Annotated in this window: 52 protein-coding genes and 3 tRNA genes (1 of these 55 running past the window's edge); 33 read left to right on the plus strand and 22 right to left on the minus strand. The window is 65.1% G+C overall.

Going from position 1 to position 56,031, the window contains the following annotated elements; genetic code table 11:
• Positions 1–317: 317 nt before the first annotated feature.
• The 7 genes from AZSI13_RS03525 to AZSI13_RS03555 all read right to left on the minus strand — a co-directional run bounded on the left by AZSI13_RS03525 (position 318) and on the right by AZSI13_RS03555 (position 7,224).
• Positions 318–1,166, minus strand: a complete 849-nt coding sequence (locus AZSI13_RS03525; protein ID WP_109039795.1) for a CoA-transferase subunit beta — start codon at positions 1,164–1,166, stop codon at positions 318–320.
• Entirely contained in the window at positions 1,166–2,173 is a 1,008-nt protein-coding gene (locus tag AZSI13_RS03530; RefSeq protein ID WP_109039796.1) for a CoA transferase subunit A, read from the minus strand. Before AZSI13_RS03530 ends, AZSI13_RS03525 begins: the two co-directional genes overlap by 1 nt.
• Positions 2,160–3,383: an SCO family protein gene (locus AZSI13_RS03535; RefSeq protein WP_109039797.1), complete on the minus strand. Its 1,224-nt coding sequence runs from the start codon at positions 3,381–3,383 to the stop codon at positions 2,160–2,162. The genes AZSI13_RS03530 and AZSI13_RS03535 overlap by 14 nt, the downstream gene beginning before the upstream one ends.
• An 11-nt stretch (positions 3,384–3,394) precedes the next feature.
• Positions 3,395–4,249 carry an ABC transporter permease gene (locus AZSI13_RS03540; RefSeq protein WP_109039798.1) on the minus strand — a complete coding sequence of 285 codons (855 nt, stop codon included), beginning with the start codon at positions 4,247–4,249 and terminating at the stop codon, positions 3,395–3,397.
• A 48-nt stretch (positions 4,250–4,297) separates the two neighbouring features.
• The gene (locus AZSI13_RS03545) at positions 4,298–5,107 is read right to left on the minus strand and encodes an ABC transporter ATP-binding protein (RefSeq protein WP_109039799.1); all 810 of its coding nucleotides are present in this window, start codon (positions 5,105–5,107) and stop codon (positions 4,298–4,300) included.
• Entirely contained in the window at positions 5,104–6,150 is a 1,047-nt protein-coding gene (locus AZSI13_RS03550) for an ABC transporter substrate-binding protein (protein ID WP_109039800.1), read from the minus strand. The genes AZSI13_RS03545 and AZSI13_RS03550 overlap by 4 nt, the downstream gene beginning before the upstream one ends.
• A 183-nt stretch (positions 6,151–6,333) precedes the next feature.
• Positions 6,334–7,224 carry an EAL domain-containing protein gene (locus AZSI13_RS03555; protein ID WP_235609646.1) on the minus strand — a complete coding sequence of 297 codons (891 nt, stop codon included), beginning with the start codon at positions 7,222–7,224 and terminating at the stop codon, positions 6,334–6,336.
• A gap of 362 nt (positions 7,225–7,586) precedes the next feature.
• Between AZSI13_RS03555 and AZSI13_RS18290 the strand changes: the two genes are divergently transcribed.
• A complete protein-coding gene (locus tag AZSI13_RS18290; RefSeq protein WP_109039801.1) occupies positions 7,587–8,696 on the plus strand; it encodes a methyl-accepting chemotaxis protein in 1,110 nt (369 codons plus the stop codon).
• A 394-nt stretch (positions 8,697–9,090) separates the two neighbouring features.
• On the opposite strand, the gene ald is transcribed toward AZSI13_RS18290, so the two are convergent.
• Positions 9,091–10,176, minus strand: coding sequence for an alanine dehydrogenase (ald, locus tag AZSI13_RS03565; protein ID WP_109039802.1), 1,086 nt, complete (start codon positions 10,174–10,176; stop codon positions 9,091–9,093).
• Positions 10,177–10,342: 166 nt separating this feature from the next.
• Positions 10,343–11,116 carry a ferredoxin--NADP reductase gene (locus AZSI13_RS03570; protein ID WP_109039803.1) on the minus strand — a complete coding sequence of 258 codons (774 nt, stop codon included), beginning with the start codon at positions 11,114–11,116 and terminating at the stop codon, positions 10,343–10,345.
• Between the two features lie 277 nt (positions 11,117–11,393).
• On the opposite strand from AZSI13_RS03570, the gene AZSI13_RS03575 reads away from it, so the two are divergent.
• Positions 11,394–14,642, plus strand: a complete 3,249-nt coding sequence (locus tag AZSI13_RS03575) for a DUF748 domain-containing protein (RefSeq protein WP_109039804.1) — start codon at positions 11,394–11,396, stop codon at positions 14,640–14,642.
• A gap of 282 nt (positions 14,643–14,924) precedes the next feature.
• Here AZSI13_RS03575 and AZSI13_RS03580 read toward each other — a convergent pair whose 3' ends face one another.
• From AZSI13_RS03580 to AZSI13_RS03605, 6 genes are all read right to left on the minus strand, one after another.
• Entirely contained in the window at positions 14,925–15,209 is a 285-nt protein-coding gene (locus AZSI13_RS03580) for an HU family DNA-binding protein (protein ID WP_109039805.1), read from the minus strand.
• A gap of 280 nt (positions 15,210–15,489) precedes the next feature.
• Positions 15,490–17,703 (minus strand): TonB-dependent siderophore receptor, encoded by a 2,214-nt coding sequence (locus AZSI13_RS03585; RefSeq protein WP_165833287.1) that lies wholly within the window; start codon positions 17,701–17,703, stop codon positions 15,490–15,492.
• Between the two features lie 417 nt (positions 17,704–18,120).
• Positions 18,121–18,197: transfer RNA gene (locus AZSI13_RS03590), tRNA-Arg, on the minus strand.
• 295 nt (positions 18,198–18,492) lie between these two features.
• Positions 18,493–18,569: transfer RNA gene (locus AZSI13_RS03595), tRNA-Arg, on the minus strand.
• A 122-nt stretch (positions 18,570–18,691) separates the two neighbouring features.
• Positions 18,692–18,785 (minus strand) — tRNA-Ser (locus AZSI13_RS03600).
• 106 nt (positions 18,786–18,891) lie between these two features.
• Positions 18,892–20,115 (minus strand): aspartate kinase, encoded by a 1,224-nt coding sequence (locus AZSI13_RS03605; RefSeq protein WP_109039807.1) that lies wholly within the window; start codon positions 20,113–20,115, stop codon positions 18,892–18,894.
• A 304-nt stretch (positions 20,116–20,419) separates the two neighbouring features.
• On the opposite strand from AZSI13_RS03605, the gene AZSI13_RS03610 reads away from it, so the two are divergent.
• Together AZSI13_RS03610 and AZSI13_RS03615 are read left to right on the plus strand one after the other, a co-directional pair.
• Entirely contained in the window at positions 20,420–20,725 is a 306-nt protein-coding gene (locus tag AZSI13_RS03610; protein WP_109039808.1) for a DNA-binding transcriptional regulator, read from the plus strand.
• Between the two features lie 241 nt (positions 20,726–20,966).
• Entirely contained in the window at positions 20,967–21,662 is a 696-nt protein-coding gene (locus tag AZSI13_RS03615; RefSeq protein ID WP_109039809.1) for a Bax inhibitor-1/YccA family protein, read from the plus strand.
• A 125-nt stretch (positions 21,663–21,787) separates the two neighbouring features.
• On the opposite strand, the gene AZSI13_RS03620 is transcribed toward AZSI13_RS03615, so the two are convergent.
• The 3 genes from AZSI13_RS03620 to AZSI13_RS03630 all read right to left on the minus strand — a co-directional run bounded on the left by AZSI13_RS03620 (position 21,788) and on the right by AZSI13_RS03630 (position 26,063).
• The gene (locus AZSI13_RS03620) at positions 21,788–22,111 is read right to left on the minus strand and encodes an integration host factor subunit beta (protein ID WP_109039810.1); all 324 of its coding nucleotides are present in this window, start codon (positions 22,109–22,111) and stop codon (positions 21,788–21,790) included.
• Between the two features lie 79 nt (positions 22,112–22,190).
• Positions 22,191–23,093, minus strand: a complete 903-nt coding sequence (locus tag AZSI13_RS03625) for a recombination-associated protein RdgC (RefSeq protein WP_109039811.1) — start codon at positions 23,091–23,093, stop codon at positions 22,191–22,193.
• A 90-nt stretch (positions 23,094–23,183) separates the two neighbouring features.
• Positions 23,184–26,063 carry a cache domain-containing protein gene (locus AZSI13_RS03630; RefSeq protein ID WP_109039812.1) on the minus strand — a complete coding sequence of 960 codons (2,880 nt, stop codon included), beginning with the start codon at positions 26,061–26,063 and terminating at the stop codon, positions 23,184–23,186.
• A 346-nt stretch (positions 26,064–26,409) separates the two neighbouring features.
• Between AZSI13_RS03630 and AZSI13_RS03635 the strand changes: the two genes are divergently transcribed.
• Genes AZSI13_RS03635 through moaE form a run of 6 tightly spaced genes read left to right on the plus strand, consistent with a single transcriptional unit; the run spans position 26,410 to position 32,291 of the window.
• Positions 26,410–28,362, plus strand: coding sequence for an ATP-dependent DNA helicase (locus tag AZSI13_RS03635; protein ID WP_109039813.1), 1,953 nt, complete (start codon positions 26,410–26,412; stop codon positions 28,360–28,362).
• A 4-nt stretch (positions 28,363–28,366) separates the two neighbouring features.
• Positions 28,367–29,725 carry a hypothetical protein gene (locus tag AZSI13_RS03640; protein WP_109039814.1) on the plus strand — a complete coding sequence of 453 codons (1,359 nt, stop codon included), beginning with the start codon at positions 28,367–28,369 and terminating at the stop codon, positions 29,723–29,725.
• A complete protein-coding gene (mobB, locus tag AZSI13_RS03645) occupies positions 29,722–30,267 on the plus strand; it encodes a molybdopterin-guanine dinucleotide biosynthesis protein B (RefSeq protein WP_109039815.1) in 546 nt (181 codons plus the stop codon). Before AZSI13_RS03640 ends, mobB begins: the two co-directional genes overlap by 4 nt.
• A 30-nt stretch (positions 30,268–30,297) precedes the next feature.
• Complete coding sequence (gene glp / locus AZSI13_RS03650) at positions 30,298–31,533, plus strand: gephyrin-like molybdotransferase Glp (protein ID WP_109039816.1); 1,236 nt, start codon at positions 30,298–30,300, stop codon at positions 31,531–31,533.
• Positions 31,534–31,542: 9 nt separating this feature from the next.
• Entirely contained in the window at positions 31,543–31,794 is a 252-nt protein-coding gene (gene moaD, locus AZSI13_RS03655) for a molybdopterin converting factor subunit 1 (RefSeq protein WP_109039817.1), read from the plus strand.
• A gap of 35 nt (positions 31,795–31,829) precedes the next feature.
• On the plus strand, positions 31,830–32,291 hold the full coding sequence (gene moaE / locus AZSI13_RS03660) for a molybdopterin synthase catalytic subunit MoaE (RefSeq protein WP_109039818.1): 462 nt from the start codon (positions 31,830–31,832) through the stop codon (positions 32,289–32,291).
• A gap of 235 nt (positions 32,292–32,526) precedes the next feature.
• On the opposite strand, the gene AZSI13_RS03665 is transcribed toward moaE, so the two are convergent.
• Both AZSI13_RS03665 and AZSI13_RS03670 read right to left on the minus strand, forming a co-directional pair.
• Positions 32,527–32,901: a hypothetical protein gene (locus tag AZSI13_RS03665; protein ID WP_109039819.1), complete on the minus strand. Its 375-nt coding sequence runs from the start codon at positions 32,899–32,901 to the stop codon at positions 32,527–32,529.
• 292 nt (positions 32,902–33,193) lie between these two features.
• Complete coding sequence (locus tag AZSI13_RS03670) at positions 33,194–34,174, minus strand: MBL fold metallo-hydrolase (RefSeq protein WP_109039820.1); 981 nt, start codon at positions 34,172–34,174, stop codon at positions 33,194–33,196.
• Between the two features lie 153 nt (positions 34,175–34,327).
• Here AZSI13_RS03670 and AZSI13_RS03675 point away from each other — a divergent pair, with 153 nt between their 5' ends.
• The 3 genes from AZSI13_RS03675 to AZSI13_RS03685 all read left to right on the plus strand — a co-directional run bounded on the left by AZSI13_RS03675 (position 34,328) and on the right by AZSI13_RS03685 (position 35,944).
• Positions 34,328–34,774, plus strand: a complete 447-nt coding sequence (locus tag AZSI13_RS03675) for a MerR family transcriptional regulator (protein WP_109039821.1) — start codon at positions 34,328–34,330, stop codon at positions 34,772–34,774.
• Positions 34,725–35,099, plus strand: a complete 375-nt coding sequence (locus AZSI13_RS03680; RefSeq protein ID WP_109039822.1) for a carboxymuconolactone decarboxylase family protein — start codon at positions 34,725–34,727, stop codon at positions 35,097–35,099. The genes AZSI13_RS03675 and AZSI13_RS03680 overlap by 50 nt, the downstream gene beginning before the upstream one ends.
• Before the next feature lie 119 nt (positions 35,100–35,218).
• The gene (locus AZSI13_RS03685) at positions 35,219–35,944 is read left to right on the plus strand and encodes a hypothetical protein (protein ID WP_133247251.1); all 726 of its coding nucleotides are present in this window, start codon (positions 35,219–35,221) and stop codon (positions 35,942–35,944) included.
• A gap of 6 nt (positions 35,945–35,950) precedes the next feature.
• On the opposite strand, the gene AZSI13_RS03690 is transcribed toward AZSI13_RS03685, so the two are convergent.
• Positions 35,951–36,850 (minus strand): LysR family transcriptional regulator, encoded by a 900-nt coding sequence (locus AZSI13_RS03690; protein ID WP_109039824.1) that lies wholly within the window; start codon positions 36,848–36,850, stop codon positions 35,951–35,953.
• A 120-nt stretch (positions 36,851–36,970) separates the two neighbouring features.
• Here AZSI13_RS03690 and AZSI13_RS03695 point away from each other — a divergent pair, with 120 nt between their 5' ends.
• The 11 genes from AZSI13_RS03695 (at position 36,971) to AZSI13_RS18145 (ending at position 48,381) form a co-directional block, all read left to right on the plus strand.
• Positions 36,971–37,795 carry a class III extradiol ring-cleavage dioxygenase gene (locus AZSI13_RS03695; protein WP_109039825.1) on the plus strand — a complete coding sequence of 275 codons (825 nt, stop codon included), beginning with the start codon at positions 36,971–36,973 and terminating at the stop codon, positions 37,793–37,795.
• Positions 37,796–37,808: 13 nt separating this feature from the next.
• Positions 37,809–38,342, plus strand: coding sequence for a cytochrome b (locus AZSI13_RS03700; RefSeq protein WP_109039826.1), 534 nt, complete (start codon positions 37,809–37,811; stop codon positions 38,340–38,342).
• Between the two features lie 108 nt (positions 38,343–38,450).
• The gene (locus AZSI13_RS03705; protein ID WP_109039827.1) at positions 38,451–39,029 is read left to right on the plus strand and encodes a YceI family protein; all 579 of its coding nucleotides are present in this window, start codon (positions 38,451–38,453) and stop codon (positions 39,027–39,029) included.
• Positions 39,030–39,108: 79 nt separating this feature from the next.
• Positions 39,109–39,675, plus strand: coding sequence for a YceI family protein (locus AZSI13_RS03710; protein ID WP_109039828.1), 567 nt, complete (start codon positions 39,109–39,111; stop codon positions 39,673–39,675).
• A gap of 164 nt (positions 39,676–39,839) precedes the next feature.
• A complete protein-coding gene (locus AZSI13_RS03715) occupies positions 39,840–41,336 on the plus strand; it encodes a HAMP domain-containing sensor histidine kinase (protein WP_109039829.1) in 1,497 nt (498 codons plus the stop codon).
• 24 nt (positions 41,337–41,360) lie between these two features.
• Positions 41,361–41,888: a hypothetical protein gene (locus AZSI13_RS03720; RefSeq protein WP_109039830.1), complete on the plus strand. Its 528-nt coding sequence runs from the start codon at positions 41,361–41,363 to the stop codon at positions 41,886–41,888.
• Between the two features lie 31 nt (positions 41,889–41,919).
• The gene (locus AZSI13_RS03725) at positions 41,920–43,278 is read left to right on the plus strand and encodes a sigma 54-interacting transcriptional regulator (protein ID WP_109039831.1); all 1,359 of its coding nucleotides are present in this window, start codon (positions 41,920–41,922) and stop codon (positions 43,276–43,278) included.
• A 225-nt stretch (positions 43,279–43,503) separates the two neighbouring features.
• Positions 43,504–43,836, plus strand: a complete 333-nt coding sequence (locus tag AZSI13_RS03730; protein ID WP_109039832.1) for a hypothetical protein — start codon at positions 43,504–43,506, stop codon at positions 43,834–43,836.
• A 32-nt stretch (positions 43,837–43,868) separates the two neighbouring features.
• Positions 43,869–44,519, plus strand: coding sequence for a glycine zipper 2TM domain-containing protein (locus AZSI13_RS03735; protein ID WP_109039833.1), 651 nt, complete (start codon positions 43,869–43,871; stop codon positions 44,517–44,519).
• Positions 44,520–44,597: 78 nt separating this feature from the next.
• Complete coding sequence (locus AZSI13_RS03740) at positions 44,598–44,825, plus strand: glycine zipper 2TM domain-containing protein (RefSeq protein ID WP_109040026.1); 228 nt, start codon at positions 44,598–44,600, stop codon at positions 44,823–44,825.
• Positions 44,826–45,432: 607 nt separating this feature from the next.
• On the plus strand, positions 45,433–48,381 hold the full coding sequence (locus AZSI13_RS18145) for an EAL domain-containing protein (protein ID WP_165833289.1): 2,949 nt from the start codon (positions 45,433–45,435) through the stop codon (positions 48,379–48,381).
• A 144-nt stretch (positions 48,382–48,525) separates the two neighbouring features.
• Here the strand turns inward: AZSI13_RS18145 and AZSI13_RS03755 are convergent, their stop codons facing one another.
• On the minus strand, positions 48,526–49,329 hold the full coding sequence (locus AZSI13_RS03755) for an inositol monophosphatase family protein (RefSeq protein WP_109039836.1): 804 nt from the start codon (positions 49,327–49,329) through the stop codon (positions 48,526–48,528).
• Positions 49,330–49,442: 113 nt separating this feature from the next.
• On the opposite strand from AZSI13_RS03755, the gene AZSI13_RS03760 reads away from it, so the two are divergent.
• From AZSI13_RS03760 to hscA, 9 genes are all read left to right on the plus strand, one after another.
• Positions 49,443–50,228 carry an RNA methyltransferase gene (locus AZSI13_RS03760; protein ID WP_109039837.1) on the plus strand — a complete coding sequence of 262 codons (786 nt, stop codon included), beginning with the start codon at positions 49,443–49,445 and terminating at the stop codon, positions 50,226–50,228.
• 88 nt (positions 50,229–50,316) lie between these two features.
• Positions 50,317–51,072 (plus strand): serine O-acetyltransferase, encoded by a 756-nt coding sequence (cysE, locus tag AZSI13_RS03765; RefSeq protein ID WP_109039838.1) that lies wholly within the window; start codon positions 50,317–50,319, stop codon positions 51,070–51,072.
• Positions 51,073–51,131: 59 nt separating this feature from the next.
• The gene (iscR, locus tag AZSI13_RS03770) at positions 51,132–51,608 is read left to right on the plus strand and encodes a Fe-S cluster assembly transcriptional regulator IscR (protein ID WP_109039839.1); all 477 of its coding nucleotides are present in this window, start codon (positions 51,132–51,134) and stop codon (positions 51,606–51,608) included.
• A gap of 12 nt (positions 51,609–51,620) precedes the next feature.
• Positions 51,621–52,778, plus strand: a complete 1,158-nt coding sequence (locus AZSI13_RS03775; RefSeq protein WP_109039840.1) for a cysteine desulfurase family protein — start codon at positions 51,621–51,623, stop codon at positions 52,776–52,778.
• 41 nt (positions 52,779–52,819) lie between these two features.
• Entirely contained in the window at positions 52,820–54,028 is a 1,209-nt protein-coding gene (locus tag AZSI13_RS03780) for an IscS subfamily cysteine desulfurase (protein ID WP_109039841.1), read from the plus strand.
• A gap of 24 nt (positions 54,029–54,052) precedes the next feature.
• A complete protein-coding gene (gene iscU / locus AZSI13_RS03785) occupies positions 54,053–54,442 on the plus strand; it encodes a Fe-S cluster assembly scaffold IscU (RefSeq protein WP_014237426.1) in 390 nt (129 codons plus the stop codon).
• Between the two features lie 100 nt (positions 54,443–54,542).
• Entirely contained in the window at positions 54,543–54,866 is a 324-nt protein-coding gene (iscA, locus tag AZSI13_RS03790; RefSeq protein ID WP_109040027.1) for an iron-sulfur cluster assembly protein IscA, read from the plus strand.
• 165 nt (positions 54,867–55,031) lie between these two features.
• On the plus strand, positions 55,032–55,562 hold the full coding sequence (hscB, locus tag AZSI13_RS03795) for a Fe-S protein assembly co-chaperone HscB (RefSeq protein ID WP_109039842.1): 531 nt from the start codon (positions 55,032–55,034) through the stop codon (positions 55,560–55,562).
• Positions 55,562–56,031 carry the start of a Fe-S protein assembly chaperone HscA gene (gene hscA, locus AZSI13_RS03800; protein WP_109039843.1) on the plus strand. It continues 1,411 nt past the right edge of the window, so only the first 470 of its 1,881 coding nucleotides appear in the window; it begins with the start codon at positions 55,562–55,564; the stop codon falls past the right edge of the window. The genes hscB and hscA overlap by 1 nt, the downstream gene beginning before the upstream one ends.

Below are 56,031 nucleotides of genomic sequence, written 5' to 3' on the forward strand. Positions count from 1 at the left end.
GCTGGAGACGGTGTAAGGCATCTATGGCCGAATGGCTGCTTGGGGTCGTGCGCGTTCGTCGGACGAGAAAGCTGCCGTTCACGGCTGTCCGGGCTGAACAGTAGATAACCTGTAGATTGCAACCCGACTTCGGCCGGACGCCCAAGGTCGGCTTTGGCCGATAAGCAGTCTGATCCGACAAAGGGCTGCTAAGCCGATTTCCCGGATTTTCCGTTTGCTGAAATAAGAAGGCGCTGATTTCTGCATGAAATCAGCGCCTTTTATTTTTCTGACGCCCCTCACCAGCAGGGACCGTCTCTTAAGCTTCCGTCCTGGGGCTACTTCTCCCGCCGCAACATCCCCGTCACATCCACCCGGCGCAGGGCTTCAACTTCGGCCACGGTGGGCGGGGCGATCATGCGGGCGTGGCGGAAAACCTTGAGGTCCCAGCCGGTGTTGGCCCGCACTTCATCCACGCTGGAGAAAGGGTAGTAGGCGTCGAGCCAGAACTCCTTAGTCTCGGGGTGGGGGCGCAGGATGCCCAGGGTGGTGACGATGGCGGCGGGGCCGCCGCCGACGAAGCCGTAGCGTTCCCGGGCGTCGCCGCCTTCCAGGTAGCCGGGGGAGGAAATGTAGTCCACCTCGTCCACGAAGCGCTTCGGTTCATGGGTGACCATGATGACCGTGCGCTTGGCGCCGCAGGCGATGTCGTTGGCGCCGCCGGCGCCGGTGAGGCGGGTCTTGGGCGGGGTGTAGGTTTCGCCGAGGCCGTTGCCCTTGCTGCGGTCCCAGATGCCTGTCGTATTGACGTTGCCGAACTTGTCCACCTGGGCGGCGCCGATGAGGCCCACGTCCACCCGGCCGGAGGCGACAAGGAAGCCCAGGGCATCCAGGCCGCCGGTGAAGCTGGTGGCGTTGGCGGAGAGGCGGTTGCACTCGATGCCCCAGGGCAGGCCGCCGATGGGCGTGGCGCCGTAGATGCCGCCTTCGGTCATGGAGCGCACGTTGGGGGCGTGGTGTTCCTGGGCGAAGAAGCCGGCCAGCAGCGACAGGCCGACACCGAAAATGGCCAGTTCACCGTCCTTGATTTCCCGGCCGGCAGCAATGGCCATCATTTCCTGGCGGGAATAGCGCAGGGGGCCCTTGCGTTCGGTGGTATCTGCACGTGTTGCGGTCGCGGTGCTCATCAGGCAGCCCTCTTGAGAATGTGATTTTCGGCTTGCAGCTGCTCCACCTTGGCCCGGTCGAGAATCCACTGGCGGTAGGGGTCCAGGAGGAAGCGGGTGGGGCTGTCTTCCAGCCTGGAGATGACGTCCTGGCCGATGAGGTTCAGGTAGGCATCCACGGTCTGGTAGGAAAAGATGTAGCGGTCGATGTAGCGGAAGGTGCCTTCTTCCGTGGCCAGCCATTCGTTCATCAGCTTCATGTGGGCTTCGTCCACATCATGCACGCCGGGGGAGGCCGCGGGCCAGGCGGAGAAGGGCCACCACACCACGGCATCCACGATGAGTCCGGGGATGCGCACCAGGTTGGGGTACTGGCGCATGCAGTCCGTGTCCACGATGTGGTCGGCCACCAGCACCACCCGCTTGGCGGCCCGGGAAAGCTCGAAGCGGCTCCATTCGGAACCGATCATGATGGCGTTGCCCTCCGGGTCGGCCAGGGTGACGTGAATCACTGCCAGGTCCGGCTTCAGGGGTGAATAGGCGCCCAGGGTGCGGCCGGAGAATGGGTCGGAAATTTCCGGGATCTTGCCGATAGCCGGGTATTGCTCCGGGGCGAAGGCGCTACGGTGCTGAATGTCGGAGCCGATGCAGGTGGTGGCGGGGACGAAGGGCCAGTTGAGGGCGCCGCCCAAAAAGCGCAGGGCCATGGCCAGGTTGGAGTAATCCTCCAGGGCCAATTTGCCTTCTTCGACGACGCGGCGCAGGCCGTTGGCGAAGCCGAAGCCTTCCAGGCCGGAGAAGCCCACCTCGGCCTTGTCCACCGTGCCGGCGGCGGCCAGCAGGTTGAGCTGCTGGGTATTGCAGTGGAAGAGGGCGTGCAGGTTGCGGCGGCCCTGGCGCACCAGTTCGCGGCCAAAGGCGATGGCGTCGGCCCCCACCGGCAGGCCGGCGCCGCTGGCGTACTGAATGCCGTCGCCGGCGTAACGCTGGGCAGCCTCGGCCAGGGTGAGGAGTTTATTGCTGGACATGATGCGGGTTTCCTCGCGAGAGATGCGTGTCATGGGCGGCCGTGACGGTAGGTCCGGCCGTGGAGCGATGTTGGGAATACCGGGACTGGGGCTCGCTCGCCAGCCGGCCCAGGTCGGCGGCCAGGGCGCTGACCGGTTGGCCGTAGGGCGAGAGGCCGCGCAGCACGCCGGCCTGGTCGAAAAGGAAGACGCCGGCGGTGTGGTCCAGGGTGTAGCCCATGCTGGCGGAGGGCTGGCGTTCCGCCACGAGTTGCAGTTCCCGGATGAAGGCGGCGGTGGCCGGGCCATCGCCCCGCAGGGCCACGAAGGGGCGCCCGCCATGGGGGGCGAAGGCGGCCACGTAGTCCTTGAGCAGGGCCGGGGAGTCCCGCTCCGGGTCCAGGGTGGCGAAGAGCACTTGCACCCGGCTGCGGCGGGCAGCGGGCAGGGCTTCCACGGCAGCCTTCAGCTCGGCCAGGGTGGTGGGGCAGACATCCGGGCACTGGCTGTAGCCAACGGCCAGCGCCACGACCTGGCCGTGAAAGTCCGCCAGGCGCCGCGGCCGGCCCTGGGCGTCGGTGAGCTGGATGTCCGGGCGGCGGGGCAGGGTGGCGGCGGGCGGCTCGGCCTTGAGGCGGGGCGCATCGGCCCGGGCATTGGCACGCGTTGCACCGGCAGCGCCGGTGGCACTGGCGGCGAAGGGGCGCAGCTCGTATTCGGCCTGGGCGACGAAGCGGCCCAGGCGCTTGAAATCGGCGGCCACCAGGGTGCCGGTATGGCGATAGAGGAATTCCCCCCGGCCGTCGAAGAAGGCGAAGGAGGGCGTGGCGAAGGCGCCGAAGCGGCGGGCGAAATCCGTGGCCGGGATGGGCTGGCCATTGAAGTCGATGATGGGCGCGCTGCGCGCCAAGTCCAGCTTGATGGGGCGGAATTGCCGGGCAAAGCGGGGGGCGACGGCCGAATCCTGGAAGACGGTACGCTCCATTTCGCGGCAGCCCGGACAGTCGGGCAGGGTAAAGGCAATGGCCAGCTTCCGGCCTTCGGCCCGGGCGGCTTGCGCTTCGGCCCGCAGGTCGTCGGCTTCCCGGGAGAAGAGGGGAGAAAAGCGGGGAGAAGACTGCCCCTCCCCGGCGCCCGCCAGGGACGGGGCCAGGGAGGTCAGGGCGGCCAGGAGGGCCGCGAGGAATACTCGCGGGCCCAGCCGGCCAAAGGAACGAGACAGGGACAGCATGGGGAGCCTTCTCAACGCACCCAGAAGAGGGCCCGGTGGCGCAGCTTGTCCAGGCCGGTCATGGCCAGCCAGGTGACCAGGCCGGTGTAGAGAATGCCGGCCACCATGCGGGGGTAGTCGGCAAAATCGGCGTAGTACTGCACGAAGCGGCCCAGACCGGCGTTGGCACCGAACAGTTCAGCCACGGTGAGCAGAATGAAGGAGAAGCCCAGGCCCACCGCCATGCCGGAGAAAATGTGGGGCAGGCTGGCGGGGAACACCACCTTCACCAGGGTTTCCAGGCGGGAGAAGCCCAGCACCCGGGCGTTGTCCCGGTGCCGGCCTTCCACCGCCAGGGCGCCGGAAGCCGCGTTCTGGAAGACGGGCCAGAAGGCGCCGATGAAAACCACGAAGGTGGCGGAAAGGTGGAAGGTGGGCAGCACGGCGATGGCGTAGGGGATGTACACCGTCGGCGGAATGGGCGCCGCCACCTTGGCGAAGGGGAATAGCCCGCGGCCGATGCCGGGAATGACGCCGGCCAGGAGGCCCAGCACCACGCCGGCCACCACAGCCAGGGCGTAGCCGGGCACCAGGATGAAGAAGGAGGAAACGGTGCCCTTCCACAGTTCCGGCAGGGAGTCCCACAGGGCTTCGCCAACGATGCGGGGGCCGGGTAGCAGGGGGTTGGTGGTCTGGTCGATGAACAGGGTGGAGCCCTGCCAGGCCAGGAACAGCACGGCCCAGACCACGACAGCTTCCCAGGCCGGCAGGCGGGAGCGCAGGCTGGCCAGCAGGGCGCCCGGCGGGCTCGATTTGCCCGGTTGGGCCGATTTGTCCACCAGGGAAGAGGCCAGGGCCTCGCCTTCCAGGGCAATGGATTCGGACATGGATTTCTCCTTCACATCAGTTCAGTACGTTGTGTCTCGGGCCGCTGTTCAGGCTGCCGCGAGGCCGGACAGCACGTCTGCATCCAGCAGTTCGGCGATCTCTTCGCGCAGGGCGTGGAAGTCCTGGGAGGCGAAGAGACGGGCCCGGTTGCGCGGGCGCTCGAATGGCACGCCGATCTGGGCCAGCACCCGGCCGGGGGAGGCCCCCAGCACCGCCACCCGGTCCCCCAGGTAGAGGGCTTCATCCACGTCATGGGTGACGAAGACGATGGTGCGGCGCGGGCTGGTGCTCTGCCACACTTCCAGCAGCAGGTCCTGCAACTTGCCCCGGTTGATCGGGTCGAGGGCGCCGAAGGGCTCATCCATGAGCAACACGGGCGCTTCCAGGGCTAAAGCCCGGGCGATGGCGGCGCGTTGCTGCATACCGCCGGAAAGCTGGAAGGGGTATTTGCCGGCGGCATCCGCCAGGCCCACCTTGCCCAGATAATCCCGGGCTTTATCCCGGCGTTCGCTACGGGAGAGCTTGGGGTGGGCCTTGGCCACGGCCAGGGCCACGTTGTCTTCCACCTTCAGCCAGGGGAAGAGGGAGTAGTTCTGAAAGACCACGGCCCGGTCGATGCCGGGGCCGCTGATGGTGGCGCCCTGCCAGGCCAGACGCCCGTCGGTGGGCTTTTCCAGGCCGGCGATGAGGCGCAGCAGGGTGGATTTGCCGGAGCCGGAAGGCCCCAGCAGGGTGAGAAACTGCCCTTCGGGCACCTCCAGGGCGACCTTGCGGAGAATGGCGTCTCCCTCGCCATAGGCGAAGGAGACGTTATCCACCGCCAGACCGCTGTTCTTGGTCTGGGCGGCGTGGCTCACAGGGCGTCCCTTTCCTTGAATTCCTTGAGGCGGGCCTGGTAGAAGGCGTCCTTCGGGTTTTCCTTGATCAGGGATTCCAGGGCCTTCTGGTAGAGGGAGAGTTCGAAGATGGGGGCCAGGGGGCGCTTACCCTCGATGAACTCGGAACCGATCATGGACAGCCAGAACTTCTCCACGCCCTTCACGTTGGGGTCGCTGCGCTGTTCCAGGTTGGGGGAGTAGTAGCCCTTCTCCAGGATGGCGCGATCCAGCTTGATGTACTTGGCGATGGCGTCGATGGTTTCCTTGCGGTGCTCGGCGGCGTACTTCTCGGCCTGCAGCACGGCGCGCAGGAAGTGCTCCAGGGTGGCGGCTTCCTTCAGCTTGTTGCCGGTGACAATGACGCGGCAGCAGGGGTGGCCGGGGGACAGGTCGCCGGAGCGGACGACGATCTTCAGGCCCTGCTGCTCGGCGCGCAGATCATGGGGGCCCCACACCAGGCCGGCATCCACCTGGCCGGACTTCACGGCTTCGATCACGGCGGGCGGGTTCTTCAGTTCGAAGATCTGCAGGTCGCTCTTCCAGTTGATCTTGGCGTCTTTCAGGGCGCCGCGCAGCACGGCATCGCCGGAGGCCAGGCGCACGGTGGCGACCTTCTTGCCCTTCAGGTCGTTGATGCTGCGGATGGTGCCGGCCAGCTCAGGCTTGACCACCAGGGCGGCATCCTGGCCCATGATGCCGCCGATGATCTTGATGTCGGAGCCCTTGGAGTAGAAGAGCAGGGGAGCGGTGGTGCCGAAGGTGCCCACGTCCAGCTTGCCGGCGATGACGGCATTGATGCCGTCGGCGGAGTTCTGGAATTCCACCAGTTCCACGTCCAGGCCTTCCTTCTTGAAGAAGCCCTGTTCCTGGGCGACAAAGTACTTGGCGTGGCCGGTGACGGGCAGGTGGCCTACCTTGAGGGTTTCGGCCTGAGCGCCGGCAGCGGCGGCGGCCACGGCCAGGGCGGCCAGCAGGCGCTGGGGCAGCCGGCTGGTGATGAGGCGGAGGGTTCGAGTTTTCATGAAGGCTCCAAGCAGAATGGGAAAGAAATCAGTGGCCCCATGGTAGTGGGGTGTTTAATAACTGAAAAATAACGAATTTAGATTTGCGTAGTTAAATTGGTTATATAAAGAACGTGGAGAGCCCTGGGCAGGGCTGCAAGCACGCAGCCGCGCCGGGTCAGCGGCGGCTGCGGGGTGTTGGGACTAGGCGGCCTGCCGTTCCCGGGGAGCCAGCAGCGGCCCACCCAGGGCCACGTTCACCAGCTGGGTGCTGGTATCCAGGCAATGGCGCTCGGGTCGGGCCAGGTAGTAGCCCTGGAGCAGATCGGCCCCCGCATCCAGGGCGATGGCCAGTTGGGCTTCCGTCTCGATGCCTTCGAAGACCACCTTGGCCTCCAGATCGTGCACGATCTCCACCAGCCGGGGCAGCACGCGCCGGGCCTTGGGGTTGCTGCTGGCCTCGGCGATGAGGGAGCGATCCAGCTTCACCACGTCCGGCTCCAGTTGCCACAGGCGGTCGAAGTTGGAGTGGTGGCGGCCGAAATCGTCGATGGCGATGCGGTAGCCCCGGGAACGGTAATTGGCCACCGCCTCCTTGATGCGGCCGGAATCGTCGATGGCGCTTTCGAGGATTTCCAGCACCACCCGCTCGGGCGTCAGGCCCAGGCGCTTGAGGATGGCCTCGAAGACCAGCCCGTGGTCGCCGGAAATGGCCAGCAGGTGGCGCGGGTGGATGTTCAGGTACAGGTCGCCGCCGGCATTGCGGGCCAGCAGCAGGTAGTTGAGGGCGTGCACCGTGCGGGCCAGGCGGTCGAGAAAGACAATTTCCTCCCCGTCGGTGGGCAGGACGAACACGGCTTCGGGGGGAATGGCGCCGCCATCGGGGGCGGTGGCCCGCAGCAGGGCTTCGTGGCCATCCACCCGGCCGCTGCGGGCATGGACGATGGGCTGATAGGCGCTATCCAGGGTCAGGCCGGCAAAACGGCCGGTGACCCGGTTGTCGGCGAGGCTGAGGGAATCGCCGGGGCTGAGGTGGGGGCCGTACTGGTTGCGGTTACGGTCGTTCAGGTAATGGACGAGATCGGTCAAGGGCATGGTCTTCTCCGGCGGCGCGAAGCGCCTGGCATAGGGAGGAAATGAGGGCGGAAATGAAGGCGGAAACTGAGGCTGAGGGCAGCGTCAAGGTCGGGGCGGACGAGGGCGTAAGGCACATTCGACAAGGCCCGGGGCGATTCCAGCGGTGCATGGTGTTCTCCTGTCTGGGGAGCGATGCCGGCACTTTAGTCAGGATTTGTAATAGTCAAAAAGAATCAATAGTCGTTTGCTTATTCCGCATGGGAATTAAAAGTCGCCTGAGGGAATTTTTAGCCTGAGTCAATTCCGGGCTTGAGTTGTTGAGTAAAATGGTCAACTATTAAATCCCGACAAAATTAGTCGGGTAATTTCAGGAGTGAACCATGTTCTGGATCAGCAACAAACGGCATCAGGCGGAAACGCAGCAGGCGGCCCGACAGCATGAGGCGGCCCTGGCACAAGCCCGGGCCGAAGCGGCGCAATGGCGCGAAGCAGCGGCGCAGTGGCAGGCCCAGGCGGAAGCCGGGGCCCGGGAACGGCAGGACCTGGAGCGGGTTTTCGGCAGCCTGGAAGCCTTCGGCGCTTCCCTGGGGGGCGTCAGCCAGTCCTTCCAGGGCCTGGCCGGCCACCTCAACCAGGACAAGGCCGCCGCCGCCGAAGCAGCAACCCAGGCCCAGAGCAACCGGGAAGGCTTCGCCCGTATCGCCGACAACCTCAATGCCCTGGTGGCCCACCTGGGGGATTCCTCCCGCCGGGTGGAAGACCTGGCCCGGCGGGCCGGGGAAATCGGCGGCATCGTGCAGCTGATCAAGGAAATCGCCGACCAGACCAACTTGCTGGCCCTCAACGCCGCCATCGAGGCCGCCCGGGCCGGCGAGGCCGGGCGGGGCTTTGCCGTGGTGGCCGACGAAGTGCGCAAGCTGGCCGAGCGCACCACCCGGGCCACCCTGGAAATCGGTACCCTGGTGGGCACCATCCAGCAGGAAACCGGGGCCGCCCACGGCGCCATGCAGGCCGGGGCCGACAAGGCCGCCCGCTTCGCTGCCGACAGCGAAGCCGCCATGCGCAGCATGGAAGCCCTGCAGGCCCTCTCCGCCGCCATGGAAGCCAATGTGGATGGCGCTGCCCTGCTCGCCAACGTGGAACTGGCCAACCTGGAAGAACTGAGCCTCAAGCTGGAGGTGTACAAGGTTTTCCTCGGCCTCTCCCGCCTGCGCCCCGAGCAGGTGCCGGACGAAACCGAATGCCGCCTGGGCCGCTGGTACTACGATAGCGAAGTGAAAGCCCGCTTCGCCCGCTTGCCCGGCTACGGCGCCCTGGAATCGCCCCACCGGGCAGTGCACCAGCGGGCCCGCCAGGCCCTGGCCTTGTATTACGACGGCCGCACCGAGGAAGCCCTGCAAGCCCTGGCCGCCATGGAAACGGCCAACCAGACGGTGATGGCAGGCATGGGCCCCATGCTGGCCCACGCCCTGGGCGGATCTCCAGGCTGACGGCCCGGAGCGGCAAGCGGGGCGCGCTTCTTCACCATGGGGTGGGGAAGAATGGCGTCCCTATTGCCTCTGCGGGGAGGTGTGGGTGAAGGCGTAGCCGGGGATTGGGGAGCCGCTACCAGAAACCAGGAATCGTGAATCCTGACTGGGAACTGGAAGGCGGGAAGTAGGAAGTGCGAAAAGGGAAGCGCGAAGAGTGAACTGAAAACCGGGCAACCGTAGGAACGCCCCGGGCGGGCAATGGCAGCAAGGTCATCGCCGCGACGGAGGTGGACTTGGGTGACGGGAATCGCGGGTTTGCCCCGAAAAATGGAGCGGGCCAGGCAGCGGGCTGGATGCGGCCAGCCCCTGCCCAACCCGGCCTAAACCCGCTTGACCCCGCCAGCTCGCCGCTTCAGTTCCCGGCCAGGGCCGCTGCCACGGCGGGATGCACCAGCCGGCCGCCGCTCACATTGAGGCCCTGGGCCAGGTGCGGGTCTTCCGCCACCGCCTGCTGCCAGCCCTTGTCCGCCAAGGCCAGGACAAAGGGGCGGGTGGCGTTGTTGAGGGCCTGGGCCGAGGTGCGGGGCACCGCTCCGGGCATGTTGGCGACGCCGTAGTGGATGACGCCATCCACCACATAGGTCGGGTCCGCATGGGTGGTGGGGTGGGAAGTCTCGACGCAGCCGCCCTGATCAATGGCCACATCCACGATGACGCTGCCGGTCTTCATGCGGGCCAGCAGCTCCCGCTTGATCAGCCGTGGCGCCGCTGCCCCGGGCACCAGCACGGCGCCCACCAGCAGGTCGGCGCGCAGGGCATAGGCTTCGATGGTCTCCCGGGTGGCGGCCACGGTGCGCACCCGGCCCGGATATTCCCGGTCCAGGGCCTCCAGCCGGGGCAGGGAAAGGTCCAGCACCGTCACTTCTGCCCCCAGGCCCACGGCCACCCGGGCGGCGTGGCTGCCCACCACGCCGGCGCCGAGAATCACCACATGGCCCGCCGGCACGCCGGGCACGCCCCCCAGCAGCACGCCCCGGCCGCCCTGGGCCTTTTCCAGCCAGTGGGCGCCCACCTGCACCGCCATGCGTCCGGCCACTGCCGACATGGGGGCCAGCAGGGGCAGGCCGCCATGGACATCGGTGACGGTTTCGTAGGCCAGGGCGGTGCATCCGGAATCGCAGAGGGCCTTGGCCTGGCGCGGGTCCGGCGCCAGGTGCAGGTAGGTGAAGAGGGTTAAATCCGGGCGCAGGTAGGGAAATTCCAGGGGCTGGGGTTCCTTGACCTTGACCACCAGATCGGCGCCCCAGGCCGCCGGAGCGTCGGGCACGATGGTGGCGCCGGCGGCGGCGTAGGCATTGTCGTCATAGCCGACGGCGGCGCCGGCGCCCTGTTCCACCAGCACGGCATGGCCCCGGGCGGTGAGTTCGCCGACGGAGGCGGGCACCAGGCCGACGCGATATTCATGGACCTTGATTTCCTTGGGTACGCCGATGCGCATGGCGGTTCTCCGACAAGGGCCCGGGCGGGCTCGGGCTTTCAGTGTGCCACAAGGCGCTGGCACGGCGCAGGGGCGGGGCGGCTCAGGGGGGATAAGCGATGGCGGATGAGCGGTCTCGGCAGGGGGCGGGCGGGGCGTGGAAGGGAAACCGGGTCAGAAGGCGGGATCAGAAGGAATTTTCCACCGCCACCTGGCCGGGCTGGCCCCGCTTGGCCAGTACCAAGCCCCGAGCCTGCAACTGGCGCCGGGTGTCTTCCACCATCTCCGGGTTGCCGCAGACCATGAGGCGCGAGCGGGCCGTATCCAGGGGCAGGCCGATGGCCGCCTCCAGCCCGCCATTGGCCAGCAGTTCGGGAATGCGCTGCCCCAGGGCGCCGGGCCAGGCTTCCCGGGTGACGACCGGCTGGTAGTGCAGGCGCTCGGCCCAGGCCCCCACCAGAGGGTGGTGGGGCAGGGCGTCGAGCCATTCCCGGTAGCTCAGCTCGGCCCCCTGGCGCACGCTATGCACCAGCACCAACCGGGCATATTGCCGCCAGACCGCAGCGTCGTTGAGGATGGAGAGGAAGGGGGCCAGGCCGGTGCCGGTGGCGAGCATCCAGAGGTGGTCGCCGTCCTGGAAGCGGTCGGTGGTGAGGTGACCCCAGATGCTGCGGTCCACCGCCACTTCGTCGCCCACGCCGAGACGGGCCAGGCGGGAGGTGAACTGGCCGTCGGGCACGGCGATGGAATAGAACTCCAGGTAGTCGTCGTAGGTGGCGGAAACCATGGAGTAGGGGCGCCACACCAGACTGCCCTGACCATCGGGCAGGCCGAGGCGGACGAACTGGCCGGGGATGAACCGAAAGCCCGGCTGCCGGGTCAGACGGAAGGAGAACAGCTTATCCGTCCAGCGCTGGATCCAGAGGATGCGCTCCACCGAGTATTTTGCCGTGGCTTCCATGGCTTTCGTCTCCCTGGGCGGGCTTGGCCCGCGTGACCGGCTGCATCACAGACGCAGGCGGAAATGTTGAAAAGGGTCCAGCGTTCAAAAGAACCCCGCTGCACCGGGCCGGCTAAGTCACCGGCAAGGGCTGTAGAATCTAATTCTTACTAATTTAGTCGGAAATAAGGTCGGCCAGTTCCCGACCCGCTGCGTTGATGTGTGATGCCCTGCGCGGCGCGATCCTTGCCAACGTAATACACTTGGCACACCGATAAAAAACACAACATTCATCGCCATGACGACCACTGCCCCGCCTCCTGCTCCGTCTTCTCCCCAGCCGTCCGCCCTGCGGGCACGCCTTGCGGCCTGCGCCCGGCATCGCCGCGTCCGCCAGGGCGCCGTTGCTTTCCTGGCGCTGGTGGTGCTGTTTGGCCTGCTGGGCTACTTCTGGCTGCCGGGTTTTGCCAAGGGCAAGCTGGAATCCCTGCTGGCCGCCGAGTTCGAGCGGCCGGTGCGCATTGACCGCATCGACGTATCGCCTTACACCCTGTCGGCGACCATCAGCGGTTTTGCCGTGGGCGAGAAGGGGGCCGAGGCCGGGGTGCCGGCGGAACAGCGACTGGTGGGCTTCGACAGCCTGTATGTGAACCTTTCCGCCATGAGCCTGGCCCGGGCCCTGCCAGTGGTCAGCGAAGTGCGCCTGGTGGGCCCCTACGTGCATCTGGTGCGGGAATCGGGCAATCGCTACAACGTCTCCGATCTGATCGAGAAGTGGACCGCCAAGCCTTCCGAAGGTCCGACGCCGGCCTTCTCCGTGGCCAATGTGACGGTGCAGGACGGCCGCATCGACTTCGAGGACAAGCCGGTGAAGGTGCGCCATGAAGTGAGCGAGCTGGCCCTCGGCATTCCCTTCCTGGCGAATACCCCGGGCACCGTGGAAAGCTATGTGGAGCCCCATTTCGCTGCCAAGCTGAACGGCGCTCCCCTTTCCCTGGGCGGTAAGCTACGGCCCTTCGCGCCGGGCAAGGATGCCGTGGTGGATGTGGAAATCCGCGACTTCAACCTGGCCGGCATGGATGCCTACATCCCCGCCAACATTCCCCTGACCCTCAACGCCGCCAAGCTCGAAGGCGACCTGGCGGTGACCTTCGCCCAGGCCGAAGGCAAGACCCCGACCGTGGGTGTCACCGGCGAACTGGCGGTGACGGGCCTGGCCGCCAAGGGCGAGAAGGTGGCGGTCAATGCCGGCGCCCTGCGCCTGGCCATCCAGCAGGCCGACCTGGACCCGGCCAAGCCTTTGGAGGCAGCCCTGACCGTGCAGGACGTGGCTCTGGCGCGCCATGGTGAGAAGCAGCCCTTCCTGGGCTTCGGCGCCCTCAAGGTGGAGGGGGTGTCGGTGAATCTGGCCAGCCACCAGGCCAAGGTGGCGGCTGTGACCCTGGAAAAGCCCCAAGCCGGCCTGCGCCGCCTCAAGGGCGGCGAGCTGGATCTGGTGCAGAGCCTGCAATCGTTGGTGCCCGGCCCCGTAGCCAAGGCTGCACCGCCTGAAAAGGGTGGCAAGGCGGATAAGGGCGAAAAGACTGAGAAGATCGATAAGGCAAGCCCCGTCGCTCCCGCAAACGCCAAGGCTGTAACGGCCTGGGCCTGGGAGGTGGGCCAGGCAAAGGTGACCGGCGGCGCCCTGCGTTACAGCGACGACACCCTGGAGAAGGTACAGCCCCTGGTGGTGGATGGCCTGGCGGTTCAGCTGGCGGGTCTTTCTTCAGCTTCGGGCAAGCGTACTACCCTGGGGGTGGAGGCCAAGATCAATGAGCAGGGCCGCTTCAAGGTGGATGGTGAAGCTGCCTTCGCCCCGGCCGGCGCCGACCTGAATCTGGACCTGGAGCAGGTGAATCTGGTGGCCCTCCAGGGTTGGGTGGCGGATCAGCTCAATGCGGTGCTGACCAAGGGCGATCTGACCATCAAGGGCAAGTTGAAGGCCGAAGGCAGCGCCGTGGCCTTCAATGGCGACGTCAATCTCACCGATTTCAACGTGCTGGACAAGCTCAACGCCGCCGACCTGCTGCGCTGGAAGAGCCTGCGCCTGAGCGGTGTGGAGGCGGGCAGCACGCCGCCCCGCTTCGCCGTGGGCGAAATCGCCCTGGCCAGCTTCTACGCCCGGGCCATCCTCTCCCCCGAGGGGCGGCTCAACCTCCAGGACATTGTCAAGCAGGACGAGGCTCCGCCGGCCGCCGTTGCCGGCAGCGACGCCGCTGCTTCCGGCGCGGCGGCTCCGGCTGGTGCCGCCGCCGTACTGCCTCCTGCACCGGCTGCTCCTGCGGCGGCTGCCGCACCGGCCAAGGCCAAGGGGCCGGCAGCCCAGGTGCGCATCGGCAAGGTCACCCTGGCCGGCGGCAACATCAATTTCACCGACCGCTTCATCAAGCCCAACTACAGCGCCAACCTGACGGATCTTTCCGGCCGTATCGGCACCCTGGCGGCGGGCACCCTGGCGGAGCTGGCGGTGAAGGGCAAGGTGGATCGCACGGCACCCCTGGACATCAGCGGCAAGATCGATCCCCTGGGCAAGCCCATCGCCCTCGATGTGCAGGCCCGGGCCAAGGGTATCGAGATGTCTTCCTTCACTCCCTATTCGGGCCGCTACGTGGGCTACGCCATCGAAAAGGGCAAGCTCTCGGTGGACGTGCAGTACAAGGTGGAGAAGGGCGAGCTGCAAGCCCAGAACAAGATTTTCATCGACCAGCTGACCTTCGGCGAGAAGGTGGAAAGCCCCAACGCCCTGGGCATTCCCATCGGCCTGGTGGTGGCCCTGCTGAAGAACTCCCGCGGCGAGATCGACCTCAACCTGCCGGTGCAGGGCTCCCTCAACGATCCCCAGTTCAGCATTGGCGGCATTGTCGGCAAGATGATCCTCAACCTGCTGGTGAAGGCCGTGACCTCGCCCTTTGCCCTGCTGTCTTCCCTCTTCGGCGGCGGTGAGGAGCTTTCCTACGTGGCTTTCGATGCCGGCCACGGCCGGATCACGCCGGAGGTGGAGAAGCGCCTGGAATCCATCGCCAAGGCCCTCAATGACCGGCCTTCCCTGAAGCTGGAAATCACTGGCACCGCCGATCCCGCTGCTGAGCGGGAGGGCCTCAAGCGGGCCATTCTGGATCGCAAGGTGCGGGCCCAGAAGCTGGCCGAGCAGGCCAAGGGCGGCAAGGCCAGCGGCAGCCTGGCCGACGTCAGCGTCAGCGCCGAGGAATATCCCCGCTACCTGGAAAAGGCCTACAAGGAAGAGTCGTTCAAAAAGCCGCGCAACTTCGTCGGTCTGACCAAGAGCCTGCCGGTGCCGGAAATGGAGGCCCTGATGCTGGCCAACATTCCGGCCGAAGACGATGAGTTGCGCCAGCTCGCCCAGCGCCGTGGTACGGCGGTGCAGACGTGGCTGGCGGAAAAGGGTGGCGTGCCGGTGGAGCGCATGTTCCTGCTCACCCCGAAGGTGGGCGGTGAAGCGCCGAAGGGTGCGCCTGCTGGCGGTCGGGTGGAATTCAGCCTGCAGTGATGCGTAGTGGCGCCGGGGAGCCCTGGGCTTCCCGGCAAGCCTTCCGGCTCATTCCGGCTGTGGGAGTCGTTGGCGGATGCTGCTGGCAGGGCGATGATGTGATGGGGTGGCGGATCGCCTGTGGCGTTATCTGCTGGCTGATGCCAAGCCGATGAGAAACCGATACCGAGGCTGCGTTCTGCGGCCGCGCTCACTTCCTAACGGGTCACCGGCTGCAACTACAGAGATACAAAAGAAAAGGGCTGCCCGAAGGCAGCCCTTTTGCGTTCCATACAAGAAAAATTACTTTTTCTTGGGGGCAACGGCGGCCTTGAAGGCGGCGCCGGCGCTGAACTTCGGGCTGGTGGAAGCCGGGATCTGGATGGTGGCGCCGGTCTTGGGGTTCTTACCGGTGCGGGCTGCGCGCTTCACAGCCTTGAAGGAACCAAAGCCCACCAGGGTCACGCTGTCGCCCGTGGCGACGGCCTTGGTGATGGCTTCGATGGCTGCGTCCAGGGCACGGCCGGCAGCAGCTTTGCTCAGGTCGGCGCCAGCCGCAACGGCGTCGATCAGATCGCTCTTGTTCATTCAGAAATCTCCTTGGTTTGCGAAGGTGAGACGCGGGATTCCGCGGTCGGCAGGAATTCTGGCATATCCCAACGAGGCTGCCTAGCCTAATTTGGCTGAAAATCAGCAGGGAAGAGGCTTTTCCCCCGGTGGCCATGACTTTGGTATGGGTGTGGCAATGCCCCGACCTGGTGCATCGGCACTGGTCAGGGCAAGGGGATGGGGTGGGGCGGTTTATCGGTGGATGCCGCTGTCTGCCGTCTTTCCCGATTCTGATCAAAGGCTTAGGGAGGTTGTCGGATTAGAACTTGATTTCTAGGCGGGCCGACAGGATGCGGTAGGTTTTCGTGCTGCTTTGCACCATCCGCTCGGTGTTACTGGTGAGGTAAGTCATCCCCGTGTCGTAGTCGGCCTGCAGCAGGTTGGCAGCGGAAAAGCGTACCTGGGTATCCGGCTGCACGCGCCAGATGGCGTACACGTCGTACACCCGTTTCAGGCTCTGGGTGTAGATCTGGGTATTGCTCTGCTGCACGGTGTAGGCGGGAATCCAGTTCATGTTGCCGCCGATGGTGAGGGGCAGGCTGCGCAGCCGGTAATCAGCGCCCAGGTTGGCGCTGTAGGTGGGCTGCTGGTCGAGGCGGTTGTTGGGGCCCATGACACCCTCAACCTCGGACCAGAAGCGGCTGACATTGGCCCGCAGGTCCAGTGGCGGCGCATTCTCAAGGAATTCGGCGAGGCGGAACTTGGCTTCCAGCTCAATGCCCCGGGTGGTGGCCTTGCCGATGTTGGTGGGGGATGTGACCCAGCGCTGCACCGGGGACCAATCCACACTCTGCAAGGAGGTGACGCTGCGGATGAGGTTGTCGATGTTGCGCTGGAACAGGCTGGCGCTGAGGATGCCGCCCTGGGCCAGGTAGTGCTCCAGGGCCAGGTCCAGGCCCCAGGCCAGTTCCGGCTTGAGGTCCGGATTACCGGCGCTGTCGGCCTTGTCCACGGTGTTGGCGCCGCTGGCCGGATAGGTGCTGGAGAGAGTGGGGCGGGGCACCAGCTGGCCGAGGGTGGGGGCTTTGTAGCTGCGGGTCAGGCCGAGGCGGATCTGGTCCTTGCTTTCTTCAGTGAAGCGCCAGACGCTGTGGAAGAGGGGGCTGACGACGCTGCTGTCGTTGCCGGCACTGCCGCTGGCCCAAGTGCTGCGGGTGCGGATGGTTTCCCAGCGCAGGCCGCCGTAGAGGGACCAGAGGGGCGAGACTTCCCATTCATCCTGGGCGAAGGCGGCAAAGCGGCGGGTGCTGGCTTCCAGCTCGCTGCCGAAGGTGGCCAGTTGCAGCACCTCGTCTTGCAGGGTGGTGGCGCTTTCCTGGCGCTGGCCTCGTTCCACCTCCCAGCCGATGGCCATGTTGTGGTTGCCGCCCATGGGTTGGGTGAGCTTGCCGGAAGTGCTGAAACTGCGGTCGTCGATGCCGGTGCTGCGCCAGCTGGTGTGGCTCAGCTTGCCACTGTCGTCGTATTCCCGACGGCTGGTGCTGCTGTCGCTGCTGGCCAGGCCGCCGTTGAAGCGAATATCCAGCCGGCCGCCACCTTCCAGGCGATGCTTCCAGTTGCCCATGAGCCGCAACATGCTGCTGTCGCTGTCCGTGCGCCAATGGGCGCTGGCGTAGGGGGCTGGAGTGGCACCGAGGCTTTGGTTGAGCACGGCATCGCCGGTGGTGACGCCCCGGTGCTGGGTGAAGAAGGGCTGCAGGGAGAGGGTGTCGCCGCCTCCCAGTTTCCAGTTGAGGCGGGAAGAAAGGTGCAGCCCGTCCGATTCGCTGCGGCTGCGGCTCTGCTCCTGCTGCAAGAGGGTGGTGGCACCGCTGTTGCGATCCCGTGCGGAGGTCAGGCTGTCCACCTGGCTTTCCTGGTTGCGGTGCATGAGATTGGCGTTGAGGTTGTAGCCGAAGTTATCGAAGGAATCGCTGCGTTGCAGGGAGACGGAGGGCTGAAAGCGGCCGTTCTCCAGGGCCAGGCTCGGGCGGAAGTCGTTCTGCCGCCGGGCCAGGTCTTCCCGCAGGATGATGTTGATGGTGCCGGCGATGGCCCGGGTGCTGGGCTCTGCCACGGGAGCTCGCATCACCTCGATGCGTTCCACCTGCTCGGGCGGAATGCTGTCCATGGAGAAGCCACGGGGTGCCGGCTCTCCATTGATGAGAATCAGGGTGTAGCCATTGCCCAGGCCCCGCATGCGGATATCTCCACCGCGCCCCGGGGTGCCGGAGAGGGTGACGCCAGGCAGACGCTTGAGCACGTCTCCCAGGGAGCTGTCGCCATAGCGGTCCAGCTCCTCCCGGCCAAAGACCATCTTGGCGGCGGTGGCGAAACGGCGCTGGTCCGTATCGCTCAGGCGATTGGCCGAGACGGTGACCTCAGCGAGGGTCCGGGTTTCCTTCGCGGTAGCAGGCGCCGAAGTGGTATCGCCATCGGCTGCGCCGGCCGTCAGGGGGAAGGCGGCAATCAACAGCGGCAGGAGGGGGGGCAAGGGAAAAACAGGACGTGACAGCGCCATGACAGGGAGACTCGCAAAAGGACGGGGAGGGGCCTTGCTAGAGGCCTTCGTAAGGCCTTAATGGCCGGATCTTCTTGTGGGCTGGGTGGCTGGGAGGTGAACACCCCTGGCTGCCTTGCGGAGGCAAGTATACGAAGGACGGCGTCTCTGGGCAGTCACAGGTTGTAAGGAAATATTGCACCCAGGGTGGGCAGCAACCTGATTGATGCACCATGCATCCGGATTTCAAGGATAAATCCAGCGGAGGGGGGGTGGTTGCGCAAAGGGGGAGAATTGCATCCGTCGCGCCAGTCACAAATGCCACGTCGGAGGTATCCGCCGATTCACGCAAAAGTCACGCACCAAAGCAAAAAGGCCAATCGTGAGATTGGCCTAAATGCAGTGGCTGTCTGGCGCGCCCGGAGCGATTCGAACGCCCGACCCCTTGGTTCGTAGCCAAGTACTCTATCCAACTGAGCTACGGGCGCGCGACAGGAGGTGCGCATTATACGGATGCGGGGGAAAAGCGCCAGGGGGTACGGGGAATTTTTTCGCAGGGCCGGTACTGCGCGCAAGCAGGAGGAAAAACAGGACCAGCGCCGCGTGGCGCTGGCGGTAACAAGGCCGTATAAAACGGCAAGAGGAATGCGGCAGGAGGACGTCGCAGGAGGTCTCCGGACTTCGGAAGGAAGGCAACATCGGTGGCGGTGAGGCGCCCCGGTTTTCCTGACCCTGAAAAGCAAAAAGGCCAATCAATTGATTGGCCTTGGTGCTTAAGCTTGATGGCGCGCCCGGAGCGATTCGAACGCCCGACCCCTTGGTTCGTAGCCAAGTACTCTATCCAACTGAGCTACGGGCGCGCTGTCTTGCTTTTAACTTGCTGAACTCACGTTCAGCGAAGAAGCGAGATTATATACAGCTTTCGCTTCTTTTGCCAACCTTATTTTCTCGAGATCAACTGGCAATCAACAAGAAGTAAGTCTGGCGGAGACGGAGGGATTCGAACCCTCGATACGAGTTTTAGCCCGTATGCTCCCTTAGCAGGGGAGTGCCTTCGACCTCTCGGCCACGTCTCCGGAAGGCCAGCATATTAGCGGCTTCGCCGACCTTGGTCAAACAAATTGCGGCGTTTGCCGCATATTTCACTTTTTCAGGGTGAAACAGGTCATGCAGGAGTGACGATCAGGTCTGGTCGAGGCCGAAAGTCTTGTGCAGGATGCGCACGGCCAGTTCCAGGTACTTCTCGTCGATCACCACGGAAATCTTGATTTCGGAGGTGGAGATCATTTGGATGTTGATGCCTTCTTCGGCCAGGGTACGGAACATCTGGCTGGCGACGCCCGGGTGGGAGCGCATGCCGACGCCGACGGCGGAGACCTTGCAGATCTTGTTGTCGCCGACGATCTCACGGGCGCCGATGTGCTGCTTGACCTGCTCCAGGATGCCCTGAGCCTTGGCGAATTCGGCGCGGTTCACGGTGAAGGAGAAGTCGGTGGTGCCATCGTGGCCGACGTTCTGGATGATCATGTCCACATCGATGTTGGCTTCGGCGATGGGGCCCAGAATCTGGTAGGCGATACCGGGACGGTCGGGCACGCCCAGCACGGTCAGCTTGGCTTCGTCGCGGTTGAAGGCGATGCCGGAAATGATCGGTTGTTCCATGTTCTTGTCATCCTCAACAGTGATCAGCGTACCTTCCCCTTCATCCTGGAAGCTGGAGAGGACGCGCAGTTTTACCTTGTACTTGCCGGCGAACTCGACGGAGCGGATTTGCAGCACCTTGGAGCCGAGGCTGGCCATTTCCAGCATTTCTTCAAAGGTGATGGTATCCAGCTTGCGAGCTTCGGGGACGACGCGGGGATCGGTGGTGTACACGCCATCCACGTCGGTATAGATCTGGCATTCGTCTGCCTTGAGGGCGGCGGCCAGGGCAACGGCGGAAGTATCGGAGCCGCCGCGGCCCAGGGTGGTGATGTTACCGTTCTCATCGGCGCCCTGGAAACCGGCGACCACGACCACGTTGCCTTCGGCCAGGTCCTTGCGCATGCGCTCGTCGTCGATCTGCAGGATGCGGGCCTTGGTAAAGGTGCTGTCGGTCAGCACGCGCACCTGGGCGCCGGTGTAGCTCTTGGCTTTCAGGCCTTCTTCCTGGATGGCCATGGCCAGCAGGCCGATGGTCACCTGTTCGCCGGTGGAGGCGATCACGTCCAGTTCCCGGGGAGAGGGGCTGGGGGAGATTTCCTTGGCCAGGCCGATCAGGCGATTGGTCTCGCCGGACATGGCGGAGGGAACCACCACCACGTCATGACCCATGGCTTTCCAGCGGGCAACCCGCTTGGCCACATTCTTGATGCGCTCCGTCGAGCCCACCGACGTGCCGCCGTATTTCTGAACTATCAGCGCCATTCGTTATCCAATTGAGCGGAGTAAGAAAACCCGAGATTCTAACCGAAGCCTTCCCGTAACAGTAGGGTGTTGGGCGGCAAAGACTAAGTGAAATCCCTTAGTGATTTTTTGATTCATGCCACTTGCAAATATATGTGAATGGCCTATACTTACGTACTATGACTTTGGTGATATGTTTTGGGTGTCTCGATATTCGGAGTCCAGAACATGGCCAGCAAGCAGTGAATCGCTTGTCATGGTTTGCCAGAGCAGATTGACAACCCAATTCAGAAATTCAGAATCCAATATTCGAGAGGAACACACCATGAGCAACGTCAAATTGGTCGAAAAGATCGATCCCCGTGAAATCCGTCGCAAGCTGGGCCTGAACCAGCAGCAGTTCTGGTCCAAGATCGGTGTCACCCAGAGCGGTGGCTCCCGTTACGAAAGCGGCCGCAACATGCCCAAGCCCGTGCGTGAACTGCTGCGCCTGGTGCACGTGGAGCAGGTGGACATCCAGCGTATCAAGCGTGAAGACGTGGAAGTGATCGAGTACCTGAAGGCTTTCGAACCCGAAACCCTGAAGAACCTGAAGAAGACCGCCAAGGCCAAGCAAAAGAAGGCAGCCTGATTGGTTCAGGCAAGCGGGGCGGCTATCGCTCCGCCGGTATTCCGGAAAGCCCCCGTTTCGGGGGCTTTTTTCTTTGGCCGGATGCCCCAATCTAGTGGGAAAAGTAAGGGCTGGCCCGGGTTTGCAACTTGTTGGGGCCGCAGGTAGTCTTAGCCGTCATACCCCAGCCATTTTCCCTGTTTACATTTTTTCCCATTCACTACCTGTTGGCGCCTGTTCATCGGCGATTGGAGGATTCTCAATGCAACCCCAGTTTCAAGTAACCGGCGCTTCCGGTTCCATCACCCAGTCTGCGGCGCAGAACCGGGTGCTGCGCAATACCTACCTGCTGCTGGCCCTGTCCATGGTGCCCACAGTCATTGGTGCGGTGGTCGGCGTGCAGATGGGCTTTTCCTTTTTTGCCGGCAGCCCGCTGATCTCCTTCCTGCTCTTCCTCGGCATCGCCTTCGGCTTCATGTGGGGCATCGAGCGCACCAAGGACAGCGGTATGGGGGTGGTCCTGTTGCTGGGCTTCACCTTCTTCATGGGGCTGATGCTCTCCCGCATCCTCCAGGTGGCCCTGGGCTTCTCCAACGGCGGTTCCATGATTGCCATGGCGGCGGCTGGCACCGGTGCCATCTTCTTTACTCTGGCGACCGTTGCCACCGTGACCAAGAAGGATTTTTCCTTCATGGGCAAATTCCTCTTCATCGGCATGGTGGTGATCCTGCTGGCGGCCCTGGCCAATGTCTTCTTCCAGATTCCGGCCCTGGCCCTGACCATTTCCGCCGCCGCGGTGATGATCTTCTCCGCCTACATCCTCTACGACATCAGCCGTATCGTCACCGGCGGCGAGACCAACTATGTCGTTGCCACCCTGTCGGTGTACCTGGATATCTACAACGTCTTCGTCAGCCTGCTGAACCTGATCATGGCCTTTACCGGCGAGCGCGACTGATTACGTTGCTCCTGGATGCAAAAAGGGCGGCCTGATGGCCGCCCTTTTTATTTTCTGTGTCCGGTATCGAAAATTTCGCCGGAAAGATTCGTTACCCGCAGGCGCGCCCCTCTGTCGCGGTGGGTTCAGGCTGCCTGACGCAGCCGTTGCTCCCGAGCGGCGGTTTCTGCAGCTTCCTGGACCCGTTCCCGCAGTTCCTTGCCGGCCTTGAAATGAGGCACGTGCTTGGCCGGGACTTCGACCTGCTCTCCGGTCTTGGGGTTGCGGCCCTGGCGGGCGGGGCGGAAGTTGAGGGAAAAACTGCCGAAACCGCGGATTTCCACCCGGTCTCCCTGGGTGAGGGCTTCGGCAATGGCGTCAAGCATGAGATTGACGGCAAAGTCCACATCCTTGGTCGTCAGATGGGGAAGTTTGCCCGTCAGATCGGCTACGAGTTCGGATTTGGTCATAGGGTCCGATTTTAACCCGATTTGCGCCCCTCCGTCTCAAGAGGGGTGCGGATTCAGGGACTTATGGGGCTTGCGGGGCTTATTGCAGGGGTACTTCGCCGCCCAGGGCATCCACGACGGCAGGCAGCAGGCGGGAGAACTCGCCGCTCATCAGGGCGAAATCGGCCTCGAATTGCTCGGCCGCGTTTTCTGCCTGGCTTTCCGCTTCTTCCTTGACGATGTCGAGGAAGGCGACGCGCTTGATCTCCAGCTTGTCGGTGAGGATCAGGGAAACCCGGTCGCTCCAGGTCAGGGCCAGGCGGGTGGGCAGCTTGCCACCGGCGATGTGCTGGCGCACGTCGTCGCCCTCCAGGGTGTGGCGGACGTAGCGCACGGCGGATTTTTCTTCCACCGGCGATTTCAGTTCGCAGTCCCGGTCGATGGTAAAGGCACCGGGGGCATCGCCGCCGGCCAGCCAGTCGGTCATCGCCGCCACCGGGGATTGTTCCGTGTTGAGGCGAGCGATGGGGAAGTCGTCCAGGGATTTGCCCAGCATTTCCAGCACTTCCTCGGCCTTCGAGGCATTGCTGGCATCCACCACCAGCCAGCCGCCGGTGGTGTCGATCCACACGCCGGTACGGCGGCGGCGGGTAAAGGCCCGGGGCAGCAGCTCGTCCCGTACCCGTTCCCGCAGTTCCTTCAGTTGCTTGCGGCCCACCGGATAGCCTTGCTGCACGGCCAGCTCTTCGGCCCGTTCCTGGGCCGTCTGGTTAACCACGGAGGAGGGCAGCAGCTTCTGTTCGACGGCCAGGGAGAGCAGCAGGAAAGGGCCTTGGGCGTGGGCCAGGGCCGGCTCGCCGGTGGGCGGTAGCCAGCCTTTGGTTTGCTGGTCCATGGGGCCACAGGGGTTGAAACGGTTACGTCCCAGCTGGTCTTCCAGGGCCTCGGGCTCGGGTTTCCAGCCTTGGGGCAGGCGATAGATTTGCAGGTTCTTGAACCACATGGGGAATGGCCGGTGCTTGAAAAAGAGCCCGCCATTCTACGCGGAAAACCATGCGGAAAAACGCTGCCGCCACACCGTGGCGGCGCTTTCTCAAGCCTCCGTCGTGGCGGCCCCGGTATGGCTAGCGAACAACTCCTCCAACTGCTCTGCGGCCATGGGGCGGGCCATCAGGAAGCCCTGCATCTGGCTGCAACCCCGGGTATTGAGGAAGCTGCGCTGGGCCTCCGTCTCTACTCCCTCGGCGACAGTTGCCAGGCCCAGGTGGCGGGCGATGTCGATGATGGCCGTGGTGATGGCGGCGTCTTCCGCATCCTCTGGCAGATCCCGGATGAAGGAGCGGTCGATCTTCAGTTTGTCGAGGGAGAAGCGCTTCAGGTAGGCCAGGCTGGAATAGCCGGTGCCGAAATCATCCAGGGCCAGGCCCACGCCCATGGCCTTGAGGCGGCTGAGGGTGGCGCTGTGGCGTTCGCCGTCTTCCATGAGCATGGATTCGGTCAACTCCAGTTCCAGCCAGCGGGGCGCCAGCCCGGATTCGGCCAGGGCCCCTTCCACCAGTTCCACCAGATTGGCCTGGCGGAACTGCACGGCGGAAATGTTCACCGCCACGGGAATCGGGGGCAGCCCCCGCTCCTGCCAGGCCTTCGCCTGGCGGCAGGCTTCCCGTAGCACCCAATGGCCGATGGGCAGGATCAGGCCGGTTTCTTCCGCCACCGGAATGAAGCGGTCCGGCCCCACCATGCCCCGTTCCGGGTGTTGCCAGCGCAGCAGGGCCTCGCACCCCACCAGGGCGCCGTCAGCCAGATCGTACTGGGGCTGGTAGTGCAGCAGCAGTTCCTGGCGTTGCAGGGCCTGGCGCAGATCGTTTTCGATTTGCAGGCGCTGGGAAACCCGGGCGTTCATCTCCCGGGTAAAGTACTGGAAGTTGTTGCGGCCCTGCTCCTTGGCGCAATACATGGCGGCATCCGCATTCTGCAGCAGGGTAGCGCCGTCCTCCCCGTCCTCCGGGAAGAGGGAAATGCCGATGCTCGGCGTCACGGCCAGTTCGTGACCTCCGGCCAGGATGGGCTGGGCCAGGGTGGCCAGCAGCTTTTCCGCCACCGTGGCTGCTTGGGCCGGCGTCTCCAGGTCCGGCAGGAGGATGACGAACTCATCGCCCCCCAGGCGGCTCACCGTGTCGGTGGCACGCACGGCCAGAGTGAGGCGTTCGGATACCCGGCAGAGCACCTCGTCGCCGACGCTATGGCCGAGGGAATCGTTGATGTTCTTGAACCGGTCCAGGTCAATGAAGAGCACCGCCAGGTGGCCGCCGCTGCGCTTGGCCGCGGCGATGGCCTGGCTGGTGCGGTCCTGCAGCAGCACCCGGTTGGGCAGGTTGGTCAGGGCGTCGTACTCCGCCAGGTGGCGCACCCGGGCTTCCGCCTGCTTGCGTTCGGTGATGTCGGAGAAGGCGGCGATGTGGTGGGTCAGCTTGCCGGCTTCGTCCCGCACCGTGCTGATGTTCAGCCATTCGGGGTACACCGAGCCGTCCTTGCGGCGATTCCAGATTTCGCCGGACCAGGAGCCGTTCTCCTCCAGCAGCCGCCACATATGGCGGTAGAAATCCCGGTCGTGGCGGCCCGAGGCGAACACTGCCGGAGTCTGGCCGACGACGTCCTCCGGGGCGTAGCCGGTGATGCGGGTGAAGGCCTGGTTGACGGTGACGATGCGGTTTTCCGCATCGGTGATCACCATGCCCTCGTTGCCGCTCGAGAAAACCTGGGCCGAAAGCTTCAGCTGGCGGGCGTTTTCCACCAGCTGGGCGTTGCGCTTCTCGATGTCCTGCCGGTATTGCTGGAAGAGTCGGGCGATCCAGCGGGAGAAAAAATAGGAGAAGACCAGGGAGGTGGCCGCCGCCAGGGCCAGCACCAGCAGGGTGGTGCTGATGTGCTGGCGCACCCGGGCCTGCAGGGGCTCCCGCTGGCGGGCCAGGTCCTGCTGCAGGTCGTCCAGGTAAACCCCGGCCACCAGTACCCAACCCCAGGATTCCACGGGGCGGACAAAGGAGAGCTTGGGCTCCCGCTTGCCCGTAGCCGGGTTGAGCCATTCGTAGCGGGTCGGGCCGCCGCCCTGGCGGGCCAGGTCGAGAATCTGGGCCAGCACCTGGCGCTCGGCGGGGGAATCCACCGTCTCCTGGTTCTTGCCTTCCGAGCCCGGTGCCGAGGGGGAAACGAGCACCTTGCCGTTTTCATGCAGTACCGCCAGATAGCCGTTGTTGCCGAAGCGCACCGAGCGTAGTCGCTCCAGGGCCTCCCGCTGCAGGTCCTCCTCCATCTTGTAGAGGTAGTCCCCGGCGCCGATGATCCAGCCGAAGGGCTCGAAGCGGCGCACGTAGGCGATCTTGTCGGCCATTTCCTTGTCATTGCCCGGCACGTACCAGCGGTAGCGGGAATAGCCTTCGCCATGGCGGGCCGCGTCCATCAGGCCGCGCATGATGTAGTGGCCGGTATCGTCCTGGTTGTCGAGCAGGGAGCTGCCTTCCCGCTGGGGGGCGATGGGCAGCAGCACGCAGTTGCCGGCCAGGTCGTCCACGAAGAAATAGCCCCGTCCGTCGAAGAAGCGCAGGGGGCGCAGGGCTTCTGCCACCAGGCGGCGGACTTCCCGTTCCGGGCGCTTACCCTTTTCCTGGCGGTAAATGGCCTCCGCCATCTGGTAGGCCTGATCCACCTGGGCCTTCAGCTCGGCCTTGAGGACGGTTTCAGTGCGGGAGCGGACGTATTCCAGGTAATTGCGCTTGGCATCCACCTCCGCCTCCAGCAGGGATTGCTGCTGGGCCAGGGTTTCCTGCTCCAGGGCCTGCAAGCCGCTCTCGAAATCCCGCTCGTCCTGCAGGGTGAAGTGGATGCCCAGGCCCAGGGTGAACACCAGAACCAGGGCCAGCATGCCGACGAGCTGGAGGCGAGAGAGGGATTTTTCGTTGATGGCCAGGGGCACGGCAAACGTAAGGGAAATTGGCAGAGGCGAATATTACTATAGTTATATATTTGTATGGTATGCCTCGGCAGGGTATTCGTCAGGCTCCCTGGCAGGGCCTTGCCTGCCATACACGCTGGGTGTTCCGTCCATGCCCACCGCCGCCGGGCCGCGCCGATGCCGGCCCGGGGGAGGGCGGCTGGCGGGCCATTGCCCCAGCGCCTGGCTATCTTCCTTATCTGGCGCCATTTCCGGGGCTGCTCCTGGGACCAGTCTCAGGGCCGGCCCGCAAGCTTTTGCCGGTGCGCCGCCGTCGGCGGCGGGCGGCTTTCTGGTAGCATTGGCAGCCTGTTTTCTGCCCGTCCCCATGTCCGCTTCTCCCCAACTCGTTGCCGAAACCGCCGCCATTTTCGAGGCCGGCGGTGCCCTGGCAGCCAACATTCCCGGTTATCGCCCGCGCCAGCAACAGGTCGAAATGGCGGAGCGCATTGCTGCCGCCATGACGGCCTGCCACATCCTGGTGGCCGAGGCCGGCACGGGCACAGGCAAAACCTACGCCTATCTGGTGCCGGCCCTGCTTTCCGGCGGCAAGGTGATCGTCTCCACCGGCACCAAGACCTTGCAGGACCAGCTCTTCAACAAGGACATCCCCACTGTCCGCGCCGCCCTCAAGGCGCCGGTGAAGGTGGCCCTGCTCAAGGGTCGGGCCAACTACGTCTGCCCCTACCACCTGGATCGGGCCCTGCTGGATGGTCGTTTCCAGAACCGGGAGGATGTGTCCCACATCCAGAAGATTGCCCGTTTCGCCAAGGTCACCCGCAGCGGCGACAAGGCCGAATGCCTGGACGTGCCGGAGAACGCCACGGCGTGGATGATGGCCACCTCGACCCGGGAAAACTGCCTCGGCCAGGAATGCCCCCACCACAAGGAGTGCTTCGTCCTGCAGGCTCGCAAGGAAGCCCTGGCGGCCGATGTCATCGTGGTGAACCATCACCTCTTCTTCGCCGACGTCATGCTCAAGGACGAAGGCATGGCCGAACTGCTGCCGGCCTGCAATGCGGTGATCTTCGACGAGGCCCACCAGCTGCCGGAAACCGCCACCCTGTTCTTCGGCGACAGCTTCTCCACCTCCCAGGTCCTCGATCTGGCCCGGGACGCCCGCAGCGAAGGCCTGGCCTCCGCCCGGGATTGCCTGGACCTGCAGGAAGCCACCCGCATCGTTGAAAAGGCCGCCAAGGACCTGCGCCTCACCGTACCCGTGGAACCGGCCCGCTACGCCTGGAGCCAGTTCGAAGGCAATGCCCCCTTCCTCGATGCCCTGAGCAATCTGGAAAAGGAACTTGAGCTGCTCAACGCCATTCTGGAAAACCAGGCCGAGCGCAGCGAGGGCCTGGAGAACTGCTGGCGACGCAACGGCGAGCTGCTGCAACGCCTCGCCCAGTGGCGCCAGGAAGAGCCCGGCGTGGTGCGTTGGGGCGAAGCCTTCACCCATTCGCTGCAACTCAATTCCACCCCGCTAGACGTGGCCCGCCTTTTCCGCAAGCAGCTGGACGGCCACCCCCGGGCCTGGGTGTTCACCTCCGCCACCCTGGCGGTGCAGGCGGATTTCAGCCACTACTGCAACGAACTGGGCCTCTGGGATGCCGAATCGGCCCGCTGGGAAAGCCCCTTCGACTACGGCCAGCAGGCCTTGCTCTACGCCCCGCAGGACATCCCCGATCCCAATCAGCCGGGTTTCACCGAAGCCGTGGTGGAGGCTGCCTGGCCCGCCCTCAAAGCCTGTGGTGGCGGCGCCTTCTTCCTGTGCACCTCGCTGCGGGCCATGCGTCGTACCCACGAATTGCTGGCCGCCAAGCTGGAGGACGAGGGCCTGGAGATGCCCCTGCTGCTCCAGGGCGAAGGCAGTAAGACCGAGCTACTGGAACGCTTCCGCCGCCTGGGTAACGCCATCCTGGTGGGCAGCCAGAGCTTCTGGGAAGGCGTGGACGTGCGCGGCGAAGCCCTCTCCCTGGTGGTCATCGACAAGCTGCCCTTCGCCCCGCCCGACGACCCGGTGCTGAAGGCCCGGGTGGAACAGCTGGAAAAGCAGGGCCGCAGCGCCTTCATGGAATATCAGTTGCCCCGGGCCGTGATCAACGTCAAGCAGGGCGCCGGCCGCCTCATCCGCGATGAGACAGATCGGGGTGTGCTGATGATCTGCGACCCCCGGCTCATCACCAAACCCTACGGCAAGCGCTTCTGGCGCAGCCTGCCGCCCATGAAGCGCACCCGGGATTTGATCGAAGTCCTGGATTTCTACGCCACCCTGCAGCCCAATTGACCCCATGACGGCTTCCATCCAGCCCCCCGTTCCCAGCCTCGCCGATCTCTCGCCGGACTGCCGGGAAGCGGCGGCCCACCTCAACCGGGAATGCCCCTGCCTGGCCCTGGACCACGCCGCCCTGGCCGCCCAGCTGGACGGGGAGGGCGGCAACGGTGACTTTTACCGGGAACTGCGGCAGAGCCGGCCCCATCTCTTTTCCGACACCATGGTCTTCGTCGGCGAGCGCCATCTGGCAGCCATGGCCGAGCTGGTCGCGGCGGTGGACGAAGTGGCCCGTCTGCCGGCCTACCAGCAAGCAGTACTGGCCTGGGCGCCAGAAATTGCCCGTTTCGCCCCGCCCCACGCCGGCGTCTTTCTCGGCTACGACTTCCACCTGGGGGACGAGGGGCCTCGGCTCATCGAGATCAACACCAATGCCGGCGGCGGCTTGCTCAACGCCAAGCTGGCCCGGGCCCAGCGCTCCTGTTGCAGCACCGTGCAGGAATTCCTGCCGGCGACGGGCGGCGTCGAAGAGGCCTTTCTCGCCATGTTCCGGCAGGAGTGGACGCTGGCCAAGGGCGATGCGCCCCTCAAGCGCATCGCCATCGTCGATACCGCCCCGGCAGCCCAATACCTGGCTCCCGAATTCGAGCTGTTCCGCCGCCTTTTTGAAGCGGCCGGCATGGCTGCCGTAGTGGCCGACCCCGGCGAGTTCACCTACCGCGACGGCGTGCTGTGGCACGACGGCCAGGCGGTGGACCTGGTCTACAACCGCCTCACCGACTTCGCCCTGGAAGAGGCCGCCAGTGCGCCCCTGCGCCAGGCCTACCTGGAGGGCGCAGCCGTGGTTACGCCCCATCCCCGGGCCCACGCCCTCTTTGCCGACAAGCGCAACCTGGTGCTGCTCTCGGACCCGGCGCGTCTGGCCGAACTGGACGTCCCGGAAGCGTGCCGGCGGACCTTCGCCGCCACCATTCCCACCACCCGCCTGGTCACGGCGGATCAGGCCGAGCAATGGTGGCAGCAGCGCAAGCAATGGTTCTTCAAGCCCGCCGCCGGCTTTGGCAGCCGGGCCGCCTACCGGGGCGACAAGCTGACCAAGCGGGTCTTTGAAGACATCATCGCCGCCGGCCAGAGCGAGAACACCGCCTACGTGGCCCAGGCCCTGGTACCGCCGTCGGAGCGCCGCGTCTTCTCCGACAACGCCGTGCAAGAAGGGCCGAACCACCTCAAGCTGGATATCCGCGCCTACGCCTATCAGGGCGAGGTGCAGCTGGCGGCGGCCCGCCTCTATCAGGGGCAGACCACCAATTTCCGCACTGCCGGCGGCGGTTTCGCCGCCGTCTTTGCCGTGCCCTGCCGGGAGGAGGAGGCGGCATGAACACGCCCGACAACACGGCCGGACAGCCGCCGGAAAAATCGCCCCGGGTCTTCGGCTTTTCCGGCACCAGCGGCTCCGGCAAGACCACCCTGGTGGAGCAGGTTATTCCCCGGCTCATCGCCCGGGGCTGGAAAGTTTCCCTGATCAAGCACGCCCACCACGGTTTCGACCTGGACACCCCGGGCAAGGATTCCTATCGTCACCGGGAGGCCGGCTGCGGCGAAGTGATGGTCACCTGCGGCAGCCGCTGGGCGCTGATGCACGAATTGCGGAACGAGGCGGAGCCCTCCCTGGCCGAACACCTGGCCCGCTTCGCCCCCTGCGACCTGGTGTTGGTGGAAGGCTTCAAGCAGGAAGCCATTCCCAAGATCGAGGTCTATCGGGCCGCCAACGGCAAGGCGCCGCTGTATCCTGAAAATACCCACATCGTCGCCGTGGCCACCGACAGCCCGGTGCAAACTACGCTGCCGGTGCTGGATGTGAACGATGCGGAGGCGGTGGCCGCTTTCGTCATGGACTATTTCAAGCACCCACAGCGATGATGCAAAGCCAAGACTCCAAGGATGACGCCCATGCTCAGTTTTGAAGACGCCCTGACCCAGTTGCTGGCCGCCGCCAAGCCCGTCAGAGAAGTGCGCTGGCTGCCCACCCAGGCCGCCGCCGGCCGGGTGCTGGCCCAGGATCTGACCTCCACGGTCAATGTGCCGCCTCTGGATAATTCGGCCATGGACGGCTACGCCGTGCGTGCCACCGACATTCCCGTTCCCGGCACCGTGCTGCCGGTCTCGCAACGCATTCCCGCCGGTGCCGTCGGCACCACCCTGGAATCGGGTACCGCCGCCCGCATCTTCACCGGCGCCCCGGTGCCTCCCGGCGCCGACGCCGTCATCATGCAGGAACGCTGCGAACATGCCGGCGAAGGCCGGATCAATTTCCAGCACGTGCCCCAGGCCGGGGAGAACATCCGCCGGGCCGGGGAAGACGTGGCCAAGGATGCCCGCATCCTCTCCGCCGGCACCCGCCTGGGCCCGGCCCAGCTGGCCTTTGCCGCCTCCGTCGGCCTGGCCGAAGTGCCCGTGTATCGCCGCCTACGGGTGGCCACCTTCTTCACCGGCGACGAGCTGGTGATGCCGGGCCAGCCCCTGCCGGCAGGAGCCATCTACAACTCCAACCGCTTCGCCATCGTCGCCCTGCTGGAACGTCTGGGCTGCGAAGTGAAGGACCTGGGCCAGGTGCCCGACACCCTGGAAGCCACCCGGGCCGCCCTGCGCGAAGCCGCGGCCGGCGCCGATCTGGTGGTGACCTGCGGCGGCGTTTCCGTGGGCGAGGAAGACCACGTCAAACCCGCCGTGGAGGCCGAAGGCAGCCTGGACCTGTGGGCCATCGCCATCAAACCGGGCAAGCCCCTGGCCTTCGGCGCCGTGCGCCGTAGCGAAGGCGGCGAGGCTGGCGAAGGGTTGCCGGGCAGCGCCGCCTTCATTGGCCTACCGGGCAACCCGGTTTCCGCCTTCGTCACCTTCCTGATGCTGGTGCGCCCCTTCATCCTGCGCAGCCAGGGCGTCAGCGACGTGGCCCCCCGGGCCTACCGCCTGCCTGCTGCCGGTGAATGGAACAAGGCTGACAAGCGTCGCGAGTTCCTGCGCGCCAGCCTCACCGCTGAAGGCACCGTGGCCCTCTACCGCCACCAGGGCGCAGGCGTCATGGCTTCCCTGGTGGAAGCCTCGGGCCTCATCGACAACCCGCCGGGGCAGACCATCCAGGCGGGGGATACGGTGCGTTTCCTCCCCTTCTCCGAACTCCTGGGCTGAGGATTTCCCATGATCAAAGTGCTGTATTTCGCCGGCCTGCGGGAAGCCCTGGGCACTGCCGCCGAAGAACTGGCCCTGCCTCCCGGGGTAGCCGACGTGGGCGGTCTGCGGGCCCATCTGGCGGGCCGCGGGGGCGACTGGGAAAAGCTCGCCACCACCAAGAACCTGCGCTTCGCCGTGAACCAGGACATGGCTCGGGCCGATACGCCGGTGACCGAGGGCGACGAAGTGGCCTTCTTTCCGCCGGTCACCGGTGGTTAAGGCCCAGGACAAGGGTTGAAGATCAAGGAGCCGCCATGAGCATCAGCGTCCAGCACGAAGATTTCGACCTCTCCACGGAAGTCGCCGCCCTGCGCGCCGGCCAGCCGGGCGTCGGCGCCGTGGTGGCCTTTGTCGGCCTGGTGCGGGACATGAACGAAGGCAGCGGCGTTTCCGAAATGGCCCTGGAGCACTACCCGGGCATGACCGAGAAAGCCCTGGCCGCCATCGTCCACGAGGCCCGGCAGCGCTGGGATATCCTGGGCAGCCGCATCATCCACCGGGTCGGCGCCCTCCAACCCTGCGACCAGATCGTCCTGGTGGCCGTGAGCAGCGCCCACCGGGGCGAAGCCTTCGCCGCCTGCGAATTCATCATGGATTACCTGAAAACCCGGGCTCCCTTCTGGAAACGGGAAGTGACTCCCGACGGTGCCCGCTGGGTGGATGCCCGGGAAACGGACGACAGCGCCGCCGCCCGCTGGGCGCGGCCTGAATCGTGATCACCCCGGAGAGGCAAGCGGGACGCCATTCTCCGTGATGGCCCTGCGGAGATGGGCGTCTTTCCTGCCGCTCCGGGCAATGCTGAAAATGGTTCGGAAAATGGAGCAATAAAAAAAGCCGGGAGACTTCCCGGCTTTTTTGCGTCTACCCGTGGAGGCTGCCGCTGGCCAGCCCCGTTGGTCTGGATGCAGGAGCTTCGGCTAACGGCCTTGGCGGCTCAATTTGCCGACTGAATCAGGCTGCCTGGGGAGCCTGGGCGCCCAGGGCCGCCGCCAGCTTTTCCGTCTGCACGATGGCGCTGATGCCCACCAGCAGGTGACCGGCCTGCACCACCCAGTGATATTCCCCTGGCAGCAGGGCGCCCTGGAAGATCCCCAGGGCCAGGGTCACCACACCCCAGACCAGTGCCAGGATGGCCGCCCCAGGCTTGGCTTTCAGGGCCAGTGCGCCGAGCAGCCAGAGGGCCAGGACGAGCAGTGTGCCGGTGCCCATGTGGGCATGGATCAGGGCGCCGCCCTGGCCGAACCAGAGCATCAACCCGATGATCAGGGCAGCGGTGCCGGCGATCCGGGCCGCGATAATGGCAATGCGGGAAAGCGTGTGTTGCATGCTGAATCTCCTTTGATGTTTCTGCTTTGTTGTGACGGCGCCGCGCCAGGCGGCAACCGTAGCCTACGGGAGCTTGTTTCCCGGACCGAGGGGGATTCTAAGCGGACTTTTGTCCCCCCGTGCAAGGGTGTGGGGAAAAGGTGCCACGGAGGGTGGTGACAAGGGGAGCAGGGTGAGCATCAACTACGGCCTCACCTCTCTGTGGGTGCTACGTCTGTGGAATATGCCCAAGCAATGACAAAGGCAGCGGCTCAGGCCGCTGCCTTTGTTTGGGAATGTGCCCGATGCCGTATCAGGGCTTGGCGGGCAGGGGGCTGAACTCCACCGGCACCCAGGCGTAGCTGCCCTTGCCTTCGGCGCGCACGTGGCCGATGCCGGGGAAGGGCAGGTGCATGCCGGCCACCAGCACCTTGCTGGCAGCAGCTTCCTTCATCAGGGCCTTGCGGGTGGCGATGGCCTGCTTCTGGTCCACATCGAATTCGATGGACACGCCGGGCTTGGCGAACTGCACGGCGTGGGCGTGCACCAGGTCGCCCCAGATGATCAGCTTCTGGCCGGCGGATTCCACGGCAAAAGCGGTGTGGCCCGGGGTGTGGCCGTGGGCCTGCACCGCCTTGATGCCGGGCACCACTTCGCTGTTGGGGGCGAAGGTGGCCCACTGGCCCTTGGCGATGTAGGGCGCAGCGCTTTCCCGGGAGAGCTTGAAGAAGGGCTGCATGCCTTCCGGCGCGGCGGCGGCCACCTTTTCGGAGAGCCAGAAGTCGTGGTCGGCCTGGGCGGCGTAGACCTTGGCCTTGGGGAAGATGGGCTGGCCGTTGGCGTCGTTGAGGCCGCCCATGTGGTCGGCGTGCAGGTGGGTCAGCACCACCGTATCCACCTGCTCCAGGCTGTAGCCGGCGGCCTTCAGGTTGGCGGCGATGTTGCCCAGGGTGGGGCCGAAGAGCTTGGCAGCGCCGGTATCCACCAGCACCAGGTGCTTGCCGGTGTTGATCAGGTAGGCATTCACCGCCGTCTGCATTTTCGGGTTGCCGACGAACATGCGGGCCAGCAGGGCGTTCAGGTCCTGGGGCTGGGCATTCTTCAGCAGCTTGGTTTCCAGCTGAATGGCGCCGTCGAAGAGGGCGGTCACTTCGAAGTCGCCCAGTTGGGTGCGGTAGTAGCCGGGCACCTGGGTCTGTACCTGGGGTGCTTCCGCCTGGGCCAGGGGCGGCAGGAACAGGCTGGCGGCGGAAAGGGCGGTGAATACGGCAAATACGGAACGGCGCAGTCGCATGGGGAAGCTCTCCTGTTATGGGTTCGGAGTGATGGGAGAAGGAGGGGAGTGTAGCCTATGACACGGGGCTGGTCGCAAGGGCAGCCGCTTCTCCTTTTGAACCTTGTTTTCACCCTTGACCTGGAGTGCGCTCCAGCTTTTAGGATGCCTGCCATGAAGCCTTATCTCTCCATCCAGGAGGCCGCCGCCAGCACCGGCCTGAGCCCCGACACCCTGCGCTACTACGAGCGCATCGGCCTCATCGGCGCGGTGCCCCGGGGGCCGGGGGGCCAGCGCCGCTATGTGCCGGATGACATGGCCTGGCTGGCCTTCCTGCTGCGCCTGCGCAGTACCGGTATGCCGGTGCGGCAGATGCAGGCGTTTGCCGAACTGCGCCGCCAGGGCGAGGCCACGGCCGGCGCCCGCCGGGCCTTGCTGCAAGCCCACCTGGATGGCCTGCGGCAGAACATCCGCCAACTGGAGGAGACGGCAACGGTGCTGGCCGACAAGATCGACCACTACCGTCAGCTGGAGGCTTCATGCCCTACATCCAAGGCAAAAGGAGCCAACCATGCAAAACGATCGATATGCCCGAGGTCTGGAAAAACTCAAGGAAATTGACGGCCAGGCCGGGGAAAAGGTGGTGGCCAGCCTGGCCGACATCGCCCCGGATTTCGCCCGCTACCTGATTGAATTCCCCTTCGGGGACATCTACAGCCGCCCGGGCCTGGACCTGCGCTCCAGGGAGATCGCCGTGGTGGCCGCCCTGACGGCCCTGGGCAATGCCACGCCGCAGTTGAAGGTGCATATCCACGGCGCCCTCAACGTCGGTGTGAGTCGGGAAGAGGTGGTGGAAACCATCATGCAGATGGCCGTCTATGCTGGCTTCCCGGCCGCCCTCAATGGCCTGTTTGCCGCCAAGGAGGTGTTTGCCGAAGCTGGGTGAGGGCGGGGGCCGCCATAGGGGAGGTGCCATGAGATGGTGATGGGCGAGGGGCGCGGATTCTCTTCGGTTCCCCGCCTTGCCGCAGCGCAGGCGGTTGGGGTAGGGTGCCGGAATTGCTCATGTCATGGAATCGGATGATGTTTTGCCGCCCCTTTGATCCGTCCGTTCGCGTCGCCTTGTTGCTGCTCAATACCTGGTCCTTTTTTACCGGCCTGGCCGCCTTTTTCCTCTATTGGGTGCTTTCCCTGGCGGGCACCGCGGTCATGGATGATGGCATGGCGGCCGATATCGCGCAGTTGAGCGATGTTGGCATCTTGCGACAGTTGGCGCTCGCTTTGCTGAATGCAGCGGTTGATTTCCGCCAGAGCGGAATCACCCTGGCAGTCTGGGGCCTGTCCCTGCTTTTGCTCTCGAGTGGCCTGTCCCTGCTGCTGCTGTTGCGGGAAATGCGCCGGCCAACGCAGTCTGGGGAAGCGGAGACGACGAACACCAGAAGCGGCTTCGTGGCTGACTTGCTGCTGGGGCGCCTGCCGTTGTGGAAGGCCTTCTGGCTTGTCTATGTTCCAGAACCCTTCCTCGCCGGCCTTTCCACCCAGGTTCTCATTGGGAACCTGGACGGAAAGACTCAGCTGCTACTGTCCATGTTCATGTTGCCCATGACCATCGGCTTGCTGTGGACCTTGCTCCTGAGCGTGACGGTCCTGGTCTGGCGTTGCAGTGACAATACGGCCCGACCGGTTTGGGGCAAGGTGGCGCGGGTGGTCTTGGTACTGGCCATTGCCGTGCCACTGCTGCTGTTCCTAATCCGTATGCTGCCCTTTTTGGGGCAGATTTCCCGTAGCTGAATCGGGCTAGTTCTCCCACGGTGCCTGTTCAAAGGCCGTAGCGAGGAAATTGACCAGGGCCCGCACCTTGCCGGAAAGGTGCTTGCGCGAGGGATACACCGCGTAGATGCCCAGTTCCCGGGGCTGGTATTGGCTCAGGATGGGCACCAGGCGACCGGCGGCCAAATCCTGATAAACGAGAAAGTTGGGTTGGAAGACGATGCCCTGGTGGTCCAGGGCGGCGGCCCGGCAGGTGTCGCCGTTGTTGGCGTGGAAGCGGGGTTTCAGGTTGACGCTTTCCAGGCCCGTCGGGCCCTGGAGTTCCAGGGTGTCGCCGGTGGGGGAATAGCTGTAGCCGATGAACTGGTGGTCGGTCAGGTCGGCCAGGCTGCGGGGGGCGCCGTGGGCGGCCAGATATTGGGGCGAGGCGCAGAGCAGGATGCGGGTGCTGGCCAGCCGGCGGGAAACCAGGGAGGAATCGGGCATGCGGGTGATGCGCACCGCCAGGTCGAAGCCTTCTTCCACCAGATCCACCACCCGGTCGTTGAGGCTCACATCCAGCATTACCTCCGGGTGGGTGGCCAGGAAGGCGCCCCAGAGCGGGGCCAGATGCTGCACGCCGAAGGAGAGGGGGGCATTCACCTTGAGCCGCCCCACGGCCTGGGCCGAGGTGAGGCCCACGGCGCTGTCGGCGTCTTCCAGTTCCTCGAGAATCTGGCGGCTGCGCTCCAGGTAGAGCTGGCCGGCCTCGGTGAGGGAAAGACGGCGGGTGGTTCGGTGCAGCAAGCGGGCGCCGAGGCGGCTTTCCAGGTCCTGCACCAGGCGGGAAACCGCCGCCTTGGAACTGCCCAGCAGGTCCGCTGCCTTGACGAAGCTGCCCGTATCCACCACGGCAACGAAGGCTTCCATTTCGCGGAATCGATCCATTTGTTCCACTTTTCGAAACAGTTAGTCATTCGATTCTATATTTATCTACAAGCGTCGGTCTAATAAAGTGCATTCCATCGCGGAGCCATCGGGCTCCCGGATTTGTGAAGGACCATCGCCATGCTGCCCAGCCTGTTCATTTCCCACGGTGCCCCCACCTTCGCCCTCGAGCCGGGGGAGATCGGTGCCCGCCTGACGGCCCTCGGCCGGGAACTGCCCAAGCCCCGGGCCGTGGTGGTGATTTCTCCCCACTGGATCACCGCCGGCCTGGAGGTGGCCACCAGCCCCCAGCCGCAAACCATCCACGACTTCGGTGGCTTTCCCGAAGCCCTCTACCGCCTGGAATATCCGGCGGCAGGTTCCCCCGCGGTGGCGGCGGAAGTGGTGGAAGCCCTGGCCCAGGCCGGCTTTCCCGCCCGCAGCAATCCCCACCGGGGGCTGGACCATGGTGCCTGGGTGCCCCTGATGCACCTGTATCCAAAGGCCGACGTGCCGGTGGTGCAGCTGTCCCTGCCCATGACCTCTTCCTACCCGGTGCTGCTGGCCCTGGGCCGCGCCCTGGCGCCCCTGCGCCAGGCCGGCATCCTGGTGCTGGCTTCCGGCAGCATCACCCACAACCTGCACGATTTTCGCCTGGGCAGTGGCGAGGCCGCCTACGCCCGGGAATTCATGGAGTGGGTGGCGCAGACCCTGGCCGCCGGTGACACCGAGGCACTGCTGGACCTGCGTCGCCGCGCGCCCCATGCCCAGCGGGCCCATCCGACGGACGAGCACCTGCAGCCCCTGTTGATCGCCCTTGGTGCTGCCGGCGACGACGGCCATCAGGTGCAACGTCTGGACGGCGGCATCGTCTACGGCGTCATCGGCATGGATGCCTACCTGTTCGGCCAGACCGGCTTTGCCGCCCTTCCTGCCGCCGCTGCCCGCGAAACCGCCACCGTCTGACAAGGAGAAAAAAATGCGCCAGACCTCCCGCTACACCCCCACCGCCCGGGCCCTGCACTGGCTGATGGCCCTTGGCATGATCGGCACCTTTGCCGTGGGCATCTACATGCACGACCTACCCCTGTCGCCCCAGAAGTTGCAGATCTACTCCTGGCACAAGTGGGCCGGCGTCACCCTGTTCCTGCTGCTTCTGGCCCGCCTGGCCTGGCGCATTACCCACCAGCCGCCGGCCCCGGTGGCCATGCCGGCCTGGCAGAAGGCAGCGGCGGAGGGCGTACATCACCTGCTCTACCTGCTGATGCTGGCCATTCCCCTTTCCGGCTGGCTGATGAGTTCCGCCAAGGGCTTCCAGACCGTCTACTTCGGCGTGCTGCCCATTCCCGACCTCATCGGCAAGAACCCGGAACTGGGCGAGCTGCTGAAGACCGCCCACATGGGCCTCAACTTCTTCATGATCGCCCTGGTGGCCGCCCACGCCGCCGCTGCCGTGAAGCACCACTTCATCGACAAGGACGACACCCTGCGGCGCATGTTGCCGGGTCGCTAAGCCGCCAAACCAGTCAGCCACTCAACCCATCATCCGGCCCCGGCCCAAATTTTCGCCGCCGCCACCTTTCGCCGCTGCCACTTTTCCTACCCCGACGGAGATCCCCACATGATCAAGCAAACCCTCAGCGCCGCAGCCCTGGCTGCCGCCTTCATCGCCCTGCCGGCCCAGGCCGTGGAATATGGCACCGTGCAGGTGGAGAAGACCCAGGTGGCCTTCACCTACAAGCAGATGAACGTGCCCATCGACGGCAAGTTCAAGAAGACCGCCGCCAGCATCGCCTTCGACCCGGCCAAGCCCCAGGCCGCCAAGGCCACTCTGGAAATCGACCTGGCCAGCATCGACGCCGGTTCCCAGGAGGCCAACGACGAGGTAGCCGGCAAGCTGTGGTTCAACACCAAGGCTTTCCCCAAGGCCACCTTCGTTTCCAGCGGCGTCAAGGCCCTGGGCAACAACCGCTTCGAAGTGGCGGGCAAGCTGACCATCAAGGGCAAGACCCAGGATGCCACCGCCCCCTTCACCTTCAAGCAGGACGGGGCCAATGGCGTCTTCGACGGCACCTTCACCCTGAAGCGGGCCGATTTCGCCATCGGTGAAGGCATGTGGGCCGATTTCGGCACCGTGGCCAATGAAATCCAGATCAAGTTCCACGTCGTGGCAGCCCCCGCTGCCGCGGCCAAGAAGTAAGCCGCACCCCAGCAACACCCCAACCCCAACCCCAAAGCGCAAACGCGTAAAAATCAGAAACCTCAACAGGAGATTCACCATGATCAAGCAACTCGTCGCCGTCGCCCTGACCGCCGCTTCCTTTGCCGCCGCCGCTGCCCCCGAAACCTATGTGATGGACGGTAGCCACACCTATCCGCGCTTCTCCTACAGCCACTTCGGCTACTCCACCCAGCTCTCCCGCTTCGACAAGACCAGCGGCAAGATCGTCATCGACAAGGCCGCCAAGACCGGCAGCGTGGACGTGGCCATCGACATGAAGTCCGTCAATACCGGCTCCGCCCTGTTCAACGAGCACATCCAGGGCGAAGACTTTCTGGATACCGCCAAGTACCCCACCGCCACCTACAAATCCACCAAGGTGAATTTTGACGGCGACAAGGTGGTGTCGGTGGAGGGCAACCTGACCATCAAGGGCGTCACCAAGCCCGTCACCCTGGCCATCACCTCCTTCCAGTGCATGCCCCACCCGATGCTGAAGAAGGATGCCTGCGGCGCCAACGCCACCGCCGTGATCAAGCGCAGCGAGTTCAACGCCGGCAAGTACGCCCCCTACGTGGGCGACGAAGTAACCCTGACCATCGCCGTGGAAGCCATCAAGGAGTAATCGCTACCCCGCGCTTTGTGCGGGGTTCGGCGATTTCTCTCGCTCCGCAGGGCCTGCGGCAGCGGCCCGGCGGCTTCATTCCGGGCCGCTATCGTCGGCCACCGCCCGCCCCGCGCCTTGGCGCTGGGCGGGCTTTTTCTCGATGGGCGTGGGGATTGTTTAGAATGGGCATTCCGGCTGCGGCCCTTACAGTCATTTCCCTGCGCCCCGTGCTTGCCCGCTTGTCCTCTCTCCTGAGCGCCCGCCTCTATCCCCGCTCTTTCCTCAAGCTGCTGCTGCTGGCGTTCGGGGCGGCGGCCTTGCCCCTGGTGATCGCTCTGGTGCAGACCGCCCTGGAGGTGGATCTGCTGGTGCAGCAGAGCCGCCAGGCGGTGGGCCAGACGGCTCAGGCGGCCCGGGCCAGCCGCCAGTTGCTGGAGCAGACCGTGGCCCTAGAACGGGCCGCCCGCCAGTATCTGGTGCTGGGGGACGCCGGCCTGCTGGCGGATTACGACACCCTGCGCAGCGGCTTCAAGGCCACCTCCAGCGAGCTTTCCCTACTGCCCCTGGACGAAGCCCAGCTCACCGAGCTCAACCGCACCATCGATACCGAAGCCGCCCTGCACGAGCGCCTGCCGGCCATGTCTGGCGGCAAGACAACCCTGGCCCGGGATTACGCCGACCTCTCGGAACTGGCCCGGGGCGTGCAACGCATCAGCGATGCCCTGACCGACCGGGAAATGGCGCGCCTTGGCCAGCTCGCCGGGGAGGCGGAACAGCGCCTGTGGAAGCAACTGCTGGCCATGCTGCTGCTGGGGGCGGGGGTCTTTGCCCTGGCCGCGGCCCTCATTGCCCGTCCGGTGCGGGAGCTGGAGGCCGCCGTGAGCCGCCTGGGAGGCGGCGATTTCCAGGCCCCGGTGGCCGTGCACGGCCCGGCGGACCTTGAACGCCTGGGGGAGCGCCTGGAATGGTTGCGCCAGGAACTGAACGCCCTGGAGGCCCAGAAGGCTCGCTTTCTGCGCCATGTCTCCCACGAACTGAAAACTCCCCTTACGGCCCTGCGGGAAGGGGCGGAGCTGCTGGCCGACGGCAGCGTCGGCAGCCTTTCCGAGGGGCAGCGGGACATCGTGGCCATCCTCCAGGGCAAGAGTCGCCAGCTCCAGGGCATGATCGAAGGGCTGCTCAATGCCCAGCGCGCCCTGGACGATCTGGGGCGCCTGCAGCGCCAGCCCCTGGACCTGGCCGAAGTGCTGCGCCAGGGGGTGGAGGCCCATGCCCTGGCGGCCCAGGCCCGGGATCTGCGTTTTGCCCTGGAATGCCCGTCCCTATTGGTTTCCGGCGATCGGGCCAAGCTCGCCACGGTGGTCGATAACCTGCTCTCCAACGCGGTCAAGTATTCCCCTGCCGGTGGTATCATCGCCGTCGCCTTGCAGGCCCGGGGCCGCCAGGCCTGGCTGGAAGTGCGGGACCAGGGGCCCGGTGTGGCCCCCGCCGACCGGGAACGCATCTTTGACTGGTTCGCCCAGGGCGGCAATCGCCCCCTCATGGCCGGTGTGGCCGGCAGCGGCCTGGGCCTGGCCATCGCCCGGGAACTGGCCCAGGCCCATGGCGGCCGCCTCGAACTGCTGGCCGAAGGCCCGCCTGGCGCCGCTTTCCGCCTGGTACTGCCCCTGGAACCCTGAGTCGTCTGCCTCGCTCCCCATCCCATGACCCACACCTTCTTCCCTGCTGCCATTCGCCGTGTGCTCCTGCGCTTGCTGGTGTTGGGCCTAGGGCTAGGCGTGGCCGCCTGTAGCCATGTGCCCGCCGGTTCCGGCGTGGACGATGGCCGCGTCGATCACAGCCGTCTGGTCCTCGATACCCTGGCCCTGGCGCAGAAAACCGCCACAGCCTCCGCCGAGGAGCAGCGCCGGGAACTGGCCGCCGCCCAGCAGGCCTTCACCCGGGAACGCAGCCTCACTCACCGCCTGCGCCTGGGAACGCTGCTGGCCCTGCCGCTGCCCAACCTGGAAGACGAGGCCCGGGCGGTGCAGGTGCTGGAACCCGTGGCGGCCCAGGCCGGCCCGGGCAGTCCGGCAAGCCAATTGGCCGCCCTGCTGCTGGGCCAAGTCAATGACCGCCTCAAGCAGGCCCGCCGCGCCCAGCAGTTGAAGGAACAGCTGGACGAACTGAAGAACATCGAGCGCCAGCTCATCGAACGGGGCCGCCGCAGCGCCCCGCCCACCCGCCCCTGAGGGGTGGGGCACGCCCTGCCAAGGAGAGTCTGTGGCTGAACTGCTGTTGGTGGACGACGATCCCGACATCCTCAAGCTGCTGGCCATGCGCCTGGCCACCGCCGGCCATCGGGTGCGCACCGCCGACAGCGGCGAACAGGCCCTGGTGATGTTCCAGGCCCAGCGGCCCCAGCTGGTCATCACCGACCTGAAGATGGGGGCCATGGACGGCCTTGCCCTGTTTGACGAGATCCAGCGCCGGGCGCCGACCCTGCCGGTGATCGTGCTCACCGCCCACGGCACCATTCCCGATGCGGTGGATGCTACACGCCGCGGTGTCTTTGGTTTCCTCACCAAGCCCTTCGACGGCAAGGCCCTGCTGGAGCAGGTGGAGCAGGCCCTGCGCCTTTCCGTGCCGGCGGGGCAGGGCGCTGCCCTGGAACCCTGGCGAGCAGAACTGGTGGGCGCCAGTCCGGCCATGCAGGAACTGCTGGAGCGGGCCCGCCTGGTCGCCGCCTCCGAGGCCAGTGTCTTCATCGCCGGGGCCAGCGGTACCGGCAAGGAGCTGCTGGCGCGGGCGGTGCACCGGGCCAGTCCCCGGGCCGGCAAACCCTTCGTCGCCATCAATTGCGCCGCCATTCCCGAGCATCTGCTCGAATCCGAACTGTTCGGCCACCGCAAGGGGGCCTTTACCGGCGCCGCCTACCACCACACCGGCCTGTTCCTTGAGGCGGATGGCGGCACGGTCTTCCTCGACGAAATCGGCGACATGCCCCTGGCCCTCCAGGCCAAGCTGCTGCGGGTGCTGCAGGAGCGCCAGGTGCGGCCCGTGGGGGCCACCCAGGCGGTGCCGGTGGATGTGCGGGTGGTTTCGGCCACCCACCGCAACCTGGAGGAACTGCTGCAGGGCGGCCAGTTCCGCGAGGACCTTTACTACCGGCTCAACGTGGTCTCCCTGCACTTGCCGGCCCTGGCCGAGCGGCGGGAGGACATTCCCCTGCTGGCTAACCATTTCCTGCAGAAGACCGCGGCCCGCTACGGCAAGCCGGTGACGGCCTTCGCCCCCGAGGCCATGGAGGCTTTGGTGACTGCGCCCTGGCCGGGCAACGTGCGGCAATTGCAGAACGCCGTGGAGCAGGCCGTGGCCCTGGCGCCCGTGGGGGGCGGCCTGGTGCCCCTGGCCCTGATCCAGGGGGCCCTGCGCTCCGGCGATAATGCCTTCACCTCTCTGGATGAAGCCAAGAAGGCCTTCGAGCGGGATTACCTGGTGCGCCTGTTGCGCCTCACCGAGGGCAGTGTCAGCCAGGCAGCCCGCCTGGCCCAGCGCAACCGCACCGAGTTCTACAAGCTGCTGGAACGCCATCAGCTGGAACCCGGGCAGTTCAAACCGGGTGGCGCTGACCCGGCCTGATCGGCGTCGGGCCGGCCCGACAGCTGAAATCATCGTTAAATCAATGTATTGCATTTGTTGAAGGGGAACCTGTCGGGCCAGCCCGACAGGCAGGCCGTGATCGCGCGGTGGCAGTTCTTCTTCAATGCATTGAATTCAAAAGAAATTTCTTTCCTGGCACAGCCGTTGCAATAACGGTGTCAAGCCGCGTCATCAACGACGGGCGTTTTGCACAGGAGAAGAAAAATGAACCTCAGACAGATTGCTGCCGCGGCCGCCCTAGTGGTGGCCAGCGGCCTGGCCCAGGCCCATGGCGGTATCGACGGCGATGCCGTGATTGGCGGCGCCCTGGGCGGTGCTGCCGGTGCTGCCGTCGGCTCGGCTGTCGGCGGACGCGATGGGGCCATCGTGGGCGGTGCCCTGGGGGCGGCTGCCGGTGTTTCCCTCAACACCTCCAGCCCGCGCTACGGCGGCTACGGTGGCTATCGAGGCGATGACCGCTACTACTACCGGGAACGCCACGACCGGGGCCGCCACCTGGGCCACTACAAGCATCGCCATCATCACCATCACGACTGAGTCTGCCTCACCGTTCAACGGAAGGAGCCGCCATGGAACCCACCTTTACTTTCGCCCGGGCCCCGCTGCCCCGGCACTATCTTTCCCGCCAGCCGACGACTTTGCATCCCCTGCTCAAGGTGGCTGCGGTCTCCTTGACGGTGTTGAGCCTGCTGGGCATCGGCGCCATCACCGGCCTCATCCCCACGGCCTCTTCCCAGCCTGAAGCGGCGGGCGAGGCCATCGCCGCCGAGGCGGTGGGCACTCCCGCCAGCCACCGCGCCGGGGCGGAGAAGGGTGCTTCGAGCCAGTCTTCCGGCAAGAGCAGCGGCCAGGGGGGCGCCACACCGGCCAAGGCCAAGGCGGCCTGCGCCAGCTGCGGCGTGGTGGAAACCGTGCGTACCGTGCAACTGGAAGGCAACGCCAGCGGCATCGGTGCCGTGGCCGGGGGCGTTACCGGCGCCCTGGTGGGCAACCAGTTCGGCCGGGGCGGCGGCAACACGGCCATGACCCTGATCGGTGCCGCCGGCGGTGCCTATGCCGGCAACAGCATCGAAAAGAACATGAATCGCCAGACCGCCTACCGCATCACCGTACGCATGGATGACGGCGCCTACCGCACCATTTCCCAGTCCCACGTGCCCTCTGTGGCCGCCGGGGACAAGGTGCGGGTGATCAACGGCAACGTCAGCGCCATTCCCTGAGTTCCGGGGCTTGCGGCCTGACCATCATCCACTCCCCATGGCAGCGCCATGGACCCAATCCACAATCAGGAGAACATCATGAAAACAATATTCCGCCCCTTGGCCGCCATCCTGCTGGCCCTTAGCCTGAGCCTTTCCCTGGGGGCCTGCAGCAGCAATCCGACCCGCCAGCAGGTGGGAGTGGCCACCGGCGCCGTGGTCGGTGGCGTGGTGGGTGCCGCCCTCACCGGCGGCAGCACCACCGGTACCGTGGCCGGTGCTGCTGCCGGTGGCCTGGTGGGCAATGAACTGTCGAAGCGGCGCTAAAGAGCTGGGCGGCATCGAGGCACCGAGCTGATGCCGCCTTGCTGATTTCCCGGCTGCGATGACCCTGGGCCGGCGGCTGCCTCTTGCTGCCGGCCCACTGCCTGTCGCCTGGGTCGATCGTTTCCTGTTTCCTTACTTGCCTGACTTTTCCACTTACCACTCCGCTTCCGCCACTCCGGCGACTCCCGCTCCTTCCGCCGTTTTCTCCCCAAGCTCCCGTCCCGGGAGCGTGTCCTACCGCACGGAGCCCCAAAAAGGGCCGTGCTAGTATTTGTCGCAAGCACAAATACATAACCGGCTCCCCCCGCCGGCAGGATGAGGGATGTCTCTGTTGTCTTGGAAAATTCCAGTCAGATGCCTGGCCCCGGTCTTTTTGACTACCGGGAGGCCACCTCTTTTTTGGGGTACGCGGCAGCTGTCCTGTCCTGGGGAATGGGCTGTTGCCGAGGTGGCGGCAGCGATGGCCGCCACGACGACCACGACCACCTCCTCGATCACCTTCACGATTGCCACCAGCATTTCTTCCTGGATGGCTTGCTGTTTCGCCCCAGCTGGCTGCCTTGCCCGGCCCATGGCGTCGGGTATCCGGGGCTGATCCATGGGCTGGATGCCGAGCATAAAGGCCAAGCTGCTGACCTTGCTGCTGCTGACCATCTTTTCGGTCCTGGCGGTGGTGGGCACCCTGCTTTCCATCGGCGTCGAACGTTTCCATCGGGAAGAAACCCTGGAGGTCTTTGCGGCGGCCCAGCGGTCCCTGCGCCTGGAACTGGAAAACCGCCAGGGGCTGCTGGTCCAGGCAGCCAACCGGCTGGCGGCTGACGAGCTGCTGCAAAATTCCCTCCACCAGATTTCCCTCCGCGGCAGCCAGGCCGGCAGCAACCCCCGCGCCCTGGATGGCGAGAAGAAACGCATTGCCGTGGAATTGGCCCGTGGGGGGGGCAGCACCCAGCAGGCCTTGCTGGCCGCCTTGGACGGGGCGGGCCAGCTGGTGGCCTTTGGCCGTGCCGACGGGAACAGCGTGGCCGTGGGCTTGCTGGCTTTCGATGCCGCCGGAATGCCCGTGCCCAGCCTGCAGGACCCTTCTCACCCCAGCCGCTGGCGCCCCGGGGCCGTGGGGGAGGAGATCAAATTTATGGCCCAGCGGGGGCGCCAGGCCTTGCCGGCCATGACCCTGGTGCGTACTCCCCGGGGGCTGATGCTGTTGGCCAGCGCGCCGGTATTCCGTCTTGACGGCGTGGGGGAGGAGCGCGGGGCGGAGGGAATCGAACGGGAGCCGGGCGAGGGCCGGGAACGCCCCGTGGGCCGCATTCTGGTGGGGCAGGTGCTGGGGGAGGAATTTTTGACCCAGATTGCCCGCTATACCCCCATCCGTTTCGGCCTTCTCTTTCAGGGCGGTGATGCCCTGGGCGAGGTGGCGGGGGCGGCACTCCAGGGGCTGAATTTGACCCGCTCGGCACCGCTGCTGGCGGATGGGGACGACCTGCGCCAGGGCTGGCAGGAACTGCCGGCCCACTTTCTCAAGCTGCTTTCCCTGCCGTTGTCCGATGGCGAAACCGCCTACCCGGTGCTGGTGTTGGAGAAGGAGGCGGTCAACAAGCAGATCCACCAGACCCTGCGGGTGCTGCTGCTGGTGCTTCTGGCCTCGGCTGCCCTGGTCATTCCCATGGGCCTGGCGGTGGCCAACCGGGCTATCACCCGGCCGGTGGTGAATCTGGTGGAGAGCGTCGACCTGGTGAAGGAAGGGCGTTACGAGCAACTGCCCGGAGCGCCCGAGGGGCGGGGGGAATTCGCCCGGCTGTTTTCTTCCCTCAAGGACATGGCCGACACCATCCGCAGCCGCGAGGAACAACTGCGGCTCTGGGCCAAGGTGCTGGAGCAGAGCCGGGAGGCCATTTTCGTCACCGACGAGGCTAGCCGCATCCTGCTGGTGAATCGAGCCTTCGTTGCCATCACCGGCTACGCCCCCGAGGAGGCCCTGGGCCAGACGCCGAAGTTTCTGCAATCGGGCCGGCATGATGCCGAGTTCTACCGCGCCATGTGGCAGTCCCTGCGGAGCAACGGCCACTGGCAAGGCGAGCTGTGGGACCGGGCCAAGGATGGCCGCATCTATCCGCAGTGGGTGGCCATTACCGCCGTGGCCGACGAGCCGGGCGTGGTGACCAACTACATCGCCATCTTTTCCGATCTGACGGAACACAAGGCGGCCCAGGAGCGCATCCAGTTCCTGGCCCAGCACGATTCCCTTACCGAACTGCCCAACCGCCTGCTGCTGCAGGACCGCCTGGCCATGGCGGTAGCCGTGGCGGCCCGGGATGGGCACCAGGTGGGGGTGCTGTTCGTGGATCTGGACCGCTTCAAGACCATCAATGATTCCCTCGGTCACACCGTGGGGGACGAACTGATCAAGGAAGCCACCCGGCGCCTCAAGGATGCGGTACGGGAATCGGATACGGTGGCCCGCCTGGGGGGCGACGAATTCATCGTCGTGCTTCACCGCATCCGCCAGGCCGAGGATGCGGGCCATGTGGCCGACGGTATCCTGGCCCATCTGGCCCAGCCTTTCAGCGTGGCCGGGCAAGAGCTGCGGGTCACCGCCTCCATCGGCATCAGCCTTTTTCCCAGCGATGGCGAGGATGCGGAGGGGCTGATCAAAAATGCGGATACGGCCATGTTCCACGCCAAGGAACGGGGCCGTAACAACTACCAGTTTTTCCGCCGGGAAATGAATGCCAAGGCCGGGGAGCGCCTGGCCCTGGAGAACGCGCTGCGGGGCGCCGTGGCGCGCCATGAATTTGTACTCTTTTACCAGCCCCAGGTGGAGATCCGCTCGGGTCGGGTGATCGGTGCCGAGGCCCTGATCCGCTGGCAGCGGGAGGAAGGTTTTGTTTCCCCCGCCGATTTCATCCCCCTGGCCGAGGAGACTGGCTGCATTCTCGAGATCGGCGACTGGGTGCTGCGGGAAGCCTGCCGCCAGCAGCAGGTGTGGGACGAGGCCTGGCCAGCCCGGGGCCTGCGGCCGGTGCCGGTGGCGGTCAATCTCTCGGCCCTGCAGTTCCGCCAGAAGCTCTTCCGCGAGACCCTGCTGGATATTCTCGCCGAGCATCCCCTACCTGCCGGGCGCATCGAACTGGAACTGACTGAAAGCATCGTCATGGAAGACCCGGAGCAGGTGGAAACCCTGCTCGACAGCCTGAAGCAGGCCGGTCTGCGCCTGTCCATTGACGATTTTGGCACCGGTTATTCCAGCCTTTCCTACCTCAAGCGTTTTCCCCTGGACAAGCTGAAGATCGACGCTTCGTTTGTGCGTAACATCGTGAACGACTCGGCTGACCTGGCCATCGTCCATGCCGTGGTCTCCCTGGGGCATAGCCTGGGGCTGCGGGTGGTGGCGGAAGGGGTGGAGGGGCCGGCGGAGTTGCAGATTCTCCACGGCATGGGTTGCGATGTGGCCCAGGGCTACTACTTCAGCCGCCCGGTGCCGGCGGCAGAATTCGAGGCCTGGCTGGCCAGCTATGCACCTCAGCGCATGGTGGGCAGCCTGACCGTTGGTGCCTGATTTTCCCTCCGGGCCTGAATGGAAGCGGTGGATGGAAAAGGCCGCAAGAAAAAGCTCGGGGGAAAAACAAAACGGCGCCGCAAGACGGCGCCGTTTCGGCAGGGCAGGCGGAGAGCGCCTACCCGGGGCGTTGCTGTTCCGGAATTAGCGGGGCAGGGCGCTGCCTTTGTAGTTCTGTACGGTCTGCAGCAGCTGGGCGAAGATACGGGGGCTGCCGGCTACGATGTTGCCGCTGTCCAGATAGTCGGGTTCGCCGGCCAGGTCGGTGGCCAGGCCACCGGCCTCGGTGATGAGCAGGGTGCCGGCGGCCATATCCCAGGGGGAAAGGCCGAATTCCCAGAAGCCATCGAGACGGCCGCAGGCCACCCAGGCCAGATCCAGGGCGGCAGCGCCCGGACGGCGAATGCCGGCGCAGCTCTGGGTCAGTTCCTTGAAGATGGCGAGGTAGGCATCCACGTTGTCAAAACTGCGGTAGGGGAAACCGGTGCCGATGAGGGCATCCTGCAGCTTCACCCGCTTGCCGACGCGGATGCGGCGATCGTCGAGGAAAGCACCGGCGCCCTTGCTGGCGGTGAACATCTCGTTGCGGATGGGATCGTAAACCACGGCCTGGGTTACCTGACCGCGATGGGCCAGGGCGATGGAGATGGCGTACTGGGGAAAGCCGTGGATGAAGTTGGTGGTGCCATCCAGGGGATCGATGATCCACTGGTATTCCTCATCCCGCCCGACGGTGGCGCCGCTCTCCTCTGCTAGAATTCCGTGGCTCGGATAAGCCTCCCGCAGGGTCTCGATGATGGCGGCCTCGGCGGCCCGATCCACTTCGGTGACGAAGTCGCTTTGTTGCTTGGCGACCACCTTGAGCAGGTCCACGTCGTTGGACGCGCGGTTGATGATCTGGCCGGCCCGACGGGCAGCCTTGACGGCGATGTTCAGGGTAGGATGCATATGGCTTTTGTAAAGAACTCGAAGGGGCAGTTGCCGGTCGTCCGGTCTTGTCTTGTAGACACGACCCGCCTGGTGACTGCCCTAAGCATTTGGATAAACCGGCATTTTACACCATGAACCCGACTAACCCCATTGAGACGCTGGGACGCGTACGCGTCGTGCTCTGCAACACCAGTCACCCGGGCAATATCGGCGCAGCGGCCCGGGCCATGAAAACCATGGGCCTGACCCGTCTGACCCTGGTCAATCCGAAGCAGTTTCCTGATCCCGAGGCCACCGCCCGGGCCTCCGGCGCTGCTGACGTACTGGAAAACGCCCGTGTCGTCGCCGGCCTTGACGAGGCCCTGGAAGGCACCATTCTGGCCGCCGCCCTGTCGGCCCGGCAGCGGGATCTGGGGCCCATCCCCCAGTCGGCCCGCCAGGCGGTGCCTGAATTGCTGCAATGGGCGGGGCAGGGCGAGATTGCCCTGGTCTTCGGCGGCGAGACTTCCGGCCTGACCAATGCGGAGGTGGAACGTTGCCAGCGCCTGGTGACCATTCCGGTGAATCCCGAATACAGCTCCCTCAACCTGGGGGCGGCGGTACAGGTGCTGTGCTACGAATTACGCCAGGCTGCCTTCGCCGATGCGCCGCCCGTCTCTTCCGTGGCTACCCCCTTTGCCACGCCGCCGGCCAGCCATGAGGAAGTGGAGGGCTTCTACGCCCACCTGGAACGGTTGATGACAGCTACCGGCTTCCTCAACCCCAACAGCCCCCGCCGCCTGATGCCCAAGCTGCGTCGCCTTTTCGGCCGGGCGAGCCTGGAGAAGGACGAAATCAACATCCTGCGCGGCATCATCGCTGCCGCCGAGACGCCCCTGCCTGGTGCCAAGGGGCGGGCGGGCGAGCCGGAGCGGTGAAGCCGGGCGTTACACAAAATCGGCTAATAGTTGATTAAAATAGTGGGATATTTTAAGATAACCCCACAAATCCAAGGAGTATTGCCCCATGTTTGCCCGCCTGCGTGAAGACATCCACTCGGTATTCGACCGCGATCCTGCGGCCCGGTCCGTGCTGGAGGTGCTCACCTGTTATCCGGGCATCCATGCCGTCACCCTGCACCGCCTGGCCCACTGGCTGTGGGGCCACCGGCTGCGCTGGCTGGCCCGCTTCCTGGCCCATTTCTCCCGCTTCCTGACCGGCATCGAAATCCATCCGGGGGCCACCATCGGCCGTCGGTTTTTCATCGACCACGGCATGGGGGTGGTGATCGGCGAGACCGCGGTGATCGGTGATGATGTCACCCTCTACCACGGCGTGACCCTGGGCGGCACTTCCTGGAACAAGGGCAAGCGCCACCCCACGCTGGAAAATGGCGTGGTTATCGGGGCTGGTGCCAAGGTGCTGGGCCCCATCACCATGGGGGCTGGCGCCAAGGTGGGCTCCAACGCCGTGGTGGTGCGGGATGTGCCTGGCGGAGCCACCGCCGTGGGCAACCCGGCCCGCATTATTCAGGGCGAGCAGGAACAGAAGCGGGAAGAGAAGGCCGTCAAGATGGGGTTCTCCGCCTATGCCGTGGCCCAGCAGAACCAGGACGACCCTCTGGCCAAGGCTATCCACGGTCTGCTGGACCATGCAGTGGAGACCGATCGCCGCATTGAAGCCTTGCTGCACAAGCTGGAACAGGCCGGCGTTCGGGTGGAAGACGAGCTGGCCGTGGCCGACCGTTTTGACCCGAAATACCTGAGCAAAATAGTTGACTAATATTTACGGGTTTCAGTATAGTTGACTCAAATTCTCGGGTATTACCTGGAGGCCCTCCCATGCGTTTGACCACCAAAGGACGTTTCGCCGTGACCGCCATGATCGACCTTGCCATCCGTGGCGGGGAAGGGCCAGTTACCCTGGCTGGCATCAGCGAGCGGCAGAAGATTTCCCTCTCCTATCTGGAGCAGTTGTTCGGCAAGCTGCGTCGCCACAATCTGGTGGAGAGTGTGCGGGGACCCGGCGGCGGCTACTGTATCGCCCGCCCCCTGGAGCAGGTGACCGTGGCCGACATCATCCGCGCCGTGGATGAACCTCTGGATGCCACCCAATGCGGTGGCAAGGAAAACTGCCACGAGGAACACCGCTGCATGACCCACGACCTGTGGGCCACTCTCAACGCCAAGATGTACGAATACCTGGCCTCCGTCACCCTGCACGACCTGGTGGCCAAGCAGCAGGACAAGGTCGCCCTCATTACCGGCCAGCGCATCGGTCCCCGTCCCCGGGTCAAGGAAATCCTGGTTCGGGCCTGAGACGGCATCGCCATGTTTGCCCCGGTCTACTTCGACCACAACGCCACCACTCCCCTGCACCCGGCGGTGCTGGAGGCCATGCTGCCCTTCTTGCGGGAACAGTACGGCAACGCATCGAGTCGCCACGAATATGGTCGGGCAGCCCGGCGGGCGGTGGATGAGGCACGGCAGCAAGTGGCCGAAGCCGTTGGCGCCCATGCTACGGAAGTGGTGTTCACCAGCGGCGGCTCCGAGAGCAACAACCTCTTCCTCAAGGGGGTGGCAGCCAGCCGGCGGCCCGGCGTTCTGGCGATCTCCGCGGTGGAGCATCCCTGCATTGTCCGGCCCGCCGAACAATTAATTCGCCAGGGTTGGGAACTGCACACCCTGGCTGTGGACCAAGACGGGCGGGTGGATGGTGAAGACTTCGTCACCGCCCTGCGCAAGAAGCCGGCCCTCGTTTCGGTGATGCTGGCCAACAACGAAACCGGCGTCCTTCAGGATGTGGCGGGCCTGGCTGAAGCGGCCCGCGCCACCGGCGCTTGGTTCCACAGCGATGCGGTGCAGGCCCTGGGCAAGTTGCCGGTGGATTTTCGCGCCCTCAACAGCGCCGGCGTTCACGCCCTTACCGTATCCAGCCACAAGATTGGTGGCCCCAAGGGTGCCGCCGCCCTGGTGCTGGACAAGCGGGTGGAACTGCAAGCCCTGATCGCCGGCGGTGGACAGGAACGGAACTTGCGTTCCGGTACGGAAAACGTCCCGGCTATTGTCGGATTCGGTGTCGCCTGTGGGTTAGCTGCCGAAAACGTGAAGGAAAACCGACGCCGGCTGGCAGATTTGCGACAGCAACTGGAAGCAGGTCTGGTACAGCAGGGCGCCAGGATTTTCGGCGCCGCGGCGGAACGCCTGCCCAACACCAGCTACTTCGCCTTTCCCGGTGTGGATGGCGAAACCCTGGTGGGTTACCTGGACCGGGCCGGTTTTGCCGTCGCCAGCGGTGCGGCCTGCTCTTCGGCCAATCCGGAGCCTTCCCGGGTCCTCATGGCCATGGGCGTGGCACCGGAGCTGGCGCGGGGCGCCGTGCGGGTGAGCCTTGGGGCCACCAGCACGGCGGCCCAGATTGATGAATTTCTCGGTGTGCTGAAAGGCACGCTGGAACGCCTGACCAGCCTCACGGCCATGGCGTCGTAGTTGATAAAAATACGGTGCAATCCCTTTTGGAGCGACGTGACATGAAACTGCCCATCTACCTTGATTACTCGGCCACCACCCCGGTGGATCCCCGCGTGGCGGAGAAGATGATCCCCTACCTGGTGGAGAAGTTCGGCAATCCCGCTTCCCGCTCCCACGCCTACGGCTGGGAAGCCGAAGCTGCGGTGGAAGAGGCCCGGGAGCAGGTCGCCGCCCTGGTCAATGCCGACCCGAAGGAAATCGTGTGGACCTCCGGTGCCACCGAGTCCAACAACCTGGCCATCAAGGGTGCTGCCAATTTCTACTCCGGCAAGGGCAAGCACATCATCACCGTCAAGACCGAGCACAAGGCCGTGCTGGATACCGTGCGGGAGATGGAGCGTCAGGGCTTTTCCGCCACCTACCTGGACGTGCTGGAAAATGGCCTGATCGACCTGGAGGCTTTCAAGGCCGCCATTCGTCCTGATACCGTCCTGGTTTCCGTGATGTTCGTGAATAACGAAATCGGTGTCATCCAGCCCATCGCCGAGATCGGCGAGATCTGTCGCGAGAAGGGCATCATCTTCCACGTCGACGCCGCCCAGGCCACCGGCAAGGTGGAGATCGACCTGGACAAGCTCAAGGTGGATCTGATGAGCTTTTCCGCCCACAAGACCTACGGCCCCAAGGGCATCGGCGCCCTCTACATCCGCCGCAAGCCCCGCGTCCGCCTCGAAGCCCAGATGCACGGCGGTGGCCATGAGCGCGGTTTCCGCTCCGGCACCCTGGCCACCCACCAGATCGTCGGCATGGGCGAAGCCTTCCGTCTGGCCAAGGAAGAAATGGTCGAGGAAAATAAGCACATCGCCGCCCTGCGGGATCGCCTGATGAAGGGACTTTCCGACATGGAAGCGGTCTACGTTAACGGGGACCTGGAACAGCGCGTCGCCCACAACCTGAACATGAGCTTTGCTTACGTGGAAGGGGAATCCCTGTTGATGGCCATCAAGGACGTGGCGGTTTCCTCCGGTTCTGCCTGTACTTCCGCCAGCCTGGAACCTTCCTACGTGCTGCGCGCCCTGGGGCGTGAAGACGAACTGGCCCACAGTTCCATCCGCTTCTCCATCGGCCGCTTCACCACCGAGGAAGAGGTGGATTACGTGGTCAAACTGCTGCACAGCAAGGTGGGCAAGCTGCGGGAACTGTCGCCCCTCTGGGACATGTTCAAGGAAGGCATCGATCTGAATACCGTCCAGTGGGCTGCCCACTGAACCTGCATTAAAGGAGTATTAGTCATGGCATACAGCGTCAAGGTCCTGGACCACTACGAAAATCCCCGCAACGTCGGTTCCTTCACCAAGGAAGAAGAGGGCGGCGTCGGCACCGGCATGGTGGGCGCTCCCGCTTGCGGCGACGTGATGAAGCTGCAGATCAAGGTCAACAAGGAAGGCGTCATCGAAGACGCCAAGTTCAAGACCTATGGCTGTGGCTCCGCCATTGCCTCCTCCAGCCTGGTGACCGAATGGGTCAAGGGCAAGAGCCTGGATCAGGCCCTGGAGATCAAGAACACCGACATCGCCGAAGAGCTGGCCCTGCCGCCGGTGAAGATTCACTGCTCCATCCTGGCGGAAGACGCCATCAAGGCCGCAGTGGCCGACTACAAGAAGAAGCACGGAGACAACTGATCGGGCCACCATTCAGCCGTCCGGCACCGCTGACCTTGCCGGCCGGTTGAATGCCAAGCCCTATGAGCTTCATTCTTTTGTTTTCCAAGGGGAACACATCATGGCGGTAACTCTGACCGAGCAGGCGGCGAAGCACGTCGCCAACTACATCACCAAACGCGGCAAGGGCATCGGCCTGCGCCTGGGCGTGCGCACCAGCGGCTGCTCCGGCATGGCCTACAAGCTGGAGTTCGCCGACGAGCTGGCGGAAGACGATCAGATTTTCGAGTGCCACGGCGTCAAGGTGCTGGTGGACCCGAAGAGCCTGCCCTATCTGGACGGTACCGAACTGGATTACGCCCGCGAAGGCCTGAACGAGGGGTTCAAGTTCAACAACCCCAATATCAAGGATCAGTGCGGCTGCGGCGAAAGCTTCAAAGTCTAGTTCTTTCTCGCTCGCTGGGGCGGCGTTGCAGCCTGCTTGCCGTGCTACTCGCACTGTCCCACAGGGATTCCCTGGGGTCATCTGCGCAGGCTGCGCCTAGCCCCAGCTTCGCTTTGGCGTTTGCTGAAGTCTGAATCGCCGAAAAAAACTACAATCGGGGCCGCCATGGATTTCAACGCTGATCATTTCACCCTCTTCGGGCTTCCCCGGGTCTTCAATGTGGACCAGGGCATTCTCGATGTTCGCTTCCGCGAAGCCCAGGCCCAGGTGCATCCGGACAAGTTCGCCGACGCTTCCGACGCGGATCGGCGCCTTTCCATGCAATGGGCCACCCGGGTCAACGAGGCCTACCAGTCCCTGAAGAAGCCGCTGCCGCGGGCCCAGTACCTGCTGCATCTGGCGGGCCACGACGTGGGTGCCGAGAACAACACGGCCATGCCCGTGGATTTCCTCATGGAACAGATGGAATGGCGCGAAGCCGTGCAAGAAGCGCGGCAGGCCGGCCAGGTGGATGAACTGGAAGACCTGCATTTCCGTCTGCGGGACCAGATCGCCGAACGCTATGCGGAACTGGGAGCCCTGTTCGACCAGCAGGCCGACTACTCCGCGGCGGCCGACCTGACCCGCCGCCTGATGTTCCTGGAAAAGCTGCAACACGATATTGACGAGGCCCTGGTGGCCCTGGAAGACCAATAATGGCCCTACTGCAAATCGCCGAACCCGGCCAGTCCGAACTGCCCCACGAGCATAAGCTGGCGGTGGGGATCGACCTGGGTACCACCAACTCCTTGGTTGCCACCGTGCGCAGCGGCATGGCCGTGGTCCTCAACGACGAGGACGGTCGGGCCCTGCTGCCCTCCGTGGTGCGCTACCTGCCGGAAGGCGAGGTGGTGGTTGGCATCGAGGCCCAGGCCCAGCAGGCCCTGGACCCCAAGAACACCATTGTTTCCGTCAAGCGCTTCATGGGCCGGGGTCTGGAAGACATTGGCCATGTGGAATCGGCTCCTTACGATTTCCAGGTGGCTCCCGGCATGGTGCGCCTCAAAACCCGGGCCGGCGTGAAGAGCCCGGTGGAAGTCTCCGCCGATATCCTCAAGGTCCTGCGGGCGCGCGCCGAAGCCGCTCTCGGGGGCGAACTGGTGGGGGCGGTGATTACCGTGCCCGC

It is taken from the genome of Azospira sp. I13 (assembly GCF_003112695.1).
Classification (GTDB): domain Bacteria; phylum Pseudomonadota; class Gammaproteobacteria; order Burkholderiales; family Rhodocyclaceae; genus Azospira.

Coding starts and splice junctions, on each gene's coding strand:
- AZSI13_RS03775 (WP_109039840.1), top strand. CDS start 51,621: ATGTTTGCCCCGGTCTACTTCGACCACAACGCCACCACTCCCCTGCAC.
- AZSI13_RS03635 (WP_109039813.1), top strand. CDS start 26,410: ATGTCCGCTTCTCCCCAACTCGTTGCCGAAACCGCCGCCATTTTCGAG.
- AZSI13_RS03640 (WP_109039814.1), top strand. CDS start 28,367: ATGACGGCTTCCATCCAGCCCCCCGTTCCCAGCCTCGCCGATCTCTCG.
- AZSI13_RS03720 (WP_109039830.1), top strand. CDS start 41,361: ATGACCCACACCTTCTTCCCTGCTGCCATTCGCCGTGTGCTCCTGCGC.
- AZSI13_RS03740 (WP_109040026.1), top strand. CDS start 44,598: ATGAAAACAATATTCCGCCCCTTGGCCGCCATCCTGCTGGCCCTTAGC.
- AZSI13_RS03685 (WP_133247251.1), top strand. CDS start 35,219: ATGTCATGGAATCGGATGATGTTTTGCCGCCCCTTTGATCCGTCCGTT.
- AZSI13_RS03575 (WP_109039804.1), top strand. CDS start 11,394: ATGACGACCACTGCCCCGCCTCCTGCTCCGTCTTCTCCCCAGCCGTCC.
- mobB (WP_109039815.1), top strand. CDS start 29,722: ATGAACACGCCCGACAACACGGCCGGACAGCCGCCGGAAAAATCGCCC.
- AZSI13_RS03715 (WP_109039829.1), top strand. CDS start 39,840: ATGGGCATTCCGGCTGCGGCCCTTACAGTCATTTCCCTGCGCCCCGTG.
- AZSI13_RS03620 (WP_109039810.1), bottom strand. CDS start 22,111: ATGACCAAATCCGAACTCGTAGCCGATCTGACGGGCAAACTTCCCCAT.
- AZSI13_RS03780 (WP_109039841.1), top strand. CDS start 52,820: ATGAAACTGCCCATCTACCTTGATTACTCGGCCACCACCCCGGTGGAT.
- AZSI13_RS18290 (WP_109039801.1), top strand. CDS start 7,587: ATGTTCTGGATCAGCAACAAACGGCATCAGGCGGAAACGCAGCAGGCG.
- glp (WP_109039816.1), top strand. CDS start 30,298: ATGCTCAGTTTTGAAGACGCCCTGACCCAGTTGCTGGCCGCCGCCAAG.
- cysE (WP_109039838.1), top strand. CDS start 50,317: ATGTTTGCCCGCCTGCGTGAAGACATCCACTCGGTATTCGACCGCGAT.
- AZSI13_RS03700 (WP_109039826.1), top strand. CDS start 37,809: ATGCGCCAGACCTCCCGCTACACCCCCACCGCCCGGGCCCTGCACTGG.
- AZSI13_RS03675 (WP_109039821.1), top strand. CDS start 34,328: ATGAAGCCTTATCTCTCCATCCAGGAGGCCGCCGCCAGCACCGGCCTG.
- AZSI13_RS18145 (WP_165833289.1), top strand. CDS start 45,433: ATGCCGAGCATAAAGGCCAAGCTGCTGACCTTGCTGCTGCTGACCATC.
- AZSI13_RS03710 (WP_109039828.1), top strand. CDS start 39,109: ATGATCAAGCAACTCGTCGCCGTCGCCCTGACCGCCGCTTCCTTTGCC.
- iscU (WP_014237426.1), top strand. CDS start 54,053: ATGGCATACAGCGTCAAGGTCCTGGACCACTACGAAAATCCCCGCAAC.
- ald (WP_109039802.1), bottom strand. CDS start 10,176: ATGCGCATCGGCGTACCCAAGGAAATCAAGGTCCATGAATATCGCGTC.
- AZSI13_RS03695 (WP_109039825.1), top strand. CDS start 36,971: ATGCTGCCCAGCCTGTTCATTTCCCACGGTGCCCCCACCTTCGCCCTC.
- AZSI13_RS03625 (WP_109039811.1), bottom strand. CDS start 23,093: ATGTGGTTCAAGAACCTGCAAATCTATCGCCTGCCCCAAGGCTGGAAA.
- AZSI13_RS03760 (WP_109039837.1), top strand. CDS start 49,443: ATGAACCCGACTAACCCCATTGAGACGCTGGGACGCGTACGCGTCGTG.
- AZSI13_RS03605 (WP_109039807.1), bottom strand. CDS start 20,115: ATGGCGCTGATAGTTCAGAAATACGGCGGCACGTCGGTGGGCTCGACG.
- AZSI13_RS03570 (WP_109039803.1), bottom strand. CDS start 11,116: ATGGAAGCCACGGCAAAATACTCGGTGGAGCGCATCCTCTGGATCCAG.
- iscR (WP_109039839.1), top strand. CDS start 51,132: ATGCGTTTGACCACCAAAGGACGTTTCGCCGTGACCGCCATGATCGAC.
- AZSI13_RS03535 (WP_109039797.1), bottom strand. CDS start 3,383: ATGCTGTCCCTGTCTCGTTCCTTTGGCCGGCTGGGCCCGCGAGTATTC.
- AZSI13_RS03580 (WP_109039805.1), bottom strand. CDS start 15,209: ATGAACAAGAGCGATCTGATCGACGCCGTTGCGGCTGGCGCCGACCTG.
- AZSI13_RS03665 (WP_109039819.1), bottom strand. CDS start 32,901: ATGCAACACACGCTTTCCCGCATTGCCATTATCGCGGCCCGGATCGCC.
- AZSI13_RS03670 (WP_109039820.1), bottom strand. CDS start 34,174: ATGCGACTGCGCCGTTCCGTATTTGCCGTATTCACCGCCCTTTCCGCC.
- AZSI13_RS03615 (WP_109039809.1), top strand. CDS start 20,967: ATGCAACCCCAGTTTCAAGTAACCGGCGCTTCCGGTTCCATCACCCAG.
- AZSI13_RS03525 (WP_109039795.1), bottom strand. CDS start 1,166: ATGAGCACCGCGACCGCAACACGTGCAGATACCACCGAACGCAAGGGC.
- iscA (WP_109040027.1), top strand. CDS start 54,543: ATGGCGGTAACTCTGACCGAGCAGGCGGCGAAGCACGTCGCCAACTAC.
- moaE (WP_109039818.1), top strand. CDS start 31,830: ATGAGCATCAGCGTCCAGCACGAAGATTTCGACCTCTCCACGGAAGTC.
- AZSI13_RS03730 (WP_109039832.1), top strand. CDS start 43,504: ATGAACCTCAGACAGATTGCTGCCGCGGCCGCCCTAGTGGTGGCCAGC.
- AZSI13_RS03680 (WP_109039822.1), top strand. CDS start 34,725: ATGCAAAACGATCGATATGCCCGAGGTCTGGAAAAACTCAAGGAAATT.
- AZSI13_RS03555 (WP_235609646.1), bottom strand. CDS start 7,224: ATGCCCTTGACCGATCTCGTCCATTACCTGAACGACCGTAACCGCAAC.
- AZSI13_RS03610 (WP_109039808.1), top strand. CDS start 20,420: ATGAGCAACGTCAAATTGGTCGAAAAGATCGATCCCCGTGAAATCCGT.
- moaD (WP_109039817.1), top strand. CDS start 31,543: ATGATCAAAGTGCTGTATTTCGCCGGCCTGCGGGAAGCCCTGGGCACT.
- AZSI13_RS03690 (WP_109039824.1), bottom strand. CDS start 36,850: ATGGATCGATTCCGCGAAATGGAAGCCTTCGTTGCCGTGGTGGATACG.
- hscB (WP_109039842.1), top strand. CDS start 55,032: ATGGATTTCAACGCTGATCATTTCACCCTCTTCGGGCTTCCCCGGGTC.
- AZSI13_RS03530 (WP_109039796.1), bottom strand. CDS start 2,173: ATGTCCAGCAATAAACTCCTCACCCTGGCCGAGGCTGCCCAGCGTTAC.
- AZSI13_RS03705 (WP_109039827.1), top strand. CDS start 38,451: ATGATCAAGCAAACCCTCAGCGCCGCAGCCCTGGCTGCCGCCTTCATC.
- AZSI13_RS03550 (WP_109039800.1), bottom strand. CDS start 6,150: ATGAAAACTCGAACCCTCCGCCTCATCACCAGCCGGCTGCCCCAGCGC.
- AZSI13_RS03755 (WP_109039836.1), bottom strand. CDS start 49,329: ATGCATCCTACCCTGAACATCGCCGTCAAGGCTGCCCGTCGGGCCGGC.
- AZSI13_RS03540 (WP_109039798.1), bottom strand. CDS start 4,249: ATGTCCGAATCCATTGCCCTGGAAGGCGAGGCCCTGGCCTCTTCCCTG.
- AZSI13_RS03735 (WP_109039833.1), top strand. CDS start 43,869: ATGGAACCCACCTTTACTTTCGCCCGGGCCCCGCTGCCCCGGCACTAT.